Origin of the sequence: Paenibacillus sp. V4I7, assembly GCF_030817275.1 — a bacterium.
GTDB lineage: Bacteria > Bacillota > Bacilli > Paenibacillales > NBRC-103111 > Paenibacillus_E.
Genome location: NZ_JAUSZD010000002.1, coordinates 4,841,522 through 4,899,192, shown reverse-complemented (window position 1 = coordinate 4,899,192; position 57,671 = coordinate 4,841,522). Strand labels below are relative to the sequence as shown.

45 protein-coding genes and 3 pseudogenes (2 of these 48 running past the window's edge) are annotated in these 57,671 nt (G+C 46.9%); 39 read left to right on the top strand and 9 right to left on the bottom strand.

Translation table 11 applies throughout. The features are described 5' to 3' along the window. Positions 1 to 1,362: the 5' portion of a response regulator gene (locus tag QFZ80_RS23245; protein ID WP_307553728.1), read on the bottom strand. Its footprint begins 237 nt before the window's first position; 1,362 of the gene's 1,599 nt are visible here — the first part of the coding sequence; the start codon lies at positions 1,360 to 1,362; its stop codon lies off the left edge, out of view. After that, the gene (locus QFZ80_RS23240) at positions 1,340 to 3,097 is read right to left on the bottom strand and encodes a sensor histidine kinase (RefSeq protein ID WP_307553730.1); all 1,758 of its coding nucleotides are present in this window, start codon (positions 3,095 to 3,097) and stop codon (positions 1,340 to 1,342) included. Before QFZ80_RS23240 ends, QFZ80_RS23245 begins: the two co-directional genes overlap by 23 nt. A 162-nt stretch (positions 3,098 to 3,259) precedes the next feature. Here QFZ80_RS23240 and QFZ80_RS23235 point away from each other — a divergent pair, with 162 nt between their 5' ends. The 16 genes and pseudogenes from QFZ80_RS23235 (at position 3,260) to QFZ80_RS23165 (ending at position 25,691) form a co-directional block, all read left to right on the top strand. Further along, positions 3,260 to 4,222, top strand: coding sequence for an ABC transporter permease (locus QFZ80_RS23235; RefSeq protein ID WP_373460144.1), 963 nt, complete (start codon positions 3,260 to 3,262; stop codon positions 4,220 to 4,222). Positions 4,223 to 4,241: 19 nt separating this feature from the next. Next, entirely contained in the window at positions 4,242 to 5,120 is an 879-nt protein-coding gene (locus QFZ80_RS23230; RefSeq protein ID WP_307553731.1) for a carbohydrate ABC transporter permease, read from the top strand. Between the two features lie 10 nt (positions 5,121 to 5,130). Next, a complete protein-coding gene (locus QFZ80_RS23225) occupies positions 5,131 to 7,110 on the top strand; it encodes a beta-galactosidase (protein WP_307553733.1) in 1,980 nt (659 codons plus the stop codon). 446 nt (positions 7,111 to 7,556) lie between these two features. Then, a pseudogene (locus QFZ80_RS39140) lies at positions 7,557 to 7,646 on the top strand (RNA polymerase subunit sigma-70); the annotation flags it as partial. Between the two features lie 442 nt (positions 7,647 to 8,088). Further along, the gene (locus tag QFZ80_RS23220) at positions 8,089 to 8,967 is read left to right on the top strand and encodes an ABC transporter permease (protein ID WP_307556015.1); all 879 of its coding nucleotides are present in this window, start codon (positions 8,089 to 8,091) and stop codon (positions 8,965 to 8,967) included. Further along, the gene (locus QFZ80_RS23215) at positions 8,967 to 9,836 is read left to right on the top strand and encodes a carbohydrate ABC transporter permease (protein WP_307553735.1); all 870 of its coding nucleotides are present in this window, start codon (positions 8,967 to 8,969) and stop codon (positions 9,834 to 9,836) included. The genes QFZ80_RS23220 and QFZ80_RS23215 overlap by 1 nt, the downstream gene beginning before the upstream one ends. An 89-nt stretch (positions 9,837 to 9,925) precedes the next feature. Beyond that, complete coding sequence (locus QFZ80_RS23210; protein ID WP_307553738.1) at positions 9,926 to 11,470, top strand: extracellular solute-binding protein; 1,545 nt, start codon at positions 9,926 to 9,928, stop codon at positions 11,468 to 11,470. 115 nt (positions 11,471 to 11,585) lie between these two features. Then, the gene (locus tag QFZ80_RS23205; protein ID WP_307561267.1) at positions 11,586 to 12,929 is read left to right on the top strand and encodes a Gfo/Idh/MocA family protein; all 1,344 of its coding nucleotides are present in this window, start codon (positions 11,586 to 11,588) and stop codon (positions 12,927 to 12,929) included. Beyond that, positions 12,926 to 15,097, top strand: coding sequence for a glycoside hydrolase family 88/105 protein (locus QFZ80_RS23200; RefSeq protein ID WP_307553742.1), 2,172 nt, complete (start codon positions 12,926 to 12,928; stop codon positions 15,095 to 15,097). Before QFZ80_RS23205 ends, QFZ80_RS23200 begins: the two co-directional genes overlap by 4 nt. Before the next feature lie 110 nt (positions 15,098 to 15,207). Then, a complete protein-coding gene (locus QFZ80_RS23195; RefSeq protein ID WP_307556016.1) occupies positions 15,208 to 17,484 on the top strand; it encodes a helix-turn-helix domain-containing protein in 2,277 nt (758 codons plus the stop codon). Between the two features lie 42 nt (positions 17,485 to 17,526). Next, complete coding sequence (locus QFZ80_RS23190; protein ID WP_307553744.1) at positions 17,527 to 19,578, top strand: glycoside hydrolase family 65; 2,052 nt, start codon at positions 17,527 to 17,529, stop codon at positions 19,576 to 19,578. Between the two features lie 56 nt (positions 19,579 to 19,634). Then, positions 19,635 to 20,774 carry an oligogalacturonate lyase family protein gene (locus tag QFZ80_RS23185; protein WP_307553746.1) on the top strand — a complete coding sequence of 380 codons (1,140 nt, stop codon included), beginning with the start codon at positions 19,635 to 19,637 and terminating at the stop codon, positions 20,772 to 20,774. A gap of 23 nt (positions 20,775 to 20,797) precedes the next feature. After that, positions 20,798 to 21,931 (top strand): glycoside hydrolase family 88/105 protein, encoded by a 1,134-nt coding sequence (locus QFZ80_RS23180; RefSeq protein ID WP_307564205.1) that lies wholly within the window; start codon positions 20,798 to 20,800, stop codon positions 21,929 to 21,931. Positions 21,932 to 22,015: 84 nt separating this feature from the next. Then, the gene (locus tag QFZ80_RS23175; RefSeq protein ID WP_307561264.1) at positions 22,016 to 24,448 is read left to right on the top strand and encodes a glycosyl hydrolase family 95 catalytic domain-containing protein; all 2,433 of its coding nucleotides are present in this window, start codon (positions 22,016 to 22,018) and stop codon (positions 24,446 to 24,448) included. Positions 24,449 to 24,854: 406 nt separating this feature from the next. Further along, positions 24,855 to 25,265, top strand: a complete 411-nt coding sequence (locus QFZ80_RS23170) for a GNAT family N-acetyltransferase (RefSeq protein WP_307553750.1) — start codon at positions 24,855 to 24,857, stop codon at positions 25,263 to 25,265. Positions 25,266 to 25,331: 66 nt separating this feature from the next. Beyond that, on the top strand, positions 25,332 to 25,691 hold the full coding sequence (locus QFZ80_RS23165; RefSeq protein ID WP_307561262.1) for a hypothetical protein: 360 nt from the start codon (positions 25,332 to 25,334) through the stop codon (positions 25,689 to 25,691). A 318-nt stretch (positions 25,692 to 26,009) separates the two neighbouring features. On the opposite strand, the gene QFZ80_RS23160 is transcribed toward QFZ80_RS23165, so the two are convergent. The 4 genes and pseudogenes from QFZ80_RS23160 to QFZ80_RS23145 form a co-directional block, all read right to left on the bottom strand. Next, on the bottom strand, positions 26,010 to 26,489 hold the full coding sequence (locus QFZ80_RS23160) for a DinB family protein (RefSeq protein ID WP_307553754.1): 480 nt from the start codon (positions 26,487 to 26,489) through the stop codon (positions 26,010 to 26,012). A gap of 250 nt (positions 26,490 to 26,739) precedes the next feature. Continuing rightward, on the bottom strand, positions 26,740 to 27,288 hold the full coding sequence (locus QFZ80_RS23155) for a pyridoxamine 5'-phosphate oxidase family protein (protein WP_307553756.1): 549 nt from the start codon (positions 27,286 to 27,288) through the stop codon (positions 26,740 to 26,742). 89 nt (positions 27,289 to 27,377) lie between these two features. Then, entirely contained in the window at positions 27,378 to 27,695 is a 318-nt protein-coding gene (locus QFZ80_RS23150) for a thioredoxin family protein (protein WP_307553757.1), read from the bottom strand. Between the two features lie 31 nt (positions 27,696 to 27,726). Beyond that, positions 27,727 to 28,544: pseudogene (locus QFZ80_RS23145) on the bottom strand (NAD(P)/FAD-dependent oxidoreductase). Between the two features lie 312 nt (positions 28,545 to 28,856). On the opposite strand from QFZ80_RS23145, the pseudogene QFZ80_RS39135 reads away from it, so the two are divergent. The 3 genes and pseudogenes from QFZ80_RS39135 to QFZ80_RS23130 all read left to right on the top strand — a co-directional run. Continuing rightward, a pseudogene (locus tag QFZ80_RS39135) lies at positions 28,857 to 29,117 on the top strand (hypothetical protein); the annotation flags it as partial. Between the two features lie 1,026 nt (positions 29,118 to 30,143). Then, positions 30,144 to 30,329 (top strand): hypothetical protein, encoded by a 186-nt coding sequence (locus QFZ80_RS23135; protein WP_307561258.1) that lies wholly within the window; start codon positions 30,144 to 30,146, stop codon positions 30,327 to 30,329. Positions 30,330 to 30,438: 109 nt separating this feature from the next. After that, positions 30,439 to 31,026, top strand: coding sequence for a DUF418 domain-containing protein (locus QFZ80_RS23130; protein WP_307561256.1), 588 nt, complete (start codon positions 30,439 to 30,441; stop codon positions 31,024 to 31,026). A 240-nt stretch (positions 31,027 to 31,266) separates the two neighbouring features. On the opposite strand, the gene QFZ80_RS23125 is transcribed toward QFZ80_RS23130, so the two are convergent. From QFZ80_RS23125 to QFZ80_RS23115, 3 genes are read right to left on the bottom strand one after another with little or no spacing between them, the layout of a single operon-like run. Further along, positions 31,267 to 32,265: a sugar ABC transporter substrate-binding protein gene (locus QFZ80_RS23125; protein WP_307561254.1), complete on the bottom strand. Its 999-nt coding sequence runs from the start codon at positions 32,263 to 32,265 to the stop codon at positions 31,267 to 31,269. Continuing rightward, entirely contained in the window at positions 32,255 to 33,904 is a 1,650-nt protein-coding gene (locus QFZ80_RS23120) for a response regulator transcription factor (RefSeq protein WP_307561252.1), read from the bottom strand. Before QFZ80_RS23120 ends, QFZ80_RS23125 begins: the two co-directional genes overlap by 11 nt. Continuing rightward, the gene (locus QFZ80_RS23115; protein ID WP_307553766.1) at positions 33,901 to 35,715 is read right to left on the bottom strand and encodes a sensor histidine kinase; all 1,815 of its coding nucleotides are present in this window, start codon (positions 35,713 to 35,715) and stop codon (positions 33,901 to 33,903) included. Before QFZ80_RS23115 ends, QFZ80_RS23120 begins: the two co-directional genes overlap by 4 nt. Positions 35,716 to 35,971: 256 nt before the next feature. On the opposite strand from QFZ80_RS23115, the gene QFZ80_RS23110 reads away from it, so the two are divergent. From QFZ80_RS23110 to QFZ80_RS23015, 20 genes are all read left to right on the top strand, one after another. After that, positions 35,972 to 37,012 (top strand): ABC transporter substrate-binding protein, encoded by a 1,041-nt coding sequence (locus QFZ80_RS23110; RefSeq protein WP_307561250.1) that lies wholly within the window; start codon positions 35,972 to 35,974, stop codon positions 37,010 to 37,012. Positions 37,013 to 37,115: 103 nt separating this feature from the next. Further along, complete coding sequence (locus QFZ80_RS23105) at positions 37,116 to 38,624, top strand: sugar ABC transporter ATP-binding protein (RefSeq protein WP_307553770.1); 1,509 nt, start codon at positions 37,116 to 37,118, stop codon at positions 38,622 to 38,624. 5 nt (positions 38,625 to 38,629) lie between these two features. Next, entirely contained in the window at positions 38,630 to 39,658 is a 1,029-nt protein-coding gene (locus QFZ80_RS23100) for an ABC transporter permease (protein ID WP_307553772.1), read from the top strand. Further along, on the top strand, positions 39,651 to 40,613 hold the full coding sequence (gene yjfF / locus QFZ80_RS23095; protein ID WP_307553775.1) for a galactofuranose ABC transporter, permease protein YjfF: 963 nt from the start codon (positions 39,651 to 39,653) through the stop codon (positions 40,611 to 40,613). The genes QFZ80_RS23100 and yjfF overlap by 8 nt, the downstream gene beginning before the upstream one ends. After that, the gene (locus QFZ80_RS23090; protein ID WP_307564361.1) at positions 40,523 to 41,428 is read left to right on the top strand and encodes a hypothetical protein; all 906 of its coding nucleotides are present in this window, start codon (positions 40,523 to 40,525) and stop codon (positions 41,426 to 41,428) included. The genes yjfF and QFZ80_RS23090 overlap by 91 nt, the downstream gene beginning before the upstream one ends. Next, complete coding sequence (locus QFZ80_RS23085) at positions 41,406 to 41,699, top strand: hypothetical protein (RefSeq protein WP_307553779.1); 294 nt, start codon at positions 41,406 to 41,408, stop codon at positions 41,697 to 41,699. Before QFZ80_RS23090 ends, QFZ80_RS23085 begins: the two co-directional genes overlap by 23 nt. 83 nt (positions 41,700 to 41,782) lie before the next feature. Beyond that, entirely contained in the window at positions 41,783 to 42,838 is a 1,056-nt protein-coding gene (locus QFZ80_RS23080) for an ABC transporter substrate-binding protein (RefSeq protein ID WP_307553781.1), read from the top strand. A gap of 419 nt (positions 42,839 to 43,257) precedes the next feature. Continuing rightward, positions 43,258 to 45,519, top strand: coding sequence for an AraC family transcriptional regulator (locus QFZ80_RS23075; RefSeq protein WP_307561247.1), 2,262 nt, complete (start codon positions 43,258 to 43,260; stop codon positions 45,517 to 45,519). Positions 45,520 to 45,774: 255 nt separating this feature from the next. Continuing rightward, positions 45,775 to 47,406, top strand: coding sequence for an extracellular solute-binding protein (locus QFZ80_RS23070; protein ID WP_307561245.1), 1,632 nt, complete (start codon positions 45,775 to 45,777; stop codon positions 47,404 to 47,406). A gap of 177 nt (positions 47,407 to 47,583) precedes the next feature. Beyond that, positions 47,584 to 48,441: an ABC transporter permease gene (locus tag QFZ80_RS23065; RefSeq protein WP_307556020.1), complete on the top strand. Its 858-nt coding sequence runs from the start codon at positions 47,584 to 47,586 to the stop codon at positions 48,439 to 48,441. A 25-nt stretch (positions 48,442 to 48,466) separates the two neighbouring features. Continuing rightward, positions 48,467 to 49,357, top strand: coding sequence for a carbohydrate ABC transporter permease (locus QFZ80_RS23060; protein WP_373460143.1), 891 nt, complete (start codon positions 48,467 to 48,469; stop codon positions 49,355 to 49,357). Between the two features lie 572 nt (positions 49,358 to 49,929). Next, positions 49,930 to 50,925, top strand: a complete 996-nt coding sequence (locus QFZ80_RS23055; protein WP_307561243.1) for a Gfo/Idh/MocA family protein — start codon at positions 49,930 to 49,932, stop codon at positions 50,923 to 50,925. A gap of 100 nt (positions 50,926 to 51,025) precedes the next feature. Further along, the gene (locus QFZ80_RS23050; protein ID WP_307556022.1) at positions 51,026 to 51,949 is read left to right on the top strand and encodes an ABC transporter permease; all 924 of its coding nucleotides are present in this window, start codon (positions 51,026 to 51,028) and stop codon (positions 51,947 to 51,949) included. An 18-nt stretch (positions 51,950 to 51,967) separates the two neighbouring features. Then, on the top strand, positions 51,968 to 52,849 hold the full coding sequence (locus QFZ80_RS23045) for a carbohydrate ABC transporter permease (protein ID WP_307553789.1): 882 nt from the start codon (positions 51,968 to 51,970) through the stop codon (positions 52,847 to 52,849). A 34-nt stretch (positions 52,850 to 52,883) separates the two neighbouring features. Beyond that, a complete protein-coding gene (locus QFZ80_RS23040) occupies positions 52,884 to 54,392 on the top strand; it encodes an extracellular solute-binding protein (RefSeq protein ID WP_307553791.1) in 1,509 nt (502 codons plus the stop codon). Positions 54,393 to 54,415: 23 nt separating this feature from the next. After that, positions 54,416 to 54,778, top strand: a complete 363-nt coding sequence (locus tag QFZ80_RS23035; protein ID WP_188175657.1) for a cupin domain-containing protein — start codon at positions 54,416 to 54,418, stop codon at positions 54,776 to 54,778. Between the two features lie 2 nt (positions 54,779 to 54,780). Continuing rightward, positions 54,781 to 55,194 carry a sulfite exporter TauE/SafE family protein gene (locus tag QFZ80_RS23030; RefSeq protein WP_307561241.1) on the top strand — a complete coding sequence of 138 codons (414 nt, stop codon included), beginning with the start codon at positions 54,781 to 54,783 and terminating at the stop codon, positions 55,192 to 55,194. Positions 55,195 to 55,425: 231 nt separating this feature from the next. Continuing rightward, on the top strand, positions 55,426 to 56,181 hold the full coding sequence (locus QFZ80_RS23025; protein ID WP_307553795.1) for a sugar phosphate isomerase/epimerase family protein: 756 nt from the start codon (positions 55,426 to 55,428) through the stop codon (positions 56,179 to 56,181). A 28-nt stretch (positions 56,182 to 56,209) separates the two neighbouring features. Then, positions 56,210 to 57,439, top strand: a complete 1,230-nt coding sequence (locus QFZ80_RS23020) for a Tm-1-like ATP-binding domain-containing protein (RefSeq protein WP_307561239.1) — start codon at positions 56,210 to 56,212, stop codon at positions 57,437 to 57,439. A gap of 8 nt (positions 57,440 to 57,447) precedes the next feature. Beyond that, a protein-coding gene (locus QFZ80_RS23015) for a phosphoenolpyruvate hydrolase family protein (protein WP_307553799.1) crosses the window boundary here: on the top strand, positions 57,448 to 57,671 show its start. Its footprint extends 607 nt past the window's final position; 224 of the gene's 831 nt are visible here — the first part of the coding sequence; it begins with the start codon at positions 57,448 to 57,450; the stop codon falls past the right edge of the window.

The following is a 57,671-nucleotide window of genomic DNA, read 5'->3' as shown; positions in this document are numbered from 1 at the left end:
ACCGACTTTGGTAAGAGAGACATCCTCATGAAGATGGAGCCCAATATATTCATGAATTTGACGGATGATATGACTTCTTCCACCTGTGGAATCGGTTAGAGTACGTCTGAACTGCTCGATCAGCGGCATGGCCCAGTCCCTAATTTTTTCGCTAGAGTGGAAGTAATAGGGATTTTTAAGCAAAGAGAGGCTTCCGATCAAATCGGACAAGGGATCACCCTGTTTATTGGCCATGAAGGTAAAGCAGCTGTACAAATAGTTAACGACTTCAACGATATGATACTGCGTCCGATAGGGGGGGCATTCAAGTTCCACTAAGATCCCTTCGATCTTCTCAATGACTTCCTCCCACCGGTTCGCTTCCATAACCTGAAGGATCGAGGGTGTTTCATAAAGCTTTGTTAAAGGCTTAATCTCCGGTTTGTAAGTGAGCTCATTCCTTTGTATAACAACACTTTCTTGAGTTCCGACCCGCCACCAAAAATCGTTCAAAGCTTGCAAATAAGTACTGTTTAAGTGGGCTTGAAACGAAAAAGGTTCTGTAATTATGACGGAAATGTTTCTCTTCAAAAAGGTTCTGACAGCTTTCTGTAGTTCGCTAATCCGTTCATTCCAAGTAGACGATTCGTCCAAGGAATCAGATGGAAGGACAATGGCAATAAACTGATGCGTGTCTTTGCACCACCAGAGCGAAGAATAGGACTTAATTTCCTGGAAGAAGATTTCCTCTGCCATATTCAGCAAGGCGTAGTCTAGAAGCGCAATATCTTCTCTCGAATCGTAATTGTTCGTTTCCATGCGAATCAGGATCAACGTAGATTTACCACCCGGCTGCAGGGGTAAGTTAAGGGCTTTCAACTGCTGATTCAGCTCATCCGCTGCGTATTGTTTACCAAGAAGCAGGTCGAGCAACAGATGCTCGCGCATTCGAGTGTTCCCCAGCCTGATGACAGCCTCTGCTTTATTTAAGTCCTGAGTACGTTTGTTCTCTCTATGAATTTGGGCCACGACTTTCCGGATACATTCGGAAACCTCGCTACCTGTAATCGGTTTTAGCAAATAGTCGGCTGCGCCGCCTTGCAGTGCCTTTTTGGCATAGGTGAATTCCGAATGCCCGGATAGCAGAATGACTTTTGTATCGGGATATTGGTCGTGGAGCGTTTCCAATAAATCTAAGCCGCTTTTCTCAGGCATCCGGATATCGGTAACGAGCAGCGGCACCGGGTACTGCTTGATAATGTCGAGTGCCTCATCCACTGAGCTTGCCCGGTATACGTTCGTAATTCCGCAATGGATCCACTCCACACTTTCCTGCAAATAATCAAGCACATACTCCTCATCATCTACCAGCAATATGTTCATATGGAAATTCCTCCTGTCTCATTGAGGGGATTTGAACGGTTACACGGAAGCCTCCCCCCTCATTGTTCACAAAATGCAGGCCTGAGTCCGGACCGAATTGGTTCATAAGCCGATGATGTATATTCCACAAACCGCAGCCGATCTCATCTGAATTGCGCTGTTGGAATACTTGAGCCGTTAGCTCCAGAATCCCCTGTTCTGTCATGCCTGCGCCATCATCTTCTACGGTAATGATATACCTGTCTTGCTGCCATGTGCCCCGAATTCGAATGATCCCGGACTCTCTTTTTCTCTCCAATCCGTGTACGACGGCATTCTCTACCAATGGCTGAAGCAGCAGAGTAGGGACAAGCAAATTCAGCATGGATGGCAGAATATCAATTTCGTAGGTAAGCCGCTTATTTCTGAGCGATTGGACGTGAAGATAGCTCTCGATAAGGTGAATTTCATCCTCAAGTGTAGAATCCGTTCCGGCTTTACGGGTAATGTAGCGATAAAATTGGGCTAAGTTTTTGGCCATGGAAGTGACAGCTTCCGGAGATTTATGGGCCATACTTACAATGTAAAACAAGCAGTTATAAAGAAAATGTGGATTGATTTGCGACTGCAAATGCTTATATTCCGCTTCGCGTGTACGAACACGTTCCTCGTATACATTCTCAATCAAGGCTTGGATACGCGATGCCATCTCGTTAAACTTTGCAAACAAATAATCAAACTCATTGTTCGTTCTGACGATTGCTCTGCTTTTGTAATCGCCTGATCCCAGACTCTCAATTTTGCGTATCATATAACCGAATGGGATTCTAAAATGCCGATAAAGCAAATAAGACATGGCGACCCCGGAAACAAAGAGAAAGAGCAGGCTAATATTAACAAGCAGGCTTACTTTTTTTAGCGGATTCAAAAATGTATTCAATTGAATGTAGCTGACTAACGTGCCATCCAATGAAGGGATGCGGATCGTTTGTACCATGTATTCGATTCCATCCATCTTAATCACGGAAAGCAGTGGATGCTGCAAGCCGGTATCGCCGCTCAGGGTATCTTTCTGTTTGAGCAGTGAAAAGAGCCCGCGATCGATGTTTTGATTGGCGATAGTTGTTGAGTCGGAAAAGTAAATGAAGGATGTTCCGTTGCCCGATGCATCAAGGCCCTTAAGAACAGATTTCAAATATTCGCTCGTTATTGATGTTTCAACGACTGAAGTCACATTGCTCAAATCCGGTTGAAAAACAGAGGGATTTGTGAACATCAAATGAAAGGATAACTGTCCTTGATCATCGTGATGGATAAACCATTTGTTTTTAGGCGCAGCAGCCAGTTCAACATTGTTATAAGCAATCTTTCCCTTTGTCGAGAGAGCTTCCTCGATTTGCGGCCAGTAAACGCTTACATCATGAATGAGAGATTCCGCTTGACTCTGAAGAATCAGCTTTTCTTCAACATTTTTCCGCATGAGCAAATGATCGACATATTCGGGGAAATCCCACGAGCTGGAATATGCTTTGATAGTGGAGTCGTTCGCGAGCAGCAGCGTCTGCGTTTCAAGCTGCCTTAAAGACTGTTCCAACTGAAGTATCGTAAACTCCAATTGTTTGTCTGCCGAGTTTTCGAGCGTTTCCCTGACCACATCCTCTCCAACTTTGTTGGCGTAAGAAAAGAGCAATGTGGCAGGAATGAGCAGCAGGACCAGCATCAATAGCATATTACGGAATGTTTTATATTTTATCATGTGTTCACCGCCTAGGAAATAAATGTGAGAAAGAGGTTATGAAAGGGGACATAGAAGTTAAGACCTTGTCATAGGTACAGGAAGTGCCCGTTGGTATAATAGTAGCAGAAGTATGCGAAAGTGCAATTATGCAATTACTGGATGTAGAAAGGGGAGAAGCTTATGAAAAGCACTCGGAACGCAATCGTTATACGTAAGATAACCGCAAGTAAAATGGAATCCAATTGGATTCGGGGACTCAAAAAAACTTGGCCCCTGCATATGCTGATTTTCCCGGCCTTAGTAATCGCTGTTGTTTTCCATTACGTGCCTATAGCAGGATTGGTGATGGCTTTTCAGGACTATAAGCCTTGGCTTGGCTTTTTAAAATCCGAATGGGTCGGCTTCAAGCATTTCCACTCTTTGTTTATGTTCGAGGAGTCTGTGCAGGTTATTTGGAACACATTAATCATCGCGGTGCTAAAAATTGGTTTTGGAACGCTAGTCCCCATTCTTTTTGCTTTATTGCTAAATGAAGTTCGCATTAACGGAATCAAAAGGGGTATCCAAACATTGGTTTATTTGCCTCACTTCTTGTCATGGGTCATCCTCGGAGGCATATTAATCGATCTGTTGTCGGTCAAAGGCGGGCTTGTGAACCGGATGATTACGGCCATGTTCGGTATTAAGCCTATATTCTTTCTGGGTGACGGGGATTGGTTCCGTTTTGTTGTGATTTTCAGTGACATTTGGAAGGAATTTGGCTTCGGTATGATCGTTTACCTTGCAGCCATAACGGCCGTGAATCCTTCCTTATACGAAGCCGCTGAAGTGGACGGAGCGACACGACTGCAGCAAACCATTCACGTTACACTGCCGGCTATGATGCCGATTATTGTTGTTGTAGCTACACTCCAGCTGGGTAATGTGTTGAATGCGGGTTTTGATCAGATCTTCAATCTTTACAATCCGCTTGTGTATAGTAAAGGAGATGTGATCGATACCTTCGTTTACCGCTCGGCCATGCTGAAAGGGGATTTCAGTTTTGCAACGGCAGTCGGGTTGTTCAAATCAGTAACCAGCTTCATTTTAATCATTATTTCCTACCGGTTAGCTTATAAATATGCGAATTATCGGATTTTCTAGTCAAAGGAGGAGGAGACGCATGTACCATAAAACGCTCGCTTATCGATGGTTTAATGTTTTTAATCAACTATTTCTCATCACTGTATCGCTGCTGTGTATACTGCCGCTTCTGCATGTCTTTGCAGTATCGTTAAGCGGAAAAGCTGCGGCTACCGCCAATATTGTCAATTTGTGGCCGATAGACGTCACGCTGGAATCGTATCTGAAGACAGTGAATAACCCTAGTTTTATCCGTTCACTGCTTTTCTCGTTGTACCGGACTATTTTGGGAACCGGGATCGGAATGGTTGTTACCGTTTTTGCAGGCTACGCGTTGTCTAAGAAATATACGGCGTTTAAAAGCCGGAATGTTTATATGTGGTTTTTCGTATTTACGATGCTATTTTCCGGCGGACTCGTTCCGAACTATATTCTCATTACTAATCTTGGCTTGATAAATACGATATGGGCGCTAGTTTTGCCGGCAGCATTAAGCGTTTACAATATGATACTGCTGATGAATTTCTTTCGCGCCATTCCTGTAGAATTGGAGGAAGCGGCCGTGATGGACGGAGCAGGAATCATTCGAATCTTGTTCAAAATCCATTTGCCGATGTCGATGCCGGCTCTTGCAACGATAACACTTTTTACGTTAGTATTTCATTGGAACTCATGGTTCGACGGATTAATATACATGATGGACTCGAATAAGTATCCGCTTGCTACCTTCCTTCAAACCATCGTTGTACAGCAGGATTTTAGCAAAATCAGCATTGATCCTAAGGATTTGGAAAATTTATCGCAGCGTACCGTCAAATCGGCCCAAATTTTTATCGGCGCTCTGCCCATTCTGCTCGTTTATCCGTTTCTGCAGAAGTTCTTTATTAAAGGCATTGTAGTTGGGGCTGTAAAAGAGTAGGGGGAGTCATATGAACAAGGTCATTGAATTGGGTACATTTAATTGCGTTTCCGGTACCCTTATGCATGTCATTGGAGATCAGCATATACGAATTGAAACATCTTCTGCGGGAGGTGGCGTACAGCTATCATTGGATGATCCGGAGGTATGGACGGATCATGATTACTTGGTTGCGGATTTATATCATAAGGCTCATGATGTCCTAGTTGTGTTATTCTCATTCGTTGAAAGCGGAGGCAAGGAGCTTACGGTGCACTACGGATTACTGCCGGATGTCAGGACCCGGGTGTGCCTGCCTCTGAAAGCTTTAAACGGTGAAAAACTGTTTCTGGATCGTTACCCCGGCGTGATGCAGTCCGTGATCAGGGGTGACCGTTCTGTTGACCGCAGCAGGCTTCAGAGCTTGTCGATATCGACGACCTCGTCCGTCTGCAGTAGACAGTTTGAGGTCTCAGGCTTGTATGTAAGTAAAAAAGCTCCGGATTTTACCTATGCACAAGAGGTTTATATCGACGAAATGGGACAACTTCTTGGCAAAGATTGGCCGGGGAAGACTCCCTCCATCGAACGTTTATCGGCCGACTTGATAACGAATATGGAACAGAGTCAAGAGAGTGACGGTTTACGTTCGGATTTGGGAGACTTCGGAGGCTGGAAGGGATTGAAATTCGAGAGCTCCGGCTATTTCCGCACGGAATTTGATGGTGAGCGCTGGTGGTTCGTCGATCCTGACGGATTTGCCTTGTTCAGTACAGGAATGGATTGCTTACAACCCTATGACCATATGCGGGTTGCAGGGATGGAGCATTTGCTTCCACAGCTGCCCGAAAGAGAGGGCAAGTTCTGTGATGCCTGGTCCGGGCACGGATTCAGCTTCTCGGTTGCCAATCTGATCCGTGTATTCGGAGAAAATTGGCTTGAAGCGTGGATGGAGCTGACGGATCGACGTCTGAAGGAATGGGGGATCAATACGATCGGAAACTGGTCGATGCCTGAGTTTATTCACAGCTCCAGCTTGCCCTATGTGTATCCAATGACAGATTTTCCGGCTACTGAAATAACCATTTACCGAGATTTTCCGGATGTATTTAGCCCCGAATACGAGCAGAAAGCAGAGGAGTTCGCTAATCAGCTTATCCCATTGAAAGAGGATCGGCGTCTCGTTGGTTATTTTATGCGGAACGAGCCCCATTGGGCGTTTGTCGATGGTTTGAACTTGACGGAGGCCATGATGGAGCATCCGTACTCATTCGAAAGTAAGCGGATGTTCGTGGAATGGCTGGAGAACAAATATACAACAGCAGCGTGTTTAAACGAAGCTTGGGGAACCGATTTTCAACAATTTGACGAGTTATTGCATCCGCAAAAAGTCCAAGCAGGGCATATCGAAGGCATGCGCCGAGAGGATTATTCGGCATTTAACCGGATTTTAATCCGTCGCTATGTAGAGATACCGGCCCAATATTGTAAAAAGGCGGATCCTAATCACCTGAATTTAGGAATGCGATATGCCTGGATTGGTAGTAGCGAATTGCTGGAGGGATGCGAAGCGTTTGATGTGTTCTCTATCAATTGCTATCAAATGAAACCGGATCGGGAGCATATTGAAATGATCAGCAAACATTTGAATAAACCGGTCATGATCGGGGAATTCCACTTCGGTGCAGCAGATGTCGGGATGCTGGCATACGGGATCAAGGCTGTCGCCACGCAAGAGGAGAGGGGCTTGGCGTACCGGTATTTTGTGGAACAAGGCGCTGCGATTCCAGAGCTCATCGGCGTTCATTATTTTCAGCTCGCTGACCAACCGGTTCTGGGACGTTTTGACGGGGAAAATTATCAAATCGGTGTGACCGATGTGTGTCACCGTCCTTATGAAGCTTTTGTAGAGCAAATGAAGCTGTCCCACGCTCAGATGTATGATGTCCGCGTTGGGAATAGGCAGGCGTTTTGTATAAACCCAATCGAGATACCGAGGACCGGGTTCTGAAGGCCGTGTTTATCCAATCCAAGTTGGGCACAGAGCGACATTGGGGAGGTACTATAATATAGCTGTAAGGGTTAATTCACCAACCAAAGAGCAATAGGTGTGAATCCTTGCTTTAAAAATCATGCTTTGAGGCTCGTACAAGTACCGGTACAACCAGGAATCGAGGGGAATCCACTGTTGGATAGGATCCAGAGCTCCTGGAATATGACGATTACAACGGTCGAGATTTGCATTCAGGGGTAACGAGGGTCAATTTGCCGGGTAAGCCTTACATGGCTATTCGAGTTCGAGCAGCAGATTAAGGGGGATAGCGGATGGGAGCAGCATAGTAAGCTAACTTCGATACATTGAGGCACGGTTGAGTTAACACTGCCCGAAATTATCGGCGTTGATGAGGAAGATGTGAGGGGTGATTATCAGATGATATTCCGCAAGGCTGATCGTGTCTCGAGGATTTAATCTCGATTGGGACGATCGGCTTGATCAAAGCCATTGAGTTGTTTTCGCCGCGATGGCACTTTACAGGCACGCGACTGCGAATTGTGGATTTGACCATCCTACCTTGTCCATAAGGAAGATTTCACAAATAAGCTTTGCCACCGAACGACGGTGGCAAAGCTTATTTGTATCCTAAGACGACCGATGAACCAATACTCCACCGAATCAACTATTCCGCCACGATGGGCTATTACGGCAACAGGCGGCTTACCGCGAAGATCAGGGGTACTGCGTTGGGGCAGCACTCGTCAAACCTAAAGCCAATCTCACACTCGAATCGTCCAGACGAGCCGTGATCTCGTTTTTGCTTATTGCATGGAGGAATGAACTATTGAGCTTGTTGCGTTGAAGCGGGTAAGATGACGGTACATGATGCAAAGGAGGTTCGTGACGGTGGCAAAATTGTATACTCCATTGGAGTCCGGATCCAAGAAATCGGCGGGAAAGCTCAAAGCTTATGAGAATCCATATCTCGCCAATATGCGAAAACATTGGATGCTGTATCTGATGATCCTTCCCGGGATTGTATATTATCTTGTTTTTAAATACGTACCGCTGATGGGAAGCTTGATCGCATTTCAGAATTATCAGATATTTAAGGGCATGCTTGGAAGTGCATGGGTTGGCTTGGACAATTTCAAGTTTATTTTCATGTATCAGGATTTTTACAATGTATTGAGAAACACAGCGACTATCGCCTTGTTTCAGCTGTTATTCGGCTTTCCGGCGCCGATCATTCTCGCGCTGCTGTTCAATGAGGTGAGGCTGATGTTTGCCAAACGTTTAATGCAGAGCATGTTCTACCTTCCGCACTTTCTGTCGTGGGTAGTCGTAGGAGGCATCGTGTTCGAGCTGCTGTCTAACAAGGGCGTAGTTAATATGGTGCGTGGCTGGTGGGGGTATGAACCTATTCTGTTCATGCAGGAGCAAGCGTATTTCCGGACGATCGTCGTACTTTCAGGTATCTGGAAGGAGGTTGGATGGGGAACGATCATCTATTTGGCCGCAATCACCGGCATTAACCCGAACCTATATGAAGCAGCCGTTATGGATGGAGCCAACCGATGGAAGCAGACGCTGTACATCACGCTGCCTACCTTGTTCCCGACCATTCTGGTTCTGTTCTTGCTTAACATTGGCAACTTCCTGGAGCTTGGCTTTGATCAGATTTATAATCTGTTGACGCCGATGACGTATTCGGTAGGCGATATCATTGAGACCTACGTGTATCGAGCGGGGGTGCTTCAGGGCCAATACAGTGTGACGACAGCCATTGGGTTATTTCAGTCGGTAATTGGCTTCACGCTGCTGTGGATATTCAATCGGCTGGCACGAAAAACAGAACAGGGGTTGTGGTAATGAAGATAACCTATGGAGAAAAGCTATTCCAGATTTTCAACTATGTCATCTTAGCAGCAGCCGCAGCTACGATGCTAATGCCGCTAGTGCAGCTGCTGGCTGTATCGTTCAGCTCGCCTATTGCAGCCGATTCTAAGCAGGTATTCCTGCTTCCTGTTGAGTTCACGACGGCATCATGGGTGCACATCCTACAGAACAAGGGTCTATGGACCTCGTTTGGCATTACCGTCTATATTACGGTGGCGGGGACGCTGCTCAGCATGCTGTTCTCATTGCTGACGGCCTATCCGTTGTCTCGTAAGGAGTTTCTCGTTCGTAAGCCGATCATGCTCGGAATTATTATTACGATGATTTTTAACGCTCCGATGATCCCGTTCTTCCTTACCGTCCGCGAGTTAGGTCTGATGAATTCGCTATGGTCGCTGATCCTGCCCGGATTGATTGGCACGTTCAATATGATCATCATCCGGACCTTCTTTCAAGGTATTCCGGGGGAGCTAGACGACTCAGCGCGAATTGACGGCTGCAGCGATGCCGGGATTTTGTTCCGCATTTACCTGCCTTTATCTAAGCCGGTGCTCGCGACGGTCAGCTTGTTTTATGCGGTAGGCTATTGGAATACGTTTCAGCGGGCGGTGCTGTTCATTCGCGATCCGAACAAATGGCCGCTGCAAATGAAGCTTCGCGCTTATCTGACATCGCCGGAGGAACTTGCCGCAGTCAATCTTCTTTTGGGTGATTATGCTTTCAATACAACCACGCTGAAAGCGGCAACGATTCTATTCGCGACAGTTCCGATTCTCCTGGTGTATCCTTATTTGCAAAAGTATTTTGTCAAAGGTGCTATGCTTGGCTCACTTAAGGAGTAGTCGAGCTTTTAACAAGAGTGATACATGATATGAAGTTGTTGATGACATGCTTGAACAATAGATTTGAACAAAAAAGGGAGGATTAACAAATGAAGAAACGATTATTAGGGAAACCGGCAGCCATGTCTGCTTTAGCCGCTCTGCTGGCGATCACCATACTGTCAGGCTGTACGCAAGCAGGGGAAACCTCTCCAGCCTCAGAGAATAACGGAAAGGACGACAAAGCCGTTCAAGTTAAAGTATTCAAAAGCCATATGGGCGTTGGTTCCATTCCGGACAGCAGCAACGCGCATGTGAAATATGTTGAAGAGAAGACCGGTGTTGCATATAAGCTGATTACGACCCCGCCAGGCTCGGAACCGACTGAGTTTCTGAATCTGATGATCGCCTCCAACGATTTGCCGGACATTCTTCGTCCTATTGGGGGCATAGATCAAACATTAATTAAGCAGGGAGGCGCATTGCCTCTGGACGATTTGCTTCCCAAATACGCCCCTAACGTTTGGAAGAACGTTCCGAAAGAAGCGTGGGATATTGTGCGTTCGGCTTCCCCGGACGGCCATATCTATTATGTTCCGAAGGTGTTCCTCGTTCCTGAGCGGGCGCCTATGATCCGCAAGGACTGGCTTGACAAGGTAGGACTTCCTATGCCGAAGACAGCAGAGGAGTATAAGAACGTCCTGCGGGCGTTCCGCGACAAGGATCCGAACGGCAATGGAATCAAAGACGAGCTGCCGACCTCCGGACGCGAATTCGGCAAATGGATGGACCACCTGTTCGGGATGCATGGGGTCGCTATGTGGGAAGGCAGCCCGGAGTGGGACGTGTATGATGGGCAGATTCAGTATGCGGGCATCACCCCGAACATGAAGGCCGCCATCCGCTTTATCCGTGAGCTTTATGTGGAGAAGCTGCTGGACAACGAAACCTTCCTTAATAAAGGAGAAGTCTGGCAGGCCAAAATCAACAATAATCTGGTCGGCAGCTGGTACCATCTGCCCGCCAATGTTCGTGATCGCTATACCGCAATGCTGAAGGGAGCACCCAACGCCTACATCGTCGGTATGCCGATACCTAAGGTAGAAGGCCTCCAAGGCTTCGTAACACAAAAAAGCATGGGAGAGCCGGAATGGATGATTCCTGCTGCTTCCCAAAAAAATGCGGAAGCTTCTCTAAAACTGTTGGACTTTTTCTATGACAAAAACAACGACGATTTCAGCCGTTTCGGTATTGAGGGGATTCAGCACCAAGTCGTGAACGGTAAGAAGGTTTTGCTTCCGCCAGAAGATAGCCGGCCGCTTGCGCTCGGTATGCGTAATCTTACGACGAAAGAGGACATGGACATCCGTATCAAGGAAACGCTCCCAGAGAATATACAGAAGATGGTCCAGGATATATTCATCGTCAGCACGGCTGATGCACGCCGTATTGCTGGAGACGGCCTGCCGAATACGGTATATGAAGGCTTTCCAGATGTTCAATCGCACAAGCTTTTTCAGGAGTATTTGACGAAAATCGTCATTGGCGACATGCCGATCGAGAAGTTCGACGAGTTCGTAGACAGATGGAAAAAAGCCGGAGGCGATCAGGTTACCAAGCGTGTTCAGGAGTGGTATGCCAAGGTGAAAAAATAAGCAAGCTGCGGCTTGCCGGCAGATTTTTGCCGGCTTTGCTGCCTCAGCGTGCAGTCCATGCCGCAAAGGGAGCAGCATCCTATACATTTGCGAACGGAAGAGAGGATGTTCCTATATGAAAAAAAGATATGCGATCTGTGGAGTAAGCGGACGAGCGCTAGGCATGTTTGCCAAGCCGATCCTGACCACATTCGCCCATAGCTGCGAGTTGGTCGGTTTGCTTGACCACGACCCAGCGCGCTTCGACTTATACCGCTCGAGGTACCCGGAGCATGCGGATGTGCAGACGTATGGTGAGCTTGAATTCAACCGGATGGTTGATGAGACGCGCCCGGATGTCATCATCGTAGCAGGCCGTGACGATACCCACGCTCGATATTTGATTGCCGCACTACAGCACGATCTCGATGTCATAACCGAGAAGCCTATGGTCACGACAGGCGAGGACAGCCGTCGTGTCATGGAGGCGGAACGGGCAAGCAAGGGTTCGGTTATTGTTACATTCAATTACCGTTATGCTCCGATCCATACAAAAATCAAGGAAATGGTTATGGAAGGCATGCTGGGACGGATTACATCGATTGATCTGAATTGGTATCTGGATACGTATCACGGCTCCAGCTATTTCAAACGGTGGAATCGGGTTCGCGAGCTGTCCGGCGGGTTGTCTATACACAAATGCACCCACCACTTCGATCTGGTCAACTGGTGGATCAATCAAAAGCCTGTTGAGGTTTTTGCCTACGGGGCATTGAATTACTACGGCGCTGAAGGGGAAGCGAATCCGAAGAAGGAAGACGGCCGATTCTGCAGCACCTGTGAGTATACAGAGGATTGCTCCTATTACTCGCGCTGGAATTCACGCAGTAAGAACATCCGCGTGCCAGACGACCATTTAGGCGCGCTAGACGCCGTAAAGAAGACGTTTCCCTATTCGGATTATCGTCCCGATCAGTGCATTTTCGATTCGAAGATCGATATTGAGGATACTTACACCGCAACAGTAAAGTACAACGGAGGCGCGCTGCTCAGCTATTCCGTCAATTTCTCGCTGCCGTACGAGGGATACCGTCTTGCTATTAATGGGACGAAAGGTCGTCTGGAGTCGGTGGAGTATCATATGCCCGGCAGAACGCCGTTCCCTACACCCGTGCAGACGATCGACTATTTCCCATTGTTCGGTTCGAAGGAGACCATCCATGTCGTGCACCGGGAGGGCGGCCACGGCGGCGGAGATCCTCTACTGCTGGAAGACCTGTTTATAGGGGAAGATCCCAGACGACCTTACCGTATCTTATCGGGCTCCGAGGATGGAGCTTATTCAGTGGCGACAGGTGAAGCGGTATGGCGCTCCGTGAAGGAGCATCGTCCGATTACGATTGAAGAAGTACTAGGCGGTAATGGAGGCTTACAGAAGCTTGCAGCGAGCTTGAGCAGCAAGGGAGGCAGAGAGCTATGAGCGGCCGATATTTTGAACCAATGGAAAGTATGGCTTCACAGACGGATAGCAGCAGTATCCCACATGTTCTGGCGGCAATTGCACAGCGGTATGTCGGCGATAATCCGCCACATGGTCCTGTTTACCGGGTTACGCGCTTTGGAGATATTCGCAAGCAGCAGGATCATTTATATCAATTTCCAATTGAACGAATGTTCCCGGATATGAATGAAGGCCAGCGCGTTTACACTTGGGCGAAGCTGTGGATCGATCAACCGCAGCCGTTTGTCTTCCTGCTTCGCTGCTTCGGTCCGGTCCGTTTGTATCACAATGGGCAGAAGCGCTTTGGCTCATCGACGGAGGAGGAAGGCGCTGGTGAGCAGGCATTGAAGCTTAAGATCGATCTGACGCGAGGGTGGAATCACTTTGTGCTGGAGCTGGGCAAGAATGCGCAAGGGAGCTGCGGAGCGGAATTCGGCACAGGCAGCCGCAAAAACAAACCCTTTCACTTCCTGACCCCGTCCGAGGAGCGGGAAGGCGAGGAGGGCTGGATATATACAGTTCCGCTGGATATTCCGCTGGAGCCCATACCGGCCCTATCCCTTACGGAAGCATCTACAGGGATGAAGTGGCTGCCCGTGAGGGAGCAGCGGAGTCAGGAAACGGTCTGTATGGAGCGGCTGTACGGACTTCAGCCAGGAATGGAAGCTTACGCATGGACAACAGTCATCAACTTAACCACCTCGATGAAGCGCATAAAGCTGGCTGGTGCCGCCTACGGTCCCTTAAGATTCCTATGGAATGGAAAAGAGCTGCATAGCGTTCATGAACCGGGGGATTTCTCCCTTGTATTAGACGTTATGCCCGGAAGCAGCGACCTTATCGCGCACTGCCTATGTGATGAGCAGGGCTGGGGCTTCTCCATATGCGAGCTTTCAAGAGAAGCTAGGCTGGCTGCTGCCCGCATAGTGCACGGCTACAAAGGGAAGTGGCTCTTCCTAGGTCCGTTCCCTGCAGGATCAGCGGTCGATGCCGCCGATTATTTGACGATGGACAGTGTGGCAGCCAGTGGGCAGGAGGCTCTCTTCTGGACGACCGGCCAACGAGGGGGCCATGTACGGCTCTTTCTCGAGAATGAGCTGTTCGGCCGCTGGAACTATCCGCTTGGCGTCACGCTGAATGGACTCTTAGAGACGAGCAAGCTGCTGGATCGCAGCGACTTGGCCGATTACGTTACGCGGCATGTTGAATTTGCGACGGCGACCTACGATTACTCGAAATGGGACCGGGAGCGCTTCGGCGCAGCCGGCTTGAATAACCAGCTGTCGCATATCGACAGCCTTGATGATTGCGGATCCTTCGGTGCATTGGCTATTCTGGCTGACCGGCTTCGACCGTTGAAGGGTTTGCGCAAGGTTTCCGATGACATAGCTTACTATATTATGAATGTCCAGGACCGTATGGAAGACGGCGCGTTATATCGCAGGATCGGTGTATCGCCGAGTATGCACAACACCATGTGGTGCGATGATATGTATATGAGCGTTCCATTTTTGTGCAGGTATGCCGAGCTTTCCGGTGATCCGCTTTATACGGATGAAGCTGCCCGTCAGCTTCTGCTGTACAAGAAGTATTTATATATGCCGGCAGAAAAAATGATGTCGCATGTGTACGATGTGAACATCGGCAAGCGTTCTCAGACTTTCTGGGGTAGGGGGAATGGCTGGGTATTCTTTTCACTGGCCGTGCTGCTAGCAGTACTGCCGCAGACTCATGAGAGCTACCCGGCTGTGCTTGCTTTTTACCGTGAGTTGGCCGAAGGCTACCTGAGACTGCAGGGTAAGCATGGCTTGTGGCATCAGGTACTGACGGATCCTGAGTCTTATGAGGAATCTTCGTGCACCGCGATGTTCATTTACAGCTTCGCGCTTGGCGTTCGCCACGGCTGGCTGGTTGACCCCGAGCCGTATGTCCATGCGGTGCTGACCGGTTGGCAGGGCCAATGCGAGCGGGCTATCGACAAGCACGGCAACCTGTACGGCGTCTGCAAAGGCTCCAGTTGGTCTTTTTCCCACGCTTATTATAAGCACGAGCTGGGCTGGAACTTGAACGATACGCATGGCATCGGTATCGTGCTGCTCGCCGGCGTCGAGACACAGCGAATGAAAGCGTATTTGGGTGGCACTTAAGGCTGAATAGGGTCGGGGAAGAGAGGACAGGAGATCCGGTTGGAGCGTGTCAGGAGGGGACGGATCACGCTATAATGAAAAGATCCTAGTAGAAGGTGGATATTAACGTGATGCAAACCCTCAAGAAATGGCTGAAAAACAATTTGGCCCATACACAAGCCAGGCTCGTACTGATTCTGACCGTATTGGTCTTCCTCATTATTTTGGCCGTCAGCTTGACCTCGTATTATACATCGAAGTCGGTGCTGCAGGAGGAGCTCAGTGAACCTCAGCGCCAAATGCTGCAGCTCAATATGAATGTGATAGATGACTCTATCAATGAAAGCGATCAAGTGGCGATCAAAGTAGCGCTTAACGATCATATTTACAATTTTCTAACAAATGAGGTCCAGAATTCGTATGCAAATATCTCAGAGCTGTACCAGCTGCTGTCGACTCTTATCGGCAATTCCAAGTATATCAAAAGCATTTATGTCTATGATATCGCAAGGGGCAGCTTCATCTCGATTCCGCAAGGCTACAGCTCTAGCAAGCTTACGTTTATCGACTCGGAATGGGTCAGCGTAGCGGGCGAATTTAATAACAATCTGAGGATCATCAAGAAGCGTCAGGTGCCCGAAGGCGCAGGCGGGAAGGGCTCGGAGGTTGCGCTTTTTCGCAAAATTATGATTCAGGGCGAATTCAAGGGGATTGTTGCCGTTAATTTGAAGGACGAGGAGCTTTTCGCCAAGCTGAATCCGCCGGTTATGAACAATTTGAACAGAATGCGCTATATCATTGACGAGCACGACGAGGTGCTGTTTTCCGTCTCGAATTATACCTTCGATCAGGAGGCGATCCGGCAGGAGCTGGGGAAGCTGAAGGAGGACGGCAGCGGTGATATAACCTATCAAAATCAAAAGCTGCTGGTTAATCAGCTCAAGTCGCCGGTAACGGGATGGAAGTATGTGTCCATCGTTGTACAGGACAGCTTGTTGGCTAAATCGAAAAAGGTTCGTAATGCCACACTGCTAGTATCCATCGCCGCACTCGCGCTTGGCGGCGTGACGATCTTCTATATCAATGCGGCGGCTTTTCGCCCAGTCCGCAGGCTAAAGCAGCTGTTCAGCACCTACGATCGCAAGGCCAACGTTTCAGGGGGCATTGATCTGGAGAAGCTGACCGGCGAACTGCTCAGCAATCACGCACATCTGTCCCAGCTCGTCAGGGAGACGATGTCCGAGGCGTCCTCTAAGATGCTCTATGACATCTATATTGGCAACCTGACCGGTAAAAGAGACATTGGGGAGAAGTGGATCCGGTACTTTGGGGAGTGGACGGAGGCGCCGGTGACGGTGGTCGTCTTGTCGATTGATCGATATGATGAGTGGTCACAAATATACTTAGGCGGAGATCGGTCTCTGCTGAAATTTGCCTTAGCTAACATTGTCGCAGAGCTGTTTGAGCGGGAATGGCGGATTGTTTGCACAGATTTCGGTAAGGACAAGACAGCCATTCTGCTGCAGCCGCTTGGCGGCGGAGAACAGCTGGAGAAAAAGCTGGCGGAATCGATAGAAGTTGTTTGCCGCCTGCTGAAATTCAGCATTTCGGCAGGGATTAGCACCACTCAGACAGATATCGCCCGATTGAAGCAGGCGATGCTGGAAGCAGAGAATGCACTTACCTACCGGTTGTACCAAGGCTATGGACAGGTGATCCCATTCCATGAGGTATCGGGGCACGAAGTCAAAGAACTTCTTCCGAATGAGGGAGTGCTTAATGACTTGATTAACGCAATCGAAGCTGGCGATCAGCAGCAATCCCAGGATGCGATAGGACGAATGGTCGGACATATCCGCAGCCAATATGGGTATCCTTCCGAGGCTATTTCCTTCCTGCAAACGGCCGTAGAACGTATCGAGCAGCTTCGACCAGCCGTCGAGGGTGCCACAGATCCGATCTACGAACGGTTCGATACGCTTTATCTGGATGATATTCAAAGCGAGCTGATCAGCTGGATTGTTCCGTTAGCGGAACGGTTTCAGAGGCTTATTGAGAGCAAGGATTTTATCATGTGCCATCGCATGATTGACTTTATGAAGCAGTATCTTAGCGAGCCGATCGGCATTCCGGAGATTGCCGAATCGATCGGGATCAGCAGCAGTCTGGCTAGTCAGGTGTTCAAGCAGGAGTCGGGTGAGACGATTTATAACTACTTGACCCAGCTACGTATGGAACGAGCGGCGGAGCTGCTTCTCAAAACGGATAACCGCATTTCGGATATTGCACTGATGGTCGGTTACCAGCATGAGAACAGCTTTATCCGCAGCTTTCGCAAATTTAAGGATATTACCCCGGGCAAGTACCGGGATATGATGAGAACCCGGATGGACTCTCTGCTTGAATAAACAGGTGTTCTCGGGCCGGGTTTCATATGCCAAGGAGGAATCATGGACAGACGACAGATCGTAGAACGCCATCAACCGGAATTGAACAAGTTGGACCCCGTGTCCCCCTTCTCAGTTGGTAATGGGGAATTCGCTTTCAGTGCCGACATTACCGGCCTTCAGACTTTCCCGGAGCAATATGAGGTGCCGTTAGGCACACAGTCTAATTGGGGTTGGCATTATACAGGTGGACACGAACGATTCACTGAAAAGGATGCCGACTATCAAATGTTTGATACCTACGGCCGCTCGGTCGGGTATCCAATGAAGCCGGGAGACAAAGCGGAAGCTTATCACTGGCTTCGGCAGAACCCGCACCGTCTGCAGCTCGGCCGTATTTCCTTCCGGTTTTTCCTGGAATCAGGAGCAGAGGCGCAAGCAAGTGATGTGACGGGTATTCGCCAAAAACTGAATCTGTGGAAGGGGATTTTGACCAGTGAATTCGCTGTTCAGGGTGTGCCGGTCCGCGTGACGACGGCGTGCCATCCGACATCGGACGTCGTCGGTGTGCGTGCGGAATCGCCGCTGATCAAACAAGGACGGCTGCAGATGTTTATTCGTTTTCCGGCGCCGGATATGACCCATACGGCATGGGCCAAGGCTATTTTCCCAGACTGGAGCCATGACGATAGACATCGGACAGAGCTGAGCGCTGCTGGTGAAAACATGGTTGTGCTGGAACGCAGCATGGATGAGGACAGCTATAAGGTCAGCTGGGCATGGAGCGCGGGCCGTCTGGAACGGACCGCTGCGCACGAGTTCACGCTGCTGCCGGGCACAGAAAGCGAAGTGCTGGAATGCGCCATAGGCTTTGCGGATCAGACACCGCAAACGGCATCGGTCAGTGATATCTTGGCAGCCAGCGAGAGCCATTGGAAGGCATTTTGGATGAACGGCGCTGTGATGGATTTCTCTGGAAGCGCTGATCCGAGAGCGTATGAGCTAGAACGCCGCGTTGTGCTGTCACAGTTTCTGTGCGCGATGCATAGCGGAGGCTCATTGCCGCCGCAGGAGACCGGCTTCATGTACAACAGCTGGTTCGGCAAGTCCCATCTGGAGATGCATTGGTGGCACGCCTCGCATTTTCCGTTATGGGGCCGGGAGAGCTATCTGCTGAAGAGCATGGACTGGTATTCTGACATATTGCCGGTCGCTCGTGTCTTGGCACAATCTCAAGGCTATGAAGGGGCGCGTTGGCCTAAGATGGTCGGCTTCGACGGCAAGCCTTGCCCATCTCCGGTCGCTCCGGGTCTGATCTGGCAGCAGCCGCATCCTATGGCGCTTGCCGAGCTGATTTACCAAGCGGATCCGACCCAATTGACGCTGGAGCGGTTCCGTGACATTGTGTTTGAGGCGGCAGATTTTATGGTATCCTTCGCGCATCTGGATGAAGAGAAGCGCGTCTATGATCTGGGGCCGCCATTGATCCCGGCACAGGAATGCCACCCTTTACAGGCTAGCAAAAATCCGCCGTACGAGCTGGAATACTGGAAGTACGGACTGGAGATTGCCGTTCGCTGGGCAGAGCGTCTGCAAATACCGGCTAATCCGCGGTGGGCGGAAGTCGCCGGGGCGATGGCTGAGCCTCCGCAGGCAGATGGCGTTTATCTTGCTCATGAGCTGTGTCCTGATACCTTCACGGCCAAAAATCACGACCATCCGTCAATGCTGGGGGCGCTTGGAATCCTGCCGGGTACGCTGATCGATAGAAAGGTCATGCTGAACACTCTGTTGAAGGTTAAGGAAGTATGGAAATGGGGCTCGGCCTGGGGCTGGGACTTCCCGATGTGCGCCATGACGGCGGCAAGACTGGGGGAACCCGATTTGGCGGTCGATTTCCTGCTGATGGACGCTACCAAGAACACTTATTTGACCAACGGTCATAATTATCAGCGCCCTGGCCTGTCAGCTTATTTGCCGGGTAACGGCGGATTGCTTACAGCTGTGGCGATGATGGCCTGTGGCTGGAAAGGCAATCCGAACGGTCATAACCAAGGCTTCCCGCAGGACGGAAGCTGGTCGGTGAAGTGGGAAGGGCTGAAGCCTTGGCTGTAAAAAGTCGGGCAGTCTGACAGTCAGGCAGGAAAAGATTTGCCAGAGGAGGCGAGAGCATGGCTAAAGGAACAATATGGCCCTCAGAAAGAAAGTCATACATCGATAGGCTGACAGGGCTTGAAGTCACTCAATTGACCGATTATAAAGCACATAGTCATCATTTATATTTTACCGAGAGCGGTTGGTATGACGAAGGACAGCGTTTGTTGTTCATTTCGGATAGGGGAAACAGCACCAATCTGTATAGTATGCACATAGAAAGTGGACTTATGACCCAACTGACGGATTACCCTGACAACGATTTTCTAGACGCTTGTCTGCTGCCAGACGGCAGCGCAGCGTTCATCAAAGTCGGGCGCTGTCTCGTTCGGCTAGACCTGAATTCGCTGGAGGAGGAGCTTCGCTATGAAGCTCCGGAGGGTTATCATCTTGGCAATGCGAGCGCGACAGCCGACGGCTTGTTCGTCATGACCTGCGTACAGGAGGATTTGTCACATCGCATCCGTCTTGATCTGGGTAACGGCTATGTCGGCCACCGGGAGCTGATGGAGGCTGCTCCTCACAGCATGATCGTACGCATCGATGCCCATGAAGGCGGCGCAGAGAAGGTGTATGAGGCGAATCGGTTTATTACCCATATCAATACATCTCCAAAGGAGCCTTGGCTCATGACGTTTTGCCATGAAGGGCCGTGGCATCTAGTCGATCACCGAATATGGGGTCTGGATTTACGCACTGGAGTAGCATGGAAAATTCGAGAACGGCTTGAGCCCGAAGAAAAGGTGGGCCATGAGTTTTTTTACCCAGATGGAGTAACAATCGGCTATCACGGCTTCCGCTTGAACGGCACCAACTTCTTCGGCAGCATCCATTATGACAATACAGGAATGGAGGAGACAGAGTTCGCCTTCGATACATGGCATGGATACGCGGATGGCTTGGGGCAGGCGATCGTGGACGGCAAGGGCGCTGTGAAGACACTGAGCCTTTGGCGCAAAATCGGCGGCGTGTATGAAGGCCCGCGTATGCTGTGCGAGCTGCGCTGCAGCTTCCACTCGCAGAAGGTGCATGCTCACCCGCGGTTTGATTCGGAAGGCAAGCGGCTGCTGTTCACCAGCGACAAGAATGGCTATGGGAATCTGTATCTGGTTGAGCTTCCGAATGATTTCAGAGTTTTGCCGCAATTCACAGTGTAGACAGGGAGGAAAGTGAAGTGAAGATGCAAACAGCAACAATCATCAATAACACTGAGCTTATGTCTATCAAGGTTGCCGAGACAATCCTGTCGTTGAGCCAAGGCGGATTGCATCCGCATATCGCAAATAAGTGGGGATATGTTGCCGGCATGGCGCTGACGGCCATCGGCCAACTCGGTGATTGGGCCGGTCAGGCCAAGTACCATGAGTTCGTTAAGCGCCAAATGGATGTATTTATCCAAGAGGATGGCTCGATTCAGGGCTATACTTTGGAGGATTACAATCTCGATCATATTAATAAAGGTAAAAACCTGCTGCGGCTGTGGCGAGAAACGGGCGAGGCGAAGTACGAGAAGGCCGCTCGGCTGCTTGCCGACCAGCTGACCGGTCAACCGCGGACAAATGAGGGCGGGTTCTGGCATAAGAAAATATATCCGTATCAAATGTGGCTGGACGGCCTGTACATGTCTTCACCTTACATGGCCGAGTACGCCTGGACGTTCGATGAAAGCGATTGGTTCGATGAAGCTGCGCATCAGCTGCTGCTGATTGAAGGGCGCACGCGAAACACGCAGACAGGACTGCTGCATCATGCCTGGGATGAGAGCGGGGAGCAGCGCTGGTGCGATAACAGATCAGGGCGCTCCAGGCATGTCTGGGGACGTGCGATGGGTTGGTATGCGATGGCACTCGTTGATGCGCTTGAGTATTTTCCAGTCCGTCATCCGAAGCGCGGACAGCTTATGGGCATCTTCGAGCGGATGGCGAATGCGGTAGTGCGCGTCCAGGACCAGGAGAGCGGAGTGTGGGCTCAGGTGATGGATTGCAACGGCCGTGAGGGCAACTATTTGGAGGCATCGGGCTCCTGCATGCTTACGTATGCGTTAGCCAAGGGTATTCGGCTACGCTATCTGGCTGAGATCGACCGGCGGGTCGTGGAACGCGCGTACGAAGGCATCCTGCAGCGTTTTGTTACGGAGGATGAAAAGGGTGTGCACCTGCATGGCATTTGTCATGGGGCAGGGCTTGGCGGACGTAAATATCGTGACGGCTCGTTTGACTACTATATAAGCGAAGCGATCGTCAGCGATGTGCTGATGGGCGTAGCACCGCTGCTGCTGGCAAGCATCGAAATCGAGCGGTTGCGCGGGATATAGAACGACTCCACATCAGGTGCGTGCAGGACTAGATGGGACAGGACGGCTAAAAAGCTGGAGTTTATCGAAGGAGACTTGAAACAGATGCCGGAGCAAATAAACCAACAACACGGGGATAGGCTTAGTATGAATTACCCCGCATCCTGGTGGCGGAATATGTGGCGCGAAGCGCTTCCCTCCGGCAATGGCGTATTAGGCGCGTCCGTATTTGGCGGCGTGGAGCAAGAGACGGTGCTGCTCAATCATGCTCAGCTATGGCATTGGGGGCACAAGGATGAATTGCCGGATGTGAGCGGCACACTTTCCCGGACCCGGGAGCTCATGGATGAGGAACGCTATGCCGAAGCCAGCTGGCAGCTGGCTGATGCGTTGAAAGGGCATGGCTATGGGACACGTCTTGCTTCTCGGTTTCCGTTGGCTGCGATCAAGCTGATTATGCCATGCGGCAGCGCCTTTCGCGAATACAGCCGGACGCTGGAAATGGACAGCGGCGAAGTAACCGTCTGCTGGACAGACGGCGCTTGCCGCTTTGGGCGAAAGCTGTTCGTCTCTCGTGCCGACGATGCGGTTATTTATGAGATTGAAGGCAGCGGCGATGGACTTGTAACGGGCGAGATCGGTCTGATACTTCACCCAAGCGATCGCTGGGCGGATGCGCCGGAGTTCAAGGAACTGGAGAAATCGGTGGAAACCGGCTCCGACGAAGCTTTTGCCTGGTATGCCGCAACGAACGACGATGGCACGGATTTCGGTGCGGTTCTCCGAATCATTCCGCAAGGGGGCCACGTCGAAACGAAGGAAGGCCTAATCCGTTTCGATAGGACCCGCCGTGTACTTGTACTGGTAAAGGTGTTTGTTCACGGCGAAAGGTCTAGGGATTGGGCCCGGTTGAAACTTGAACTGGCCGAACTTGCAGCAGCAGCCACCTACGAAAGGCTGCTGCAGCGTCACATAGCGCTGCATCGGCCTCTGTACCGCTCCGCTTCTCTGGAACTGGACGACGCACAGCTGGATTCTCGTTCCAATGAACGACTGTTGTTGGATGCGTATCAGGGAGAAGCTCCTTTGGCGCTAGTACGTAAGATGTGGGCGTTAGGCAGGTATTTGTTCCTGAGCGGTACGGCCGCTGATGAGCAAGCCGAGCCCTTCGGTCTTTATGGACTATGGGGAGGGGATTACCGGCTTGTATGGAGCCATAACATGGCCAATGAAAATATCCAAATGATGTACTGGCACGCGCACGTCGGCGGTCTGGGCAAATTGACGGCATCCTTGTTCCGTTATTATGAGGGACTGATGGACGACTTTCGCGAAAATGCCCGCAAGCTTTACGGCTGCCGAGGCATTTATATTCCTGCTGGAACTACAGCGGGTATTGGCGTGCCGAACCAGATCGTGCCGGTGATCCTCAACTGGATCGGAGCAGCCGGTTGGCTTGCCCGCCATTATGACGAGCATTATCGATTTACCGGCGACCTGCAGTTTCTGCAAGAAACAGCAATACCGTTTATGCGGGAGGCTTTGCAATTTTATGAGGACTTCCTTGTGACGGACGAGGATGGGCTATATAAGATATATCCTTCTGTATCGCCTGAGAATACACCGTCGAACTTCATGCCGACTGATGGCAAGCCATTGGCTCACCCAATGCCCACAGCGATTAATGCAACGATGGATATAGCCATCCTGAAGGAGTTGCTGCACCATCTGATCGAAGCGAACCGGGCAATCGGCGGCGATCCTGAGGAAACACGGAGCTGGAATAAGATGCTGGACCGTCTGCCTGCCTATCGGATAAATAAGGATGGTGCCGTCTGTGAGTGGATTCATCCTGCTTTCGAGGATCGTTACGCTCATCGCCATCTGTCCCATCTATATCCTGTGTTTCCCGGGCATGAAGTGACGCAAGAGAGCGATCCAGACTTGTTCGGAGCGTTCGAAACGGCGGTGCGCAAACGTGAGATCGGGGCGCAAAGCGGTTGGTCGCTTGCTCATATGGCCGCTATTTATGCCCGGCTTGGCGACGGTGACAGCGCCCTAGATTGTCTGGATGTATTGTCCAGGTCGAGTTTGCTGCCCAACCTGTTCACGCTGCACAACGACTGGCGGGGGATGGGGGTTTCCATGAACATGCCTACGGCCCCGGTTCAGCTCGATGCCAATCTAGGCTGGGTGAATGCCGTTCAGGAGATGCTCCTGCAAACAGCGCCGAGCCTCGTCAAGCTACTCCCAGCGCTGCCTGGGCGTTGGAAACGCGGGCGATTAGCCGAGTGGAGGTTCCATACCGGCAGGGTTTCCATGGAGTGGGACAGGGAGGCCGGCTTGTTTCGCACCGAGTTGATTGCGGACAGAGACACGGATATGGTCGTCAAGCTGCCCGATTGGGTGAGCTCCTGCACGATATCCGCTCAGGAAGCGCAGCCTTCACCGCTCGGGCCTTCGTACTATACGGTGCAGATGAAGAGCGGAGCGCCATCGGTCATCATCGAGACGGAACATTGCAGCTGCAAGCAGTAAATTCATATTCATGGTTTACGTGAACACCCCTTCATGGATAGTGGATACCTGGTCCCATGAAAGCCCTTTTTGAGTTCTCCTCGGCAAACTTCTTAACAATTGTTGAATATTTTTTGCGAAAAGGAAATGGGGAAAAGTCAGGTCGTAAGGGATTCCTTACGGCCTTTTTTCGCGGGGGAATGACGCAAAACCAATTCCTAAGAAAACATAGGCTTCCTCAAAAGAATATGGAATAAGGTGCGGTGGTTTTATCACATTTGGGGACTGGCTTCCTGCCATTTTAAATCGGTCTATATGGTATTACCAGCCTTCGGTTACGCGCCGAAGGCTTTTCTTATATCCCTATAATCTTATTTACAAAAGATGGATTAGTTGTTACCCTTGCATCAAGGGGGGCGGAATAAAGATGAAGATGGTTCCTGCAACTGCTTCAGACTATGGATACATACGAGAACATGACCATCATATTTTAGAGAACTTAATATTGCCAAAAATAAAGAGAAATGAAATATACATACTAAGGAACCAAGATGAGAGTGAAATTGGATGGATGAGATACGGATATTTCTGGGATAACACGCCATTCATGAATATGATATGGATCGACGAACAATATCGAGGCAAGGGATTAGGAAAGCAAAGTGTCCTCATATGGGAAGATGAAATGAAACAAAATGGCTTTAAACTTGTTATGACGTCCACTCTGGCTAATGAAGAGGCACAGCACTTCTACAGAAATTTAGGATATCGGGATGCGGGATGTTTATTGCTCGAGAATGAGCCCATGGAAATCATTATGACTAAAAAATTAATTTAAAACATGGGGTATTACGCTAACAGAAACGTGTGGAGATGTACATACAAGTGTGTGTATTGATACAGCATGTTCGATGGGGTTTTGGCTGAACATGCCGCTGCAGCTACCCTTACCTTTAAATCTTATTCCATACAGGCAGGCACTCTAACTGAATTGAAGAGCAAGATTAAAGTTAAAAAAACAGGTGCTTCTGCCTACACAGCTCTAGGTCAAGAAGATACAGTTGCTTCAAACACACCATCTACGTCTCGATCGAGTACGTTTGAAATTAATTTCAAGGACGCGTTAGTTGGTTCTGGAAACTCCATACAAATAGCTTCTGGGGCATTCAAGGCTTGGTATGGCATACCAATGATACTTCGGTTTCGTACTCTTTACTATTATTACTTGAAGCACCAACAAATAGGAAATTTTCAGATTCAATAGTATTAATGCTGCTTCGATTGTCTGCAAAATCAGGAAGGGTCAACTAGAAGGTGTAAGATTGCTAGGATGATCAAAACAACGAGCTGCATCACGATAGTGCTAATCCGATTTTGTTGGTATCAGTCGAGTTTCATGTTGGAAAGGGGGAACATCGTAATAATCGCCTTTCAGCTTTCCCTTGTCGGTCAGCCGGATCAAAGGAAAACAAATAGAAAAAAAGGTACAATCGCTTCTTCTTTGGAAGTGATTGTACCTTTTTCTATTCCGACGAATTTTATCAGGAACCTCTCAATGAGAGGCTATTTTTCGCTTTTGCTATTATTGGGACAATAATCTTTTATAAGTGGAAAGGATTCCGAAGTGCAATCCTTCATGGTACAGGTTATAACGAAGTGATTGCTCTGGAGTTACTAGAGCGAGTCCCGTGGACGTATTAATCGCAGTTACATTATCGTTCAGGCGGTCCATCGGATACTGCTTGCGAATTCTATCCAGCTGTTCTGTCAGCAGGGTTTTCAGTTCTGGTAATGTCGGATTAGGAAGCGAAGCAGGGTACGTGTCCAACGGCGACTTTCCGGAAACGAACCGATCAGTAAACCCTTCTGGCAGATGAAGCGGGATATTCAGTTGCGATAGCGCCAAGTAATCCGTAACGAAATAGATGTGACCAAGGTGCCAACGGATATTATTGCGGAAACCAGCGGGAATGCGATCCGCGAGTTCCTCAGTTAGGCCTTCCAATGCTTGTAGTGTTTGTGCTCTAATATTGATCAATTCTTCGAAAATAGTTGTTTTCATTTGTATCGCTCCTCGATTGTTTATGATTTAAATGTACCGCTATACCTAAAAATACATGCGTTCTTGCCGTTATACGTATTTACTTCTTCTAACAGGTAGGGTAACCGTCGTGCCGGATCAAGCTGTGCACCGATTCATCCGGCTTTTGGTTAGGAGGGCATTAACTAGAATATCGACAAAGACCCGCGACCGAAATCTGATTTCCCCGTATCAACCGTTGTTATCTCGGGCGGTTCTTTGAACAGAGGAGTTACGCCCTGTCGTTCTGAACGCTTCTACCTTCATAGAACATGCGATCCGGGATTTCTTCTTTCTCTTTGGCCGTCAAGGAGACCGTGCTTAATTTAAAGATGGCGGTTCTACTACCTAGCGGGGAAACGTATCGATCCAAATGAGTCCGCCCCAGCGGCCGATCATAATAGCCTGGCACATATTTGTCCAGCATGACCTGCATAGCGGCTGTCGCTTCGTCTAAATCGGTTACGCGTTCCAAGTTGCCTTCGATGATGACACTCATAAAGGCGGTATCCGTTTTGGCGGGTATCGGACTCGTGATGGTTCCGTAATTTTCGCTGATGGTGAAACAGGCTCGTGGGTTTTGCTCGATATAAGTTATTTTTCTTCCTTCTTCCGCCCCATGAAAATAAATGGCGTTGTTCAGCCAAGAAAAGTTGAGTGGAATGACATAGGGGACATCTTCTGAAGATAGGCCGAGAAATCCAATCTGGGCTTGTTTAAGAAAGAGCTGGATTTTGTCGGTATCCGTCGAGCTTCGTTTCACATTGCGAAGTGGAAACATCGTATTCATCGCCTTTCAATTAGTGGGGTTTGGTAAATAAGAATAAACGTTCCTTATTGGATTAGATGTTGTGAAATAGATGTTACGAATCAATTGATCGTATCCAAATACTCTCGGATTTGTGCAGGGGTCTTTGCAAATTTGCTGTGCAGATGCGCTAATTTCTCCCCATTCTTAAATACCAGCAAGCTGGGAATTCCTCTGACGTCATATTTTTCGGTAAGCTCTTCGAATTGCTCGGAATCAACCGCATAGAATTGCTTATCCGAATGTTCGTTTATAATGTCACCGATAAATCGCTCTAAATTTTTACAATCATGACACCAAGTCGCATCGAATTTCATAATCGTGTAGCCTTCACCGTTGATTTTCTCTTGAAATTGCTGTTGTGTTTGAATACGTTCCATGGTTATCGATCCCATCTCAATATATTGTGAATTAATGGTTTTCGTTATGCTCCAAAAATTTCTCGACATCGATAGCTGCCATTGTGCCGCTACCCGCCGCCGTAATCGCTGACGATATTTGTTATCCTTGATATCTCCACATGCAAACACACGCTAGGGATGTTTGTTTCGGAAGTGCTCGGTTTAACCACTACATAACCGACTTCATCAAGTTCCAATTGTCCGTTTAGGATTTTCGTATTCGGCGTGTGACCGATTGTGACGAAAATGCCATCCGTCTCGATGATTTCTTCCTCACCAGTCGTAGTATTACTTACTTTAAAGCCGTTTACTCCGTTGCTGCCTGCTACTACCTCAAGCGGCGTTTTGTTCAAGCTCCACGTAATTTTACTGTTATTTCGAGCACAGTCCTGCATAATTATCAAAGCTCTAAGCTCCTCGCGGCGATTGACAACACGTACCTCGGAAGCAAATTTCGTAAGGAAATGCGCTTCCTCCATGGCGGAGTCGCCACCGCCTACAACGATGATCTTTTTCCCGCGGAAGAAGAAACCGTCGCAAGATGCACAGGTGCTCACGCCACGCCTTATATTATCTTTCTCGCCGGGAATACCCATATATTTAGCCGAAGCACCAGTCGAAGTGCCAATGTTTGGGTTACAAGCTCTTCTCCGCCTTCAAACGTCAGCTTAAATGGACGAATGGATAAATCGACGCTGTTGACCCAACCTGTACGAAACCAAAGCGCTCTGCTTGCTTGCGCATGTTAGCCCATGAGTTCCGGTCCCATAATTCCGTAGCGGCGGTTAATCCTGCAGGTCCTGTTCCTATAACGATTGCGTTATACATAATGTGAATTCCTCTTTCGAATAAACAGGATAACAAAATTAACAGCGAAGTTCTGGATTCACCGTATTTTCCATCCGGTATAGTAGGGCCAACGAATTCCTTCCTCATTATTGTAACTATTAATTTACATAACGATGGTTACGAGTCATACTATAACATGAACCGTGATGGTTGGCAAGTAACCAGATAAATAATATTTTGGTTGTTACTATGGAGACGCCCACATAAAAGAAAAGGAGTTGAGGCACGATAATATGGGACAATTTTATGAAATGCGATTATCATAAATGAAGAGGCAGAGGTTATACCGAAGACCGACTGGACAAGCTGGGTTGGCTGGAACAATGGTTGACCATTCACAACCTTAACTATCTGGGCGTTCCGTCGGCGGAAGAATTGGATGATCTGAAACGGTTGAGGGGGCACATGCTTCGTATCGTGGCACATGAGTCCGTGGATCCCGCCTATCTCGAGGGGCTGAACCGTGCGCTGTCGTATGGATCGATGATTCTATGCATCGCGGAATCTGATTTGGGTTATCGCTTGGAATCCACTCCTTTACGAGAGGGATGATCCGGCATCGGAGCGGAGGTGGCCGCTTCCTTCGGCCGCGTGCTCGCGGATGGCGATCTCTCCCGCTTGCGCATTTACGACAATCCGGTTTACCTGGTGGTGTCGGGTGACAAGAACTTTATCTCATTAAGGGCCGCGTAAATCGCGGCTTTTTTGTTTTATGGGATAATGTTCTTGTCAAAACCCAATGACAAGAACATTATCTCATTCCCGACGGATGGCAGGAAAAGTGGAGACCTTAACGATTAACGGGCAGTAGAGCGTGGTGGCCAACGCTAAATTATTGGGCAGATTTGTGTAGTGATACAGTGGAATATGGTAAAGTAATTTTAGTTCCGAGGGGAGGAACCTTATGGGCTTAGATATTTTGCTGTAAACTAATAAAAACAGTCTTGTTTCGATACTTGAAATAAAAGCAGAATTACATGAAGCGATATTTGCATCCCATAAACGTTGGAATAGCTATTTACATCTGAGAAAGCTCAGTGACTTTTATAGTACCAACGCGGAGTTCAGCGGAGAAGGACTGGAAGGACTGGAAGGACTGGTAACTGACTTGATAAACTATAAGTCCCTCATGGTTGTCGAACATCAAAAAGCATTCCATCTGTTGCTTGATGCTTTATCTGATAATAAGGTCCAACGAGTCCGAATTAATGGCGATTAGTGATAAACTAACGCAGAACGATAGTGCAGGGGGTGCCTTATAGCGGCTCCTTTTTTGTTTTCGTTAATATGATCGTAGAGATTGTTGAAATCAATCCCCCTTATTAGTTTGGAACAAAGAGTGCGACTAAAAGGGTGGAAGATGAAATAACTGTACGAATAAGTAGTAAATATAATGAAGTTATCTAGAGATGACCTTTATAATCAACGTTATTGCAAAGCTCAAATGGTAAGAAGAGCAGTTCCGACTTCGGCGCTTCCAGCGAGAAGTCGCATCCCGACCAGCTCGGCTTAATGTTTGAGAACCTCTTCACCTATTACACGTATAGTTCATAAATTAATAGAAGGAAGATAGCCGCTATGTCTAATCACACTAAAGGTAATCCACCATCCTCTAGTAGCGAGCGCAAGCTAGCACCGGATCTGGCCAGAGGCTTTATGCTGCTGATCATTGCCTTGGCTCATGCTAATCAGAATCTATTGATCCTCGAAGAAACCACTTTAAATCATCCAATTATTACACCGCCAAGAAGAGAAGGGGCATGACTGGCCCTTTATACGTAAACTGTTCCTTGAGATTACACGCGGTGAATATGAATGGAGTCAAGTTACTGCAACTACAGAAATAGCTACTTCAGCCGGCATCGTGGATATCATGCTGACTCGATCGTTTTACTGGGCTTCCTACAGTGTGATTCTACTGCATCAAGTTATACCGGCTATGGCACTTGGCATCTGGGCAAGTCGTAAGAAGCTGCTGGACCATCCGGAGCAACACCGCGGCCTCCCCTTGCGGACGGCAGCTGTTGGCCTTGCGCTGTCCACATTTGGCGGCATACCGCTAGCGCTTATGTCCTCGCTGTATTGGAATTACCCTTCAGAAGCAACAACAGCCATTGCAGGTTCCTTACATACCGTTACCGGCTATGCTGGCGGAATCGGCTGGGCTGCTCTTATCGGATTTATCGCTGGGAGCCCAAGAACAATACGCAGCAAGCTGACAATGGCTATCGCAGCTCTTGGCCAGCGATCGTTAACGTTTTATATTTTCCAATCTATCGTGTTCTTTATCGTATTTGCGGATGGAATTGGCGGTCTAGGCGCTATCGGCAATCAACTCAGCAGCGACATTGTCGCCTGGCTGACATGGATTGTCTTCATAATAATTGCCGAGTTTATGCAGCGCGCTAACTACTCTGGCCCCGCCGAGAAGCTGTTACGCCGATTGACTTACCGAAAGTAGCGAAGCTAATATCCTTCCATATACTCCTACAAGAAAACCGGACCACTCTCAACGAAGAGATGATCCGGTATTCTTGATCTAATATTCCATTATGTTCACCGCCTACGCCAGCCGAATTTTTTCAAGCTGAAAAGTGTGAAGTGCTAATAAAATTGAGGACATACACCTCGTCGCAGTGGCGCAAACAAATCCAATATACTCCCTTATTCAAAGGTGTGGGTAAACGGCACGCAGTGCGCCTTAACGGATATTAGAAAGGGGCAAATCTGCAAGTGTCACTTCCTGAAGCCCTGTATCGATAAAGGCGGGAACGTTTTTTTCCTCAGAAGCCAGAAGCAATTGTTGGATAATCCATTGGCCCCATAAGTGTTCGTTTTCCGAAATGACGGATGTGATTTGACCGTTCAACAAGGCTTCTTTAACCTCAGGTGACATGCCGAAGGTTAGTGAATCACGTTTAAGACCTTGCGCTTTCCATATGAGGATGGAATTAGAGCTGGAAATAAAGTCTAAGGATACTAATGCATCAAAATGGGGATGTTGGTCGATCATTTCCTCCAAGTTGCTTAAATCACGGTCGCTTTGTCCTTCGTTGAAGCGAATCTCCAGCACTTGAATTTCAGTATTCCATTTTAAATATTGAAGCATTCCTTCTAATCGGCGCTTCTGTTGGGACGCTTTGGATAATCCGCCTTCCACCATAATCATCCCTTTTCCTTTCAGAAACCGCTTAATGATTGCTCCCATCAAGTAGCCTTCATTGTAAGAATCCGTCCCGATATAAGAAAGTCGTTTGCTAGCCGGCACATCGGTTTCAAAGCAAATAACCGGAATACCGAGAGAGACAGCTTTATTGATGACTGGAGCAAGTGCTACCGGATCGATAGGGCTAATCGCGATGCCGTCCACCTTTTGCTTGATCATGGTTTCCATCATCAGAATTTGCTGCTCCAAATTAATCTCATCCGGTGCTTTGATAATCAGTTTAATGGACTGGGGCTCGGCAGCCTGCTCTACAAGTTCGGTAATCATCTCGTAAAAAGGATTCGCCATCGGATACAGGATACCGAAAGTACTTGTGACTTTACGTTCCTTATCCGAGGCTTTTGTCGCTTCTTGAAGCGGCGAACTATCGAAGGCAGGGTCATTAGAAGGTTCTGACACTTTACAGGAGGCTAAGGTGAATACCAAAAGAAACAGTAAAAATAGATTTCGAATGAACATGTATCTAAAGCACACGCAGTTGTTCTCCTTCCGAACGGCTCAGAGATGCATCATGCAAACCATTTTTCCTGAATTCTTTGGTCGTCATTCCTGTGACTCTCTTAAACAAATTGGAAAAGTAGTGAGCATCATTGTACCCGACTTGATAGGCGATTTCAAAAGACTTCGCAGAAGTGGTTTTGAGGAGCTCCATCGCTTTTCGAATACGGGTTTGCGTTAAATATTCGATAAAAGTTTGGCCAGTTTCCTGGCTGAAAACCTTGCTCAAGTGGCTCGCACTAACCTCCACATGCTCTGCTGCAACCTGAAGGGAGATTGAGTCTTTATCGTAATTGCACTGGATATATTCCTTCACCTTAATTAGCATTTCCCCATACTTATCGTATAACCGAGAGCGCCAGGACCAGAACTGCTCAGTCAGTTCGGTTAAGTAGAAACAAGTATCTTGCCAGGAACGGATCGTCCCGATCTGCTGCTGCAATCGGTTAAGCGTCTCTTCCGGAACTGATAGATGTCGATACATATCTTTGGCGGAGCGAAATACCTCCAGTGTTAAGTCGTTTAGGATGTAATAACCGATGGCTGCAGCATGCCAATTTATATCCTTTAGCGCAATAGCATATTCTTTGATGAACGGTTCTAACTGCGTAGGACTGCCGATTTTTAGAAAATTGACGAATTTACCCCGATCCAGAAAAAGCGACGGGTCAAGTAAGCCTGGAAAACTTTCCCGGAGGGCATGCCGATTTTGCCGTGAGAGCCTCCGCCAATGCATGTCCTCTTCAGCCTCCAAGAACGATAAATGGACATTTTGTAAACGATCCTGGACACTTCCTATACCGACAGACACGGAAACGGATATACCGGATGATTCCTCCGATATCATCTGCTGAGTTTCTTTAAAGCTCTGAAGCTCTTGCTGCAGCTGATCCAGTGAATCTCCTTTAAGGATCCAAACAGTTTCCGTGCGGCTTCGTTGGAACATTAAGTGATGGTTATTTTGCTGCAGGCTCCTGCATGTATCAATCAACAGCAGCTCACTCTCTTGTAAAGTGTCAGATTGTATGGAAGAGGATGGACCGGGATAACGAATATCCATCATGGCGACGACATAGTAATGGGCCAATAGACTTAGATGAAGTGAGGTGCTGAGATGAATCGCCTCGGATGTCATAATGAAGCCGCTGCACAAGTCATTCAGCAGCTTGTCTTGCGAGATTACCTCTTTATCGCTTTCCGTTTGCTTCAGTTTTTCAATTCGGGCTTTTTCTTCACGTTCTTTATCAATCTTCGTGCTGACTACTTGGAGCATCGTGATGATTTCCGCAGCACTAAGCGGTTTAAGACAATATTCTTCCACACCCATACGCAAGGCGCTTCTAGCATATTCGAACTCTCCGTGACCGGTTAATATGATGATTTTCACATCAGGCATTTTTTTTCGCACGATACTGCTTAGTTCCAGGCCGTTCATGAAGGGCATTAAAATATCGGTAATTATAATATCAGGTTGAACCTGCTCAATAAGCGGAAGAGCGACTTCGCCATCGGGCGCATCCCCACAGTAAATAAAGCCCTCTTTTTCCCAATCGATACAATCCCTTATCGTCTCTCTAATTAAAATCTCGTCGTCGACTAGCAGCACTTTCTTCATTGGAACTCACTCCAATCCTTCATCGGTATTCGAATGGTAACCGTAGTTCCTTCACCTTCCTTGCTGTACACTTGAACGCCATATGATTCTCCATAATACAAGCGAAGCCGCCGTTGTACATTATGAAGCCCAAAACCGCCTGATACTTCATTTCCGGTGATTTCCGGCAAATTCGGCTCCATCAAACCGTTACGAAGTTGTTCCAGCCGAGCTTCCGACATTCCAATTCCGTTATCTTCCACATTCAACAAAATATGTTTGTTTTCTTCCGCGTAGCTATATATGCGAATCATTCCTTTGCTCCGTTTGTTCTTAAGGCCGTGATAAAGGGCATTCTCAACAATTGGCTGCAGCGTCATCTTCAATATTGGAAACGCGTAGAGGCTTGAATCTATGAAGATCTCATAATCCAATATATCCCGATAACGAATTTGTTGGATAGTCAAATAGCTTTGTAAATGTTCAAGCTCCTTTTCTATGGGAATCCAATCCCTGCCTTTGCTCAAACTGATCCGGAAAAGTCGCGACAGGGCAATTACGAGCTGAATCACCTGCTCCTTCTTGCCGGCCTCGGCCATCCATAGAATAGAATCCAACGTGTTATACAAGAAATGGGGGTTGATTTGTGCCTGCAGCGCACGAAGCTCGGACTTCTTCATTTCTTGCTGCTCCTTAATGCTCTGATCGAGCAGCATCCGAATTTTGCCAAGCATAATGTTAAAGCTATTTCCAAGGTCGGCGATCTCATCCGTTCCTGTCGGCGTCACTTTAGCTTCGAGAAAACCAGAGGCGGCAAGCTGCATTTTTTTCTTTAAGATATTAACCGGCCGGGTTAGACGATTCGATACAAAGTAATGAAGTGTGAAGGCGAATATAATACTCAGCACTACACTGATAATAATAAGCTGCCGAATGGAGTTGGCTTCTTCTACAATTTCTTGAAGAGGCACCAGGCCGACAATGTTCCATCCCGTCAATTTCGAGGGAGAGGCGAAGACGAATCTGGGCTTCCCCTCCGATGCATCTATGAAATGGTTTTCCGGTCCGGCAAGTATGGCCGATAGTTGCTCGACATTAGGCAATTTCGTAAGGCCGCTCATTTGGGACGGTTTAAAGATGGGTTTGCCCGATTCGTCGACAACATAGAAGAAGCCATTTTTTCCAATCGTTACGTTATCACAGAACCGTTTCACGATACTGTCATCCAAATCGATGATAATAAATCCAATCACTTCATTAGTCACCCGCTGCTTGACTGTGGAAATGATGGAAATGACATTATGATTTTTATAGTGAAATCCGTCCAAACGTTCTAATTCGGATACGCCAGAAGAAGGAATATTCAGAACATCATCCGGATGATGCATAAGATAGGTGAAATATGTGTTGCGAAGCGGATTTCGGTCTAACTGGAAAACGCCTTTTCGTTCGCTAATTCCTCGCCCGTACAAATTGATCATGGTTATGTTCAGCACACTCTCATACCGATAGGTTTGTCTATAGGAAGCCATTGTTTTCAGAATTTCCTTTGAGTCTTCGTATGTATCGTTTTGTGAGAATAGGAAATGGAGGAGTTTCGGGTTCTTTTCTAATTCAAGGAGCTTACTTGTATCCATAAACAGGTTATCAATATCCCTGGCCAACTGATCGGCGAGCAGCATGGTAGCTGATTTGCTGTTGGTAAATACGGTGTTAAACGATTTTTGATAAGAAATAAGACCAACGGATATCAGTGGCACACAAGTCAAAATAACGAACATGGTCAGAAGCTTCGCACGCAGGCTGGAAGTAATTCTCCGAATAAGCACCATGATAAAGAGTACCTTTCATCTTACTTTATGGAGTGATCGGAACAATTAAATTATGAAGCATCACTTATGAAAACGCAATCATTAGACAAAAAACTGCAACTTTAAAAAAAGAAAACAAAGGTATCCTATACAAAACTGGTATATACTCAAAAATTTATAATAATGCCTCATAATACTCCGTATACCTCCAGGGTGTAACAATCTTATAATCAATTCACACCAACACGAAATGGTGAAATAAAGGGAGGAATAACACATGAAACCAAGAAAAACAATGGGGTTGCTCTTAACTTCGGCAATGCTATTATTCTCAGTAGCTTGCAGTAATACGGAAAAAGTCCCCACTAATGCAAGCAAGCCGGAAGCGACAAAAGAGAGTACGAGTGCCACGAAAGCCCCGGCGGCAACTCCGGCAGACAAGAAGATTACCTTAGGCTTTTCCCAAGTTGGCGCGGAGAGCGGCTGGAGATCGGCGAATACGAAGTCTGTACAAGACTCGGCAAAAGAAGCGGGATTCGACCTGAAATTCTCTGACGCACAGCAAAAACAAGAAAACCAAATAAAAGCGATTCGCACATTTATCCAGCAAAAAGTGGATGTAATCTCGTTCTCTCCGGTTGTTGAATCCGGTTGGGATACAGTGCTGAAGGAAGCCAAAGATGCAGGGATTCCGGTGATTTTAACAGACCGTGCCGTAGATTCCAAAGATACTTCGCTTTATCAAACTTTCATTGGTTCTGACTTTGTTGAAGAAGGACGCCGGGCAGGCAAGTGGCTCGTGGACACGTATAAAGGCGCAAAGGAACCAGTAAATATCGTGGAGCTGCAAGGTACAACAGGCTCCGCACCGGCGAACGATCGGAAATCCGGCTTCGAAGAAGTGATAAAATCCAACGCAAATCTGAAAGTAATTGCTTCCCAGACAGGCGACTTTACTCGTGCTAAAGGTAAAGAAGTTATGCAAGCATTCCTGAAGGCTCATAAGGACATCGATGTTCTTTATGCTCATAACGATGATATGGCCCTCGGAGCAATTCAAGCGATCGAGGCGGCGGGATTAAAGCCAGGTAAAGACATCATCATCATCTCCATTGACGGCGTAAAGGACGGTTTCGTTGCGGCAAGCGAAGGGAAAATCAACTTTATCGTAGAGTGTAACCCATTGCTCGGACCGCAATTGATGCAAGCGGTACGTGATGTTGTAGCCAGCAAACAGCTACCTAAGAGGATCGTAACCAAGGAAGGCGTATTTACATCGGAGGATGCTAAGCGGGAACTTCCGAACCGCCAGTACTAATAACAACCTGATACATTCGTAATATAAATAAAAGGAGAAAGCCGCTCAAACCGGTGCTAACGGCATGGAGCGGCTTTCTCCTTAAAGGTAGAGGAGTGAATGTATGAATAACATTCGGCCAATTTTGCAAATGACAGGGATTCACAAACAGTTTCCCGGTGTAAAGGCATTGTCCGGCGTTAATTTCCGATTGTTTCCCGGGGAAGTCCATGCATTGATGGGTGAGAACGGAGCGGGTAAATCTACACTGATTAAAGTGCTGACAGGTGTCTATTCGATAGATCAGGGAACCGTTGATCTGGCTCAGAAGACGATAAAAATAAGCAGTCCGCAGGATGCTCAAAGTGCCGGTATCAGTACAGTGTATCAAGAGGTTAATCTTTGCTTAAATCTTTCCGTGGCGGAAAATATATATATCGGACGTGAACCGCGCCAATTCGGACGAATTGTATGGAAAGAGATGTATCGCAATGCCGAAGAACTGCTGAAGAAAAGAATGAACCTTGAAATCGATGTGATGCAGCCTCTCCATACATATTCGGTTGCCGTACAACAGTTGATTGCAATTGCCAGAGCGTTGAGTTTTTCCGCTAAAGTACTTATTTTAGACGAGCCGACGTCAAGTCTGGATCGAGGCGAAGTCTTACAGCTTTTCTCGGTGATGACAAGACTAAAGAGTGAGGGCTTGGCCATCCTGTTCGTTACGCATTTTTTAGATCAAGTTTATGACATTTCGGATCGAATAACCATTCTCCGTAACGGAGAATTTATTGGGGAATATATGGCTAAAGAGCTTCCTCGCATAGAACTGGTATCTAAGATGATCGGGAAAGATATTCATCTTCTCGAGGAAATTCCGAACATTTCCAGCGGGGAACAAATGAAGGACGAAGTTTTGCTTCAGGCTACCAATTTTGGGAAAAGAGGATCCATTGAACCGATAGACTTAACCATTCATAGGGGAGAAGTTGTCGGTCTTGCCGGACTTTTGGGATCGGGGAGGACTGAACTTGCGAGACTTATCTTTGCAGCTGACCGGGCGGATTCAGGGGAAATAAAGCTGTCCGGGTCCAAAGGCGCTATACAAACGCCAAGACATGCAATTGATCAATCCATCGCCTTTTGCTCCGAAAACCGGAAGGTAGAAGGCATTATTGACGATTTGACGGTAAGGGAAAATATAATCTTGGCGCTGCAGGCAACCCAAGGCTGGTTCAAGACGATCTCTCGAAAACGTCAGGATGAAATTGCGGACCAGTATATTCGTACGCTAAACATTAATCCTCCTAACCCTGAACATCTTATTAAAAATTTAAGCGGGGGCAACCAACAGAAGGTGCTGCTTGCCCGTTGGCTGTTGATTCAGCCCAAACTGTTGATCTTGGATGAACCTACAAGAGGAATCGATATCGGAGCCAAGGCAGAAATTCAGAGGTTGGTTTTATCCTTAGCTCAAAAAGGCATGTCCGTTTTATTTATCTCATCCGAATTAGAAGAAGTGCTGCGGGTTAGCGACCGAATTGTCGTCCTTCGCGACCGGCGCAAGGTTCAAGAAATGATTGGCGACGATATCAGCCAAAAAAATGTCATGACGGCGATTGCGGGAGGGTGAACACCATGCTAAAGCATCACTTATTTTGGCCGCTATCGGTATTAGGCGCGCTGTTACTATTCAATTTATTATATGCTCCGGAATTCTTTTCCATTATCATGCGGGATGGACATTTATACGGGAGTCTAATTGATATTCTAAATTTTGGCTCCCCCTTAATTATTGTGGCAATCGGGATGACGCTGGTCATCGCCACCAAGGGGATCGATTTGTCGGTCGGTTCGGTAGTGGCCATCGCTGGAGCCATAGCCTGTTTAACCATAAGTCAAGGCGATGGACAGAATGCCATAAGCCTTGTGCTCATTGCTATTGGGATTGCGTTGGTCCTGTCCATCATACTTGGTGTATGGAATGGATTCTTAGTCGCAGGCATCGGTATGCAACCGATTATTGCCACATTGATTCTGATGGTCGCCGGGCGTGGAGTGGCACAACTCATCACAGACGGCCAGATCATAACCGTTTCCAATGAGCCGTATAAATATATCGGTTCGGGCTCGTTAGCAACGCTTCCGTTTTCTATCTTTATAGTGGCAGCGCTCTTTCTTGTTGCCTCTATTCTAACCAGAAAGACTTCGCTGGGGCTCTTTATTGAATCGGTTGGCTGTAAGCCGGAGGCGAGTCGCCTTGCCGGAATTCGATCAAAAACGGTCATGTTTGCCGTATACATGTTCTGCGGTTTATGCGCCGGCATAGCCGGATTAATTCTTAGCTCAAACGTATCCAGCGCGGATGGTAATAATGCAGGGCTTTGGTACGAGCTTGATGCCATTCTTGCGGTAGTTATTGGAGGCACTTCCCTGAACGGAGGACGGTTTTACTTAATGGGCACCTTGATTGGGGCGCTTATCATTCAAACGTTAACGACGACAATTTATATGATCGGCGTTCCGCCTGAGATTACACTTGTAGTAAAAGCAATCGTCGTTTTAATTGTATGCCTGGTTCAATCCGAATCGTTCCGTAAAACGCTCATTTCTCGATGGAAGACCCGTCATTATCCAGCAGAAAGTGAGGTCAAACAACATGCTTAAGCGACAATATATTCCGATTCTGGTGACTATCGGGCTGTTTGCTCTTATGTTTACGATTGGTTCTTTCCGATATACAGGCTTCTTTTCCTTACAGGTAATCTTAAATCTGCTGATCGATAATGCTTTTCTATTGATTGCTGCTGTTGGAATGACCTTCGTTATCGTTTCCGGAGGTATCGATTTATCAGTCGGTTCGATGATTGCGCTCACAACGATGGTTTCCGCGAGCTTAGTCCAAGCGGGGTGGCCGCCGCAGCTGGTGATTCCATTGGTGCTGACGATAGGATCTCTCTTCGGATGGGGGATGGGGGCGGTTATTCATTATTTTAAGATTCAGCCGTTCATCGTTACCTTAGCGGGGATGTTCCTAGCTCGGGGACTTTGTTACGTCATAAGCATTAACACGATTACGATTGACAATGCTTTTTATACCAGTGTGGCGCAGACTAAGGTGAACTTGCCGGGCCAGAACTTCATATCCATCAGCGTGATAATAGCAATGCTGGTTGTATTTCTAGGCATCTACATGGCACATTACACTCGATTTGGCCGTAACACCTATGCATTAGGCGGCAGCGAGCAATCTTCCTTATTGATGGGTTTACCGGTAGGACGAACTAAAATGACGGTTTACATGTTCAGCGGATTTTGTTCTGCTCTCGCAGGTGTAGTCTTTACCTTCTATATGCTTTCGGGTTATGGGCTGCATGCGATGGGAATGGAGTTGGACGCTATTGCTGCAGTGGTCATCGGCGGTACGCTGCTGACAGGCGGGGTAGGTTATATTGTAGGAACCTTCTTTGGTGTATTAATTCAAGGAGTCATACAAACCATTATCAGCTTTGAGGGTACACTAAGTTCCTGGTGGACGAAAATCGTTATTGGAATCCTTCTGTTCATGTTTATTTTACTGCAAAGACTGTTCAGCGGACGAAGCTGGGTCCACCGGCGCTAAGCGTTGCGAAAACTCAAAACAGGGTCTGCATCAGGGGAGAGCCTCATGAAAGAGTTAAAGAGCTTATTACGAATGCTGCTGAGAAAACCCAGTCAATCTATCGGAACCAAATTATTCCTTATCTTCTTTTGTTTTCTATGGCATCCGTTACGGGATTAGGCTTGTTTTCTTCAAGTATTGCCAAATCAGCGATCATTGAACAGATGAAGCAACAATTTTATATCGATTTATCCAATCAGCTCCTTAATAACAGCAGTTTTACGGAAAATTTATTTCAAATCACAAACGCGGGCATTGGAGCGGATGAGCTTCAGAGGCGCAGCTCCGAGATCCGGGGACTTTTGGACCAACTGGCGTTATCCGACCAGAGTATTAGGGACATCACTCTCTTTCCTCTGGAAGATCCGATTCCCCCCATCTCTACGGAAAGGGAGAGTTTTGATACGAAAGTAACTCAGTCCGGTTGGCTCGAAGAAATTCGAAGTGCCGACGGCAAACCAGTATGGCTGTCAATAGAAGAGAGAGGCTATTTGGGGAATTCCCCGAAGCCTCTCTTCGCCTACGGAAGACTACTGGATAAAAACAATGTCGGATCTCATGATTTCATCCTCCTTGTTCAGATGGATTCTAAAGTGCTACAATCAATGGTAAGCGCTCTCAAATTGAATGATGGAGCGGAAACGCTTATAACTACCAAATCAGGCAAGCCAATAATGAGCAATCGTCAGGAATTCATTCTTCATGAATTGACATTCCCGCTTGGTCAAGCCACTTCCGGCGTCGGAAGGCAACTTGACAGGACGGTTGTCCTTTAACGGAAAGAAAGATGAAATCGGTCCAGTCTCTCTAGCTTACAATCTGATGATCCGAAAAATCGTTCAACTGGTTAACGAGATGAGGGAAACGGGCAAAGAAGTAACTGAATCCAGTGACCGTATGGCGACAGCATCGGTCGAAACTGCCGTTTCCGCGCGGGAAATTCATTCCGCTGCAAATCAAATCGCCCTGAGGAATCATCGGCTACAAGTCGCTGCGCTTTGTTCGGCGCAATTATCTATCGGGGAATACTTGTGGAGCTCTCCATGAGAATGAAGCAGGTCTCGTCTCAATTAGAAAGACATATGGCTCGTTTTCAAATCGATTAAATCCAAGGGGGCTGGACCATAAAAATGCATCTTAGAAAACCGGGCTTATCATTGGTGCTGCTTTCTAAGCTTATCATTGTTATCTGTTTTCTCGTGCTTCCCACGGGGTGTGATTTGATCAAGGAAACGACGGCGAATAGCAGGAATGGGGAAGAAGGAAAACAGGTTCCGGGGCTTAAGGAGACTAATATACAGAAGCGTCCTATCCTCTTGGGTTTTTCCCAACTTGGTTCGGAAAGTGATTGGCGCAAAGCGAACACACTTTCCATTAAAGAATCGGCAGAGGAATCCGAAATCAGCCTTTTATTCGAGAATGCAGAGCAATCTCAAGAGAGACAATTTGAAGCTGTGCGTTCATTTATTAAGCAAAAAGTCGATGTAATTTCAATTGCGCCGGTGGTGGAAAAGGGCTGGGAGCCTATTCTGAAGGAAGTCAAGCAAGCGGGTATTCCCGTCATCATTATTGATCGATTGGTTGAAGTATCGGATCCATCCCTATACGTCACGTTTATCGGTTCCGACTTTTATGAGGAGGGTCGTAAAGCAGGAAAGTATGTACTAGATAAGTTAGCTAACATTCCCAGTCCCATCGGTATTGTGGAATTGAAGGGAACAGAAGGATCTACGCCATCAATTGCTAGGGGCAAAGGGTTTCATGAAGTAATCACAAAAAATACTGATTTTGCAGTTCTGGAAAGCGCTAATGCCGATTTCACTGTCACACAAGGGAAAGAGGTCATGAGATCCTTCCTGCAAGCAAGAGGAACGAGTATTCGGGTTCTATTTTCACATAATGATGATATGGCTTTAGGTGCGATAGAGGCCATAGAAGAGTACGGCTTAAGGCCTGGCAAAGACATCGTTATCGTTTCGGTGGATGGTACGCGGAAAGCACTTGAGAAGCTGATGGAGGGTAAAATTAACAGTGTGGTCGAATGCAATCCGCTGTTAGGCCCCAATCTCATTCAAGCTGTAAATGAGATGATAGATGGCCGAACACTGCCCAAGCGCATCGTAACACCAGAAAGTATATTTACGGAAGTGACGGCTGCAAGAGAAATTGGCACCAGACGTTACTAAAAAGTTCAGCCGACTTGAACAACGACGTTAGAGTGGAACATTATCGATTTGACGACCTTGGCGAGTTGGATTCTCAGCTAGTACACATGAATAGGGCTGTCCCAAAAGTAATTAATTTACTTGAGGGGTGGCCCTTCACTAACTCTAAATGACTAATCATCTTTGCTCACCTATTGGGCAGAATTGAGTAACAACAGATATATGAATGTTTGAGTACAAGTTCACTTATTCCACAAAATGATAAATCCTCCCCAATCGCATCTCTATCTTTACATATTTCCTTTTTTAATTATAATTCAAAGCAAAGGATATCTAAGCCCATGGGAAGTCGGTGATCTCATAAACATTGGTTTATCTCATCATGTAACCGTTTACTTCAAACACTACATTTCGAGGCGTATTCCAGAAGGGGGACACTTATGAAAAAAAACAGGTTCAACCTGTTGGCCAAATTGTTGATTTCCTATATATTGGTGCTGCTGTTTCCCGTCATCGTTATTCTTTTCTACTATTACCCGAATTCAACGGAAGTTGTGAAGCAAAAGGAAATGGACTGGAATGCTCATGTCACCGCACAGTTCATGAATTCGATGGATATTTTCACCCGTTATGTGTACAACCTTCCCTCAGAGCTAGTGAACAACCAGGAGATCAAGTTGTACTTGGCTGGGGATGATGATTATCAAAGAATCGTCATTGCAAACGAAATGCGGAAATACAATGCGACGGATGCATTCATCGACAACACCTTCTTGTATGTTAAAAGCATCGGCTTTCTGTTTGCCAAGACAGGAAGTGCCTACAGTATTGAGGATTTCGAAAGTCCAGGAGTCGGATATTATTACGAAAATTGGCCGCATAAAACCATGTTCGAGGAATTGACCAATTTGACTTCACCTACGGTTCGGCCGGCGGAAAACGTCATCATATCCGGCAATAACCGGACGCGAATGCTGACGTTCTTATCGCCTTTGCCATTAGGCGGTCTCAACTCACCGGGTACAGTGCTCATCATGGTAAAAGAGGAAACGATTATTCGGCTGATGAAGTCGGTTTCCGAAGCTTTTACAGGTGATTTCTTTATTTTTGACCCGAAGGGAAACCGTTTGGTCGCTTCAAACGAAACCTCTTACAGTAATTCGAGTGAATTCAAACATCTGGTGTCCGGCTTGGGTGAGAGTCGGTCCGGATCAGGTATATATCGGATCGACGGCAAATCTTTTATCGTTTCGTACGAAGTATCGGATAAAAACGGCTGGAAGTATGTCACTCTGATGGCTGTGTCTGAAACGTTGCAAGATATCCGATTGATCCAGCGCAACACCGTCGTTCTTTTTATTCTGATTTTATTGCTCGAAGTGATCGTCATCTATGTTTCTATCCGTAAAAATTATCATCCGATCAAAGGTTTGGTTCATTTCGCTAAAAACTTGTTTACGCTAAGAGAGCCGAGAACAATGAATGAATTCGATACGATACGGTATGCGCTGGATCAACTTTCCTCCGCCAACAGCAGGCTGGACGAGAGGGTAAAAAGCACGTTGCCCGTCATACGTGACAATCTGTTGTTCGAGCTGATATGCGACCGTTACCCGACATGGGACGCATTTCAAAAGGAGGCCGATCCGTACGGAGTTTGCTTCAACTATTCTCATATTGCGGTTGCTGTCCTTTCTTGTGAAACAAAAGAAGGCGGTATCGAAGCGGTTGCTGAGTATTGCCGGATGGAGGAGAACAGATTGCCTGAAGATCTTCAAGGTTACTTCTTCAATAGCATTTATAATCAAGAGATCGTCTTTGTTGGTTCCCATAACCAGAATTTTCAATTGAAGGCGTATCTCAGCGGTCTTCAGCAGGAGCTGCTCGAACGGATCGGCATACGTACGCTGATCGGAATTGGAGCACCGGGACAATCCCCGGAAGGGGCTCACCTCTCTTATTTGCAGGCCATTCGCGCTGCCGAGCATCTTCGGGTCCGGAATCAATACTCGGTTCTTGTTTTCGACGAAATCGAAGTCCAGCAAACCAGCGCAGTTTCCTATTTTGCAGAACAACTGCAATCACTTGAGCTATTCATTTTAAAAAACGACGTCTCCGCAGTTGAATCGGTTATGGAGCGCATCATCGCATATATCGGGCACGACGGTACGCCGCCGCATATGGTCAGAGCTGTTTATTTGAACACGATCATCGTCATATTCAACGGATTGCAGCGTTTCCGGCAGGGCGACCAAAGCTTGCTGCAATTGACCAGCGTCTCCTACCTTCATCGATACACGATCGAGCAGATGATCGATATTATGCGTGAAAGCTGCTGCAAGCTTTGCGATCTCATTCGAAGCTCACAGCCAACTTCTAGGACCGCTTCACAGAATGACATTCTTGCGTTCATTGAAGGAAATGGCATGTGTCCTGAATTTTCGCTGCAGCTAATTGCCGATCATTTTAGCATGTCGATTTCGGGCTTCAGCTATCACTTCAAGAAAACGATGGGACAAAATTTCAAGGAATATATCGATCAGCTTCGTATCCAAAAATCCCTTGTATTACTTCGAAGTTCAGATGAAACGCTGGAATTGATCGCGCAGCAAGTCGGTTATTCGAATACGTCGAGTTTTATTCGCTCCTTCAAAAAAGTGGTCGGCATTACGCCGGGCCAATGCCGGGATTCAAACAAATGAAAGTAAGCTACCCGTTGTAGACAGCGTGGTAGCCGTTTTTTTTTCGTAAAGATGCAATTTTTGAAGATATGCAATTTTTGAAATCCGTTTACAAGACGCATTTGCAAGCGTTTTCCAATACTGTTGTTAAGCGTTTTCAAAAAATGGGGATTCATCAAAAACTGATCGTTTACGCTTCCTCGAACGAAGATTAAAGTTAAGGTGGAATCGGCAAGGATTGTGCATAACCAATACTTTTGAGGGGTGATGACGGCAATGCGTAAAAAATTAGCAGTTGTACTATCATTGTTTATGGTTTCTGCTGTAGTAATGGCAGGCTGCAGCGAATCCAGCTCCAAAACTGAAGGAACTAGTGACACTGGTTCGGGGAATGCAGGTAAAAGCGGTACGAAAGTAAAATTAACGGGCATAATGGTCAAACACCCGCTTACGAAACCGCTTGCAGAAATGGAATGGCTGAAAAAAGCGGAAGAAGAAGCAGGCGTAGAAATCAAGTGGCAAGAGATTACGGCAGACTGGGGACAGAAAAAAGGTACCATGCTTGCCAGCGGTGATGTTCCGGATTTATTTGTTGGTGCTAATGTCATTACAGACGCCGATTTTGCGCAATTTCAAGGCCTGTTCCAAGATTTGTCCGATTTGGTCAACAAAAACGCTCCGAATGTGCAAATGATGTTTAATGCTAAACCCGAAACAAAAATCATTGCCACGCAGCCTGACGGGAAAATTTACGGTTTACCCAAATACCAACGTTTTTGGCCTGCTTCTGCTACAAGACAATTTATTAATAAAAAATGGTTGGACAATCTAGGATTAAAAATGCCGACTACGTGGGATGAATTATATAACGTACTGGTCGCATTTAAAGAAAAAGATGCTAATGGCAACGGCGATTTAAAAGATGAGATCCCCATGGACTGGCCGGGAGGTATCGGCGGATATTTCAATCCTGCTGTTCTACTGGGAAGTGAGGGCATTACATTATCCGATGGAAGCGGCCAAGGCTATTATGTGGAAAACGGGAAAGTGAAAAACTTCCTGATCGACGAACGTTTTAAAAATTTGGTCGTATTCTTGAATAAATGCTACGCAGCAGGGTTGATTAACCCAGAAGTATTTACGCACGATTACACGAAATACCAGTCGATTGCACGCGGCACCGGAGATACGGCGAAAGTCGGCTTCACATGGGGTTGGGTCGCATCGGACAGATTCGGAGACCAGGTGGCGCCGCAATATGCGTCGATGTCCCCATTAAAGAGGTCAGCAGATTCTAACGCTAAACTATCTTGGAGTTATGATTACAACTCCCTAAACTTTGGAAGCAACATGGTAGTCATGTCGGCGAAAACGAAGAATAAAGACGCGGCGATGAAATTCATCAATAACTTGTATGATCCTAAAGTCAGCATGCAAGTCTTGTTCGGCTCATTAGGTACGAATATTAAGGATAATGGAGATGACAGTTACAGCGTATTGCCGCCGACAGATTCGAAAATGGATCCTGGCACATGGAAATGGACGTCCACGATGGCGGATAACGGACCTATGTATATCGCAGATTCTTTAAAATTGAATCTCGGTAAAGATATGAGCGAGGTTCTCACGCAATCCGAACCGTTGAAGGGTGCTCTGAGTGTAAGTACGAAGACCGACGTCTACCCTAACTTGTTTATCAAATATTCGACTGCGGACAATAACACATTAAGCCTGAACAACACGAACCTCATGAATTTGGCGAATCCCAAATTTGCGCAATGGGTTACGAAAGGCGGCATTGACGCCCAGTGGGATGCTTATGTGAAAGAATGTCAAAAAGCCGGTTTGCAGCAAAATATCGAGATTATGCAAAAATACTACGATAGCTTCATGAGTAAGAACAAATAAAATAGCATGATGATAGATGCTATGCTTTCTATGCGGACGGCATAGCATCTATCTAAAAGGGAGAATGCCTGGATGAGCTCTCAAATAAGTGAAATCGGCAAAGATACTGCCGGTATTCGATTAGCTAGAAAACCGACCGTTGTAAGCACATTCAAACGCGATCATCAATTGTGGATCATGATTTTTCCGGCAATCGCCGTCATACTGATTTTTAATTATGGGCCGATGTACGGCATTCAACTCGCTTTCCGGGACTATGATTTTGCCAAAGGGCTCACAGGTGGAGAATGGCGCGGACTCTATTATTTCAAACAATTTATGAATAGCTATTTGTTTGCGGATTTAATGAAAAATACGGTTACCATCAGTCTGGCGTCGATTGTTCTCGGGTTTCCCGCTCCAATCATTCTGGCATTGATACTGAATCAGATCAGAAGAAAAAAAGCAAAGCAAATCTTGCAAACGACGGTGTATTTACCCCACTTTATTTCGACCATTGTACTGGTTGGGATGCTAAATGTCCTATTATCGCCGGAAACAGGCATTGTTGGATACCTGATGAAGTTAGTTGGATTGGGCGATATCAATTTGCTTGCATCTACTAGTACATTCATGCCCGTCTATGTACTTTCCGATATTTGGCAGCATTGCGGATGGAACAGCATTATTTATTTAGCAGCGCTTTCCACAATCGATCCTCAATTGTATGATTCTGCCAAAATTGATGGAGCCAGCAGATGGCAAACGATACGTTACGTGGATATACCTGCAATTGTTCCAACGATGATTATTTTGTTTATTCTCAGCATGGGGAATGTGCTCGGCACCGGCTTTGAAAAAATCTTTTTAATGCAAAATGCGTTAAATCTCCCTGTTTCCGAGGTTATTGCCACTTATGTATATAAAATCGGTATTGTATCTAATCAATTCAGTTACTCGTCGGCAATTGGTTTGTTCAATACGGTCATTAATTTTATTTTCTTGATTGCCGTGAACGCCATCTCGAAGAGATTTTCTAATATGAGTCTATGGTAATTGGATGTCGAAGGGGGGAGTGGAGTTGAGTCTATTAAGCAAGAATGGCAATGAAATCATATTCCGTCTTATTCTATTTGTGCTATGTGTCTTGATCTTTTTAATCATTGCATATCCGTTGTACTTTATCATTATTGCATCTGTTAGTGACTCTACCCTTGTTTCAACCGGTCATGTCTTATTTCTGCCGAAAGGCATCAGTTTTTTTGGATACCAGGAAATTTTTAAAGACACCAGAATTTGGGTCGGTTATCGTAATACACTTGTATACACATTTCTCGGAACTTTTATAAATTTGCTGTTCACCTTACCGGCAGCCTATGTGCTATCGAGGAAAGAATTTATGGCTAGACGTGCATTAATGTTGATCTTCGTAATTACGTTGTTTTTTAATGGTGGCTTAATTCCAACTTACTTATTAATGAAAGGGCTGCACTTGACAAACACGATGTGGGTTTTCATTTTGCCATTTTCCGTTAATGTATTCAATCTCATAATTGCACGTACGTTTTTTGAAACATTGCCATCGGAATTGTATGAGGCAGCTGCCATGGACGGTTGTTCTCATTTCAAGTATTTTATACAGGTGGCTATGCCTTTGTCCAAAGCACTTATATCCGTTATCGGCCTTTACTACTTGGTCGCACACTGGAATGATTTCTTCACGGCTTTAATTTATATAAGAAAAAATGAGCTGCAGCCGTTGCAAATCATTTTAAGGGATATTCTTTTATCGAATCAGGTGTTTGCGAGTGGAGCAGGCGTTGGCGGCGATGCAGGAGGCTATGCGCAAAGATATGCCGATCAAATCAAGTATGGTGTTATCATCGTATCTACGCTGCCGATTTTAATCCTATATCCTTTTATACAAAAATACTTTGAAAAAGGCGTATTGATAGGCTCTATAAAAGGTTGAGCGTGGGGAGTGATGGATGTTCGGAAACAAAAACTCAATTCTTATATGAAATTTAAACGAATATGCATAGTATATTTCGAGAATGCACTCCTGTAAAATCAGAAAAGAAATCGCTTCCAAATAGTGCGGTAATCATCTTCAAAGGGGTTAGCATGTAATGAACAAAATTGTATGTGGCGATAACAATAACGATAACAATAACAACAACAATGACGATTAGAAGAAATATCGCATGAACGTAAAGAGGGTGAAACCGAGCTGGCTTCACCCTCTTTATCATGGTGGATAAACACGATAATCACCTAGTGGTACAAGCCGAAGTTGAATGTCAACTTCGGTTATTTTTTATTAAGAAAGCGATTGCAAAATTATAAATCATGTTATACAATTAGTTTGTCAACTTAGTTGAATTATATGAAAAAAAGTTTAACTTGAGTAAATAATGTTGATTAATCTGGAATTGTAATCCTTTTTTTCAGGGAGGTGTGGAAGGTTAGGATTCGTATTTATTTCGGTAATAGGCAGAGCTTTAATGTAAAATCAAACCAAACTATCAAGGAGTGGAAGCGACAATGAAAAAGTACAAAGTAGGTATTGTGGGAGCAGGCGGTGTTACCGAATTGCATTTCGTGGGGTACAAAGATCATCCGGAGCGAATCGAGATAACAGCATTATGTGATCCAAATCCCGAGGCGCTCCATGCTAAAGCCGATAAATATGGTGTGCCGCAGCGGTTTACCGATTTGCAAGACTTTATCCAAAATAGCGGTATCGATGTGGCTATCGTCTGTACACCTACTTCCATCCGCAAGCAAATCGTATTTCCGCTAATCGAAGCAGGCTTGCCGGTTTTCGTTGAAAAGCCATTTTCCGACACGCTGGCCGAGGCGACCGAAATTACAGAGAAGGCCAAAAAGCACGGTGTACCGGTTTCCGTCAATCAAAACTTCAGGCGTCATTTCCCATTCGAATTAGTGAAGGAGAAGGTTGCGGAAGGCTTGATCGGCAAGGTAACATCCATTATTTTCTCCAATCTGCATTATAGGCAGGATAGTGGTTGGCGGTTGGATTGTGAACGTCATGCACTTTCGGTAATGGGGATTCACTGGTTTGACGGATTCCGGCAAATTCTTGGAAGCGATGCGGTATCCGTCGTTTGCCAAAACCGTTCCTCATCGGCGATTAATTGCGCAGGGGAAACCGATGCTACCGTTCAAATTGTTTATGAGAACAACGCCGTAGTAACCTACGTTCAAAGCTTCTCTTCCACCTACAACAAAGCGGAATTAATCGTAATCGGGGAAACCGGTACAATCGTCAATGGCCATGGAACCGTAAGCTTATACCGTAAAGGCGGGAAAGATCCTGAAGTCACTTGGGAAAATAATATTTCAAGAGAAGTAGCGACCTACGAAGGCTTAAACCAATTGCTCGTTTCCTTGGAAACCGGCGTGGAAGCGCCAAACAGTTCCCAAGACAATCTGAAAACGATCACCGTTCTCGATGCTGCTTATGTATCGGCTAATGAACAACGAATCGTCCATTTAAAACAAGGTGTAATGGTATAATCTCGTGCTGTACATATTAATTAACGCTTCAAAAAATTGATTGAAGTGGAAGGTAAACATTATGCGTACACAATCGGCTATTTTGCAATCGTCCGTCACTATGGATAAGAACAAGAAACGGCGTACTCTCTTGTCTGATTTAAGACGTGACAAATACCTATACTTGCTGGTTTTGCCAGGCGTGCTCTTTTTCATCATTTTTAAATATGTTCCCATGTGGGGAATCATCATTGCATTTCAAGAATACTCGCCGTATATGGGGGTATTGAAAAGTGAATGGGTTGGAATCGAACACTTTGTTCGGTTCTTTTCAAACCCGGATTTCATGCTTCTATTTCGCAATACGATGATGATCAGTTTATTGAATCTGATGTTCTTCTTCCCGCTGCCGATCATTCTATCATTGCTGCTGAACGAACTAAACAATGAAGTGTTTAAAAGGGTCATTCAATCGGTCGTGTACCTTCCGCACTTTTTATCTTGGGTCATTATTGCTGGCATCTCGTTTTTATTGATGTCGCAATCTTCGGGAATCATCAATTTGATGATGGAAGCGATTGGCTTGCGCAAATATGATTTTTTGACGAATGCGGATACGTTCTGGGGGCTTCTTGTCCTGCAAAATATATGGAAAGAAACGGGCTGGGGAACGATCATTATTTTAGCCGCCATTACAGGAGTTGACACGCAATTATATGAGGCAGCCAAAATCGATGGCGCTAACCGCTGGAGGCAGACATGGCATGTTACTTTACCAGCCATAAGAAGTGTCATACTGATCTTGTTGATCCTGAGGCTGGGGCACATCATGGATGTCGGTTTCGAACAAGTGTTTTTGATGTCGAATGGGGCAGTGGCACGAGTTGCGGACGTATTTGAAACGTATGTTTACCGAAACGGGATACAACAAGGTCAATTCAGTTATAGCACGGCGGTCGGGTTATTTAAATCAGTGGTAGGACTCATACTTGTCGTATTGGCGAACAGGCTTGCCAAACGGATTGGTGAGGATGGGGTCTATTAAGTCTGGGGGTGTCGGAAGATGAAAGTAAGCGTGGGTGGTCGTGTTTTTGATCTATTGAACATCGTTGTATTAGCTTTGATCGGGTTTGTTACTTTATTTCCACTATACTACGTATTTATAGTCTCTTTCACAGATTCACAAGAATATTTGCAAAAAAACGGATTTGTGCTTTTCCCCCAGAATTGGACCCTAGCCGCCTACAAGTATTTGTTAGCTACTCCAGCATTTAAAAATGCAACCGCTGTTAGTACATTTCTGGCAACTGTCGGGACTGGATTAAGCTTAATCTTTACAGCAGCTATGGCGTTTGGGATGTCGCGTAAAAGGTTAAGGGGAAGAAGAATCATCATGCTGATGGTTTTGCTGACCATCTTATTTAATGCTGGCATTATTCCCAATTATATTGTGGTGCGTGAATTAGGGCTGATCAACAGCGTATGGGCGCTGATCATACCCGTATTAATTAGTGGCTGGAATGTTATCTTAATGAAAAGCTTCTTTGACAGCATACCGGCAGAACTGGAAGATGCAGCATTGATTGACGGCTGCAACGATTTGGGCACCTTCTTCCGCATCGTTCTCCCTCTATCCGCACCTGCACTGGCTGCATTCGGTCTGTTTTACGCGGTCGGTTATTGGAACACATTTTTTAACGCCGTTCTGTATATTAATGACTTTGCCAAAGTACCTTTGCAAATTGTATTACGGAACATGCTGATCGATTCGGAAACGTCAACAGGTGGGGCGGCAGCTGTCGAAATGATCTCGGAACAGCAAATTCCAATACAGACGATCAAGATGGCGGCAGTTGTCATCGCTTCTGTTCCGATATTAATCGTTTATCCATTTCTACAAAAACATTTCGCCAAAGGCGTTTTGTTAGGTTCAGTTAAAGGCTGATCGTAACTTTATACTTATTAAGGGGGTTTTGGGTATGATGAAAGGCTCAAAGAAACAGGCATCTGCTGCTTTGCTTTCGATTGTAGCGCTATTCACTGCAGCATGTTCCGGCAGTCAAGGAGGGACAGACACGAAGCCGGAGGCAAGCAAGATGGAGGCGCCCGTCACCCTCAATATCTTAAGCAATTTCTCGATTGCACAGCCGCCAGGACCAGATAATCCGGTGACGAAGGAATTTGAAAAAAAGACGAATACTAAACTGAATATCACCTGGATTTCTGATGGTGTGTTTAACGACAAGCTGAATGTTTTGCTCGCTTCGGGGGATCTTCCCGATCTCATCAAGCTGCCGGATACGACTTCGATTCCGCAGTTTCAGACGATGGTCAAACAGGGCGCCTTCTGGGACCTCACGCCGTTTCTTAAAGAATATAAACATTTAATGGAATCACCTAAGCAAATTTGGGACAACACCAAAATAAACGGTAAAAACTATGTTGTTCCTATCGTAAGACCCTTAGAAGTCGGGGGGCTAGCGATTCGCCGGGATTGGCTGGATAAATTAGGCTTAAAAATGCCGACAACGATGGATGAATTGTATACAGTCATGAAAACATTCAAAGAAAAAGAACCGGACGGAAAAAAGGACACGTATGGGTATACGATGCGTGGAAACGATATCATCGACAACATCTATAATGGCTCCAATGGGAAATGGAAGGTCGTTAACGGCAAATTAGTCGACGTGACCCTGGAGCCGACGATGCGGGAAGCTCTTCTTTTCAAGAAGCGGCTGTTTGACGAAGGGCTTATTCCTCCGGATTTTGCAGTCATGAAGGACAATCAATACTGGGATTTGGCGACTAGCGGGCGCGCCGGGATGACAACTGAGACGATTGAAGCGTTATGGCGCTGGACTTACGACCAATGGAAGAGAGATCCCAAAGTTACGTGGGAGCCCTTAGTTTCTGTAGCAGCTTCACAAGGGCAATTCACTGGACAGGGTTCAGGCATGATCGGCGTGGCGGCCATCCCGAAATCCGTTTCCGAAGCGAAGGTGAAAAAAATATTGTCCCTGCTCGATTTCGGCGCTTCGGCGGAAGGTCACGTATTATCCAATTATGGAATTGAAGGCGTGCATCATAAAAAAGAAGACGGATTTTATGTTACTAATGATCAAGGCGTTAAAGACAGTTTGGGCCCTGGTGCGTTCGGCAAGCTTTTCATGAAGTACGATCCCTATATGTATGCGTTTGCGCCTGGTATGCCGAAGGATGTATTCGAACGAAATAAGAAAATCATCGATGCCAAATCCAAAATCAGCCTGCCTAATTCTGCCGTCGGATTGGTTTCAGAAACGAACCTGAAGGTTGGTTCTGACTTCACCAAGAAAATCAATGACATGAAAACACAGGTCATTATGGGCAAATCCAATATCGACGCATGGGATAAATTAGTTGCCGAACTTAAGCAAGACGCCAACTATCAGAAGATTATTCAAGAAATGAATGCGTCGTATAAAGAACGTTTGGCATCTAAGTAAACATAAAAAAGGAGAACGAGTGTATGGCTACCATTACGGATTTGAGAAAGCAAGACAAGGCACGTGTATTGGATATGGATTGGGGAAAGATTCAATGGCTTTGCGGCCAAGAAATAGATCCGGACAGCGAAATGACCTTTGGTATGGTTTATATTAACGCGGGTCAATCGAATCCCAGACATGTGCATCCGAACTGCGAAGAAATCATCTTTATACTATCCGGAGAATGCGACCATACTCTGGGAGACGAAACCTTTCATCTGGAACCGGGCATGATGTTGCGAATTCCACGCAATGTGCCCCATAATGCAACCACGACAAGTTGGGAGCCGTGCCGTATGATTATCACGTACTCAGCACCAGACCGCCAGACCATTGGCGAATAAACATGTTTGATTTGAGCAATTGGCAAATCGTCATCATCGTTATCGTGGGGGTTTGCGTCGGTTTTGCGAAGACGGGCGTTTCCACAATGGGAATTTTTAATGCCATGCTCATGACTGTTATTTTTCCGGCAAAGCTGTCAGTAGGTATCTTACTGCCTATGCTGATTGCCGGGGATTTAATGGCGGTTGCCTATTACCGCAAAAATGTGATATGGAAGCATTTAATTAGACTGATTCCATGGGTGTTATTGGGCGTAATTGGCGGCTATTTCGTTTTGCTGAAAACGGGTAATGATCAATTAAAGCTCCTGTTGGGATCCCTAATATTTGGCATCATCCTGCTTCAAGTTATCAAAGACTCGGCAGGAGTTTGTCGGAACAGGCGCATGGTTCTTTCTGCTTGTGAATCTCATTAAAGTGCCATTCTACATTCAATTAGGAATGATTACATCCCAATCTTTGTTGTTTAATGCTTGGACGATACCGCTAATTGCTATTGGCGCTTATGCGGGCGGGTATTAAATTGCTGCCGTTAATTCCGCAAGTTTATTTTCAACGGCTTATACTGTCACTTGGGGCTATTGGAGCCTTGAAACTGCTAGGGGAAAGCTTAGTTCATTTTAAATGATATATGAGGAGAAACAATTATGAGTATAAAGTTGGCTTTTTCCAGACCCACTTCCACAGTGGAGGAACAGACGCTTCTTTTTCAACAATATAGAGCGGTTGGCTATGACGGACTGCAACTGAAAGGCCCGCAATATAGCCCCTATCTTAACGAGCCAGAAAGATTCAAGGAAGCATGGGGGCAATTACCGGGGGTGGGCTCGGCGCTCATTACAGGCGGGAGATTGGATGAGGCGGGCACCCAGCAGCTTAGGAACGTATTTCGGTTTGCCTCCGGAATCGGTACGGATCTAGTCGTATACTGCCATGGGGTTCCCAGAGCTGAAGTTACATCTGAGGATATTCGTGGGTATGGGGATGCGTTTTCGGAATTGGGCCTTGAAGCACAGCAGCAGTACGGCGTGAAGCTTTCCCTGCACCATCATCACAACAATCCGGTAATGTACCGTGAAGATTTTGATATCTTCTTTGACCGGATCCAAGATCAATCCATCGGTTTGACCGTGGATACTGCGCATTTGGTGAAGTCTGGCGTCCACGACGTAGCTGAGTTGATCCGCAGCTTTGGCCACGTGATCGATAACTTTCATCTCAAGGACTTTGAGCAAGGGGATTGGAAAGTACTCGGTGAAGGAGCCATCGATTTCAAACCGATTTTCGGAGCGATTAAAGCGATTAACTATAAAGGCTGGATGTCGGCAGATGAAGAAAGCGGCGGCGAAGTGCTTGAGGGCATGAAGGCTTGTTATACGTATATGTGCAACGCAATGAAGTAAAGTGCAGATCCTTGAAGGAGCTGGAGTCGTGGGGAAAAAAGCCATATTAATTGGAGCTTTGGATACGAAAGGGCTCGAATTTCAATTCGTGAAAGATGCGCTGCAAGCGTGTGGAACGGATACCTTTGTTATCGATACCGGCGTGCTGGGAGATCCTTTGTTCGAGCCGGATGTCTCCGCAGATGAAGTAGCAAGAGCAGGAGGATCCAGCATAGAGGAACTGCGAACGCAGAACGACCGTGGAACAGCTGTTGCTGTTATGACCCAAGGTGCAGCAAATATCGCGGTTCAATTAGAGAAGAAGGGGATAGTCGGCGGTATGTTAGGGATGGGCGGGACTGCAGGAACAACGGTAGCTGCTTCAGCCATGCAGGCTCTTCCTATCGGCGTGCCGAAGCTGCTTGTTTCTACCGTTGCATCTGGGAATACAAGGCCCTATGTGGGCGTAAAGGACATTATGATGATGTACTCCGTTGTAGACATCGCCGGCATTAACCGACTGTCCCGGCGAATATTAAGCAATGCTGCCTATGCATTAGCCGGGATGATTCGGCACACAGGGTTGGAGCAGGAGACAGCGGATGAGAAAGTCACGCTGGGCATCACAATGTTCGGAGTGACAACGCCATGCGCGACCCGCGTGAGGGAAATCCTGGAGAAGAAGGGCTACGATCTGCTTGTATTCCATGCGACCGGAACAGGCGGCCTTGCGATGGAGGAGTTGATCAAGGCCGGTTATATTAAGGGTGTTGCTGACATTACTACCACAGAATTAGCCGATGAGTTGGTCGGCGGCATTTTTAGTGCCGGACCTAACCGTCTAGAAGCTGCGGGTGCTGCCGGAATTCCGCAGGTTGTCTCGGTGGGAGCGCTCGATATGGTCAATTTCGGGCCTCCAGACACCGTCCCGGCACCATTCAAAGAGCGAATCTTTTACCAGCATAACCCGACCACAACATTGATGAGAACGACGGTTTCAGAGAACCGCGAATTGGGACGGATTTTGGCTGATAAGTTGAATAAAGGCACAGCACCGACCATCGTCGTGTTCCCGAAAGCCGGAGTTTCCTTGCTGGACATAGCAGGAAAGGCATTTGAAGGAAAGGAAGAGCGATGCGCCCTGTACGAAGGAATCAAGCAGCACCTTCGTTCAGACATTCCTATGATTGAAATGGAACAAGACATCAATGGTCCTGCAGTCGCAGACGTGATTGCAGAGCATTTACTCAAGTTGTTGGAACATAAGAAAGAAGGGTAGATTAAACGATGGCGATACCGAGACAAGAAATAGTAAACCGATTGCGTTCTCAAGTGGAACAAGGCCTTTTCATCGTTGGCGCTGGGGCTGGAACAGGTTTATCGGCAAAATGTGCTGAAGCGGGCGGTGTAGATATGATCATCATCTATAATTCGGGCAGGTACCGGATGGCAGGCCGAGGTTCATTAGCCGGATTGATGCCGTATGGAGATGCCAACCAAATCGTAGTTGA

Excerpts from the sequence above, each read along its gene's own strand:
- QFZ80_RS23240 (WP_307553730.1), bottom strand. The coding sequence starts at position 3,097 with ATGATAAAATATAAAACATTCCGTAATATGCTATTGATGCTGGTCCTG.
- QFZ80_RS23210 (WP_307553738.1), top strand. The coding sequence starts at position 9,926 with ATGAAGAAACGATTATTAGGGAAACCGGCAGCCATGTCTGCTTTAGCC.
- QFZ80_RS23160 (WP_307553754.1), bottom strand. The coding sequence starts at position 26,489 with ATGAAAACAACTATTTTCGAAGAATTGATCAATATTAGAGCACAAACA.
- QFZ80_RS23030 (WP_307561241.1), top strand. The coding sequence starts at position 54,781 with ATGTTTGATTTGAGCAATTGGCAAATCGTCATCATCGTTATCGTGGGG.
- QFZ80_RS23045 (WP_307553789.1), top strand. The coding sequence starts at position 51,968 with ATGAAAGTAAGCGTGGGTGGTCGTGTTTTTGATCTATTGAACATCGTT.
- QFZ80_RS23130 (WP_307561256.1), top strand. The coding sequence starts at position 30,439 with ATGCTGACTCGATCGTTTTACTGGGCTTCCTACAGTGTGATTCTACTG.
- QFZ80_RS23080 (WP_307553781.1), top strand. The coding sequence starts at position 41,783 with ATGCATCTTAGAAAACCGGGCTTATCATTGGTGCTGCTTTCTAAGCTT.
- QFZ80_RS23235 (WP_373460144.1), top strand. The coding sequence starts at position 3,260 with ATGAAAAGCACTCGGAACGCAATCGTTATACGTAAGATAACCGCAAGT.
- QFZ80_RS23190 (WP_307553744.1), top strand. The coding sequence starts at position 17,527 with ATGGACAGACGACAGATCGTAGAACGCCATCAACCGGAATTGAACAAG.
- QFZ80_RS23025 (WP_307553795.1), top strand. The coding sequence starts at position 55,426 with ATGAGTATAAAGTTGGCTTTTTCCAGACCCACTTCCACAGTGGAGGAA.
- QFZ80_RS23225 (WP_307553733.1), top strand. The coding sequence starts at position 5,131 with ATGAACAAGGTCATTGAATTGGGTACATTTAATTGCGTTTCCGGTACC.
- QFZ80_RS23105 (WP_307553770.1), top strand. The coding sequence starts at position 37,116 with ATGAATAACATTCGGCCAATTTTGCAAATGACAGGGATTCACAAACAG.
- QFZ80_RS23050 (WP_307556022.1), top strand. The coding sequence starts at position 51,026 with ATGGATAAGAACAAGAAACGGCGTACTCTCTTGTCTGATTTAAGACGT.
- QFZ80_RS23055 (WP_307561243.1), top strand. The coding sequence starts at position 49,930 with ATGAAAAAGTACAAAGTAGGTATTGTGGGAGCAGGCGGTGTTACCGAA.
- QFZ80_RS23150 (WP_307553757.1), bottom strand. The coding sequence starts at position 27,695 with ATGGAACGTATTCAAACACAACAGCAATTTCAAGAGAAAATCAACGGT.
- QFZ80_RS23215 (WP_307553735.1), top strand. The coding sequence starts at position 8,967 with ATGAAGATAACCTATGGAGAAAAGCTATTCCAGATTTTCAACTATGTC.
- QFZ80_RS23205 (WP_307561267.1), top strand. The coding sequence starts at position 11,586 with ATGAAAAAAAGATATGCGATCTGTGGAGTAAGCGGACGAGCGCTAGGC.
- QFZ80_RS23035 (WP_188175657.1), top strand. The coding sequence starts at position 54,416 with ATGGCTACCATTACGGATTTGAGAAAGCAAGACAAGGCACGTGTATTG.
- yjfF (WP_307553775.1), top strand. The coding sequence starts at position 39,651 with ATGCTTAAGCGACAATATATTCCGATTCTGGTGACTATCGGGCTGTTT.
- QFZ80_RS23180 (WP_307564205.1), top strand. The coding sequence starts at position 20,798 with ATGCAAACAGCAACAATCATCAATAACACTGAGCTTATGTCTATCAAG.
- QFZ80_RS23220 (WP_307556015.1), top strand. The coding sequence starts at position 8,089 with ATGCGAAAACATTGGATGCTGTATCTGATGATCCTTCCCGGGATTGTA.
- QFZ80_RS23110 (WP_307561250.1), top strand. The coding sequence starts at position 35,972 with ATGAAACCAAGAAAAACAATGGGGTTGCTCTTAACTTCGGCAATGCTA.
- QFZ80_RS23165 (WP_307561262.1), top strand. The coding sequence starts at position 25,332 with ATGTTCGATGGGGTTTTGGCTGAACATGCCGCTGCAGCTACCCTTACC.
- QFZ80_RS23070 (WP_307561245.1), top strand. The coding sequence starts at position 45,775 with ATGCGTAAAAAATTAGCAGTTGTACTATCATTGTTTATGGTTTCTGCT.
- QFZ80_RS23170 (WP_307553750.1), top strand. The coding sequence starts at position 24,855 with ATGAAGATGGTTCCTGCAACTGCTTCAGACTATGGATACATACGAGAA.
- QFZ80_RS23195 (WP_307556016.1), top strand. The coding sequence starts at position 15,208 with ATGCAAACCCTCAAGAAATGGCTGAAAAACAATTTGGCCCATACACAA.
- QFZ80_RS23185 (WP_307553746.1), top strand. The coding sequence starts at position 19,635 with ATGGCTAAAGGAACAATATGGCCCTCAGAAAGAAAGTCATACATCGAT.
- QFZ80_RS23120 (WP_307561252.1), bottom strand. The coding sequence starts at position 33,904 with ATGAAGAAAGTGCTGCTAGTCGACGACGAGATTTTAATTAGAGAGACG.
- QFZ80_RS23075 (WP_307561247.1), top strand. The coding sequence starts at position 43,258 with ATGAAAAAAAACAGGTTCAACCTGTTGGCCAAATTGTTGATTTCCTAT.
- QFZ80_RS23175 (WP_307561264.1), top strand. The coding sequence starts at position 22,016 with ATGCCGGAGCAAATAAACCAACAACACGGGGATAGGCTTAGTATGAAT.
- QFZ80_RS23230 (WP_307553731.1), top strand. The coding sequence starts at position 4,242 with ATGTACCATAAAACGCTCGCTTATCGATGGTTTAATGTTTTTAATCAA.
- QFZ80_RS23200 (WP_307553742.1), top strand. The coding sequence starts at position 12,926 with ATGAGCGGCCGATATTTTGAACCAATGGAAAGTATGGCTTCACAGACG.
- QFZ80_RS23065 (WP_307556020.1), top strand. The coding sequence starts at position 47,584 with ATGATTTTTCCGGCAATCGCCGTCATACTGATTTTTAATTATGGGCCG.
- QFZ80_RS23040 (WP_307553791.1), top strand. The coding sequence starts at position 52,884 with ATGATGAAAGGCTCAAAGAAACAGGCATCTGCTGCTTTGCTTTCGATT.
- QFZ80_RS23115 (WP_307553766.1), bottom strand. The coding sequence starts at position 35,715 with ATGGTGCTTATTCGGAGAATTACTTCCAGCCTGCGTGCGAAGCTTCTG.
- QFZ80_RS23100 (WP_307553772.1), top strand. The coding sequence starts at position 38,630 with ATGCTAAAGCATCACTTATTTTGGCCGCTATCGGTATTAGGCGCGCTG.
- QFZ80_RS23135 (WP_307561258.1), top strand. The coding sequence starts at position 30,144 with ATGTCTAATCACACTAAAGGTAATCCACCATCCTCTAGTAGCGAGCGC.
- QFZ80_RS23155 (WP_307553756.1), bottom strand. The coding sequence starts at position 27,288 with ATGTTTCCACTTCGCAATGTGAAACGAAGCTCGACGGATACCGACAAA.